This is a genomic window from Pseudomonas sp. 22490, assembly GCF_052044465.1.
GTDB classification, from domain to species: Bacteria; Pseudomonadota; Gammaproteobacteria; order Pseudomonadales; family Pseudomonadaceae; genus Pseudomonas; species Pseudomonas aeruginosa.
Map to the genome: position 1 here is coordinate 1 of NZ_JBQENS010000026.1, position 51948 is coordinate 51948.

Annotated in this window: 67 protein-coding genes, 2 tRNA genes and 1 pseudogene (1 of these 70 only partly in view); 29 read left to right on the forward strand and 41 right to left on the reverse strand. The window is 64.7% G+C overall.

The annotated features are described in order from the left end of the window. A pseudogene (locus tag ACTJJX_RS24690) lies at positions 1-518 on the forward strand (IS3-like element IS222 family transposase); the annotation flags it as partial. 490 nt (positions 519-1008) lie between these two features. Here ACTJJX_RS24690 and ACTJJX_RS24695 read toward each other — a convergent pair. From ACTJJX_RS24695 to ACTJJX_RS24740, 10 genes are all read right to left on the reverse strand, one after another. Beyond that, positions 1009-1085 (reverse strand) — tRNA-Pro (locus ACTJJX_RS24695). Positions 1086-1174: 89 nt separating this feature from the next. Further along, positions 1175-1531, reverse strand: a complete 357-nt coding sequence (locus ACTJJX_RS24700) for a MerR family transcriptional regulator (RefSeq protein WP_003090655.1) — start codon at positions 1529-1531, stop codon at positions 1175-1177. Next, positions 1512-1814 (reverse strand): integration host factor subunit alpha, encoded by a 303-nt coding sequence (ihfA, locus tag ACTJJX_RS24705; protein ID WP_003090661.1) that lies wholly within the window; start codon positions 1812-1814, stop codon positions 1512-1514. Before ihfA ends, ACTJJX_RS24700 begins: the two co-directional genes overlap by 20 nt. 3 nt (positions 1815-1817) lie before the next feature. Then, the gene (gene pheT, locus ACTJJX_RS24710; RefSeq protein WP_016852716.1) at positions 1818-4196 is read right to left on the reverse strand and encodes a phenylalanine--tRNA ligase subunit beta; all 2379 of its coding nucleotides are present in this window, start codon (positions 4194-4196) and stop codon (positions 1818-1820) included. A 34-nt stretch (positions 4197-4230) separates the two neighbouring features. Then, positions 4231-5247, reverse strand: coding sequence for a phenylalanine--tRNA ligase subunit alpha (pheS, locus tag ACTJJX_RS24715; protein ID WP_003090666.1), 1017 nt, complete (start codon positions 5245-5247; stop codon positions 4231-4233). 97 nt (positions 5248-5344) lie between these two features. Continuing rightward, complete coding sequence (gene rplT / locus ACTJJX_RS24720; protein WP_003099086.1) at positions 5345-5701, reverse strand: 50S ribosomal protein L20; 357 nt, start codon at positions 5699-5701, stop codon at positions 5345-5347. 23 nt (positions 5702-5724) lie between these two features. Next, positions 5725-5919 (reverse strand): 50S ribosomal protein L35, encoded by a 195-nt coding sequence (gene rpmI, locus ACTJJX_RS24725; protein ID WP_003090673.1) that lies wholly within the window; start codon positions 5917-5919, stop codon positions 5725-5727. 61 nt (positions 5920-5980) lie between these two features. Further along, a complete protein-coding gene (infC, locus tag ACTJJX_RS24730; protein ID WP_003119938.1) occupies positions 5981-6532 on the reverse strand; it encodes a translation initiation factor IF-3 in 552 nt (183 codons plus the stop codon). Continuing rightward, complete coding sequence (gene thrS, locus ACTJJX_RS24735) at positions 6532-8454, reverse strand: threonine--tRNA ligase (protein WP_016852715.1); 1923 nt, start codon at positions 8452-8454, stop codon at positions 6532-6534. The genes infC and thrS overlap by 1 nt, the downstream gene beginning before the upstream one ends. Positions 8455-8703: 249 nt before the next feature. Beyond that, positions 8704-9567, reverse strand: coding sequence for an alpha/beta fold hydrolase (locus tag ACTJJX_RS24740; RefSeq protein WP_003116601.1), 864 nt, complete (start codon positions 9565-9567; stop codon positions 8704-8706). Between the two features lie 191 nt (positions 9568-9758). On the opposite strand from ACTJJX_RS24740, the gene ACTJJX_RS24745 reads away from it, so the two are divergent. Both ACTJJX_RS24745 and ACTJJX_RS24750 read left to right on the forward strand, forming a co-directional pair. Then, complete coding sequence (locus ACTJJX_RS24745; protein ID WP_003090681.1) at positions 9759-10085, forward strand: hypothetical protein; 327 nt, start codon at positions 9759-9761, stop codon at positions 10083-10085. An 84-nt stretch (positions 10086-10169) separates the two neighbouring features. Next, entirely contained in the window at positions 10170-10346 is a 177-nt protein-coding gene (locus tag ACTJJX_RS24750) for a hypothetical protein (RefSeq protein ID WP_003099098.1), read from the forward strand. Positions 10347-10672: 326 nt separating this feature from the next. Here the strand turns inward: ACTJJX_RS24750 and ACTJJX_RS24755 are convergent, their stop codons facing one another. From ACTJJX_RS24755 to ACTJJX_RS24770, 4 genes are all read right to left on the reverse strand, one after another. Then, entirely contained in the window at positions 10673-10960 is a 288-nt protein-coding gene (locus tag ACTJJX_RS24755) for a DUF3509 domain-containing protein (protein WP_003090684.1), read from the reverse strand. A gap of 198 nt (positions 10961-11158) precedes the next feature. Next, entirely contained in the window at positions 11159-11392 is a 234-nt protein-coding gene (locus ACTJJX_RS24760; protein WP_003090686.1) for a hypothetical protein, read from the reverse strand. A 53-nt stretch (positions 11393-11445) separates the two neighbouring features. After that, a complete protein-coding gene (gene map / locus ACTJJX_RS24765) occupies positions 11446-12228 on the reverse strand; it encodes a type I methionyl aminopeptidase (protein ID WP_016852714.1) in 783 nt (260 codons plus the stop codon). After that, entirely contained in the window at positions 12225-12446 is a 222-nt protein-coding gene (locus ACTJJX_RS24770) for a ParD-like family protein (RefSeq protein ID WP_003090688.1), read from the reverse strand. Before ACTJJX_RS24770 ends, map begins: the two co-directional genes overlap by 4 nt. A 157-nt stretch (positions 12447-12603) precedes the next feature. Here ACTJJX_RS24770 and ACTJJX_RS24775 point away from each other — a divergent pair, with 157 nt between their 5' ends. Together ACTJJX_RS24775 and ACTJJX_RS24780 are read left to right on the forward strand one after the other, a co-directional pair. After that, positions 12604-13317: an endonuclease gene (locus tag ACTJJX_RS24775; protein WP_003099106.1), complete on the forward strand. Its 714-nt coding sequence runs from the start codon at positions 12604-12606 to the stop codon at positions 13315-13317. An 18-nt stretch (positions 13318-13335) separates the two neighbouring features. Continuing rightward, a complete protein-coding gene (locus ACTJJX_RS24780) occupies positions 13336-13854 on the forward strand; it encodes a thermonuclease family protein (protein WP_003099108.1) in 519 nt (172 codons plus the stop codon). Here the strand turns inward: ACTJJX_RS24780 and ACTJJX_RS24785 are convergent. Next, a complete protein-coding gene (locus ACTJJX_RS24785; RefSeq protein WP_003090795.1) occupies positions 13829-14059 on the reverse strand; it encodes a hypothetical protein in 231 nt (76 codons plus the stop codon). The genes ACTJJX_RS24780 and ACTJJX_RS24785 overlap by 26 nt on opposite strands. Before the next feature lie 65 nt (positions 14060-14124). Next, positions 14125-14358, reverse strand: a complete 234-nt coding sequence (locus tag ACTJJX_RS24790) for a DUF3509 domain-containing protein (RefSeq protein ID WP_003090796.1) — start codon at positions 14356-14358, stop codon at positions 14125-14127. 222 nt (positions 14359-14580) lie between these two features. Between ACTJJX_RS24790 and ACTJJX_RS24795 the strand changes: the two genes are divergently transcribed. After that, complete coding sequence (locus ACTJJX_RS24795; protein WP_003090797.1) at positions 14581-15480, forward strand: YihY/virulence factor BrkB family protein; 900 nt, start codon at positions 14581-14583, stop codon at positions 15478-15480. On the opposite strand, the gene ACTJJX_RS24800 is transcribed toward ACTJJX_RS24795, so the two are convergent. Both ACTJJX_RS24800 and ACTJJX_RS24805 read right to left on the reverse strand, forming a co-directional pair. Further along, entirely contained in the window at positions 15470-15787 is a 318-nt protein-coding gene (locus ACTJJX_RS24800; RefSeq protein WP_016852713.1) for a hypothetical protein, read from the reverse strand. The genes ACTJJX_RS24795 and ACTJJX_RS24800 overlap by 11 nt on opposite strands. Positions 15788-15942: 155 nt before the next feature. After that, positions 15943-16386 (reverse strand): YqaA family protein, encoded by a 444-nt coding sequence (locus ACTJJX_RS24805; protein ID WP_003099113.1) that lies wholly within the window; start codon positions 16384-16386, stop codon positions 15943-15945. A gap of 135 nt (positions 16387-16521) precedes the next feature. Here ACTJJX_RS24805 and ACTJJX_RS24810 point away from each other — a divergent pair, with 135 nt between their 5' ends. Next, entirely contained in the window at positions 16522-16896 is a 375-nt protein-coding gene (locus ACTJJX_RS24810) for a DUF5064 family protein (RefSeq protein ID WP_003090800.1), read from the forward strand. A 110-nt stretch (positions 16897-17006) separates the two neighbouring features. Further along, entirely contained in the window at positions 17007-17336 is a 330-nt protein-coding gene (locus ACTJJX_RS24815) for a DUF883 family protein (RefSeq protein WP_003090802.1), read from the forward strand. 65 nt (positions 17337-17401) lie between these two features. Here the strand turns inward: ACTJJX_RS24815 and ACTJJX_RS24820 are convergent, their stop codons facing one another. After that, entirely contained in the window at positions 17402-17599 is a 198-nt protein-coding gene (locus tag ACTJJX_RS24820; RefSeq protein ID WP_003090804.1) for a hypothetical protein, read from the reverse strand. A gap of 178 nt (positions 17600-17777) precedes the next feature. Between ACTJJX_RS24820 and ACTJJX_RS24825 the strand changes: the two genes are divergently transcribed. Further along, positions 17778-18008: a DUF2789 domain-containing protein gene (locus tag ACTJJX_RS24825; protein ID WP_003090806.1), complete on the forward strand. Its 231-nt coding sequence runs from the start codon at positions 17778-17780 to the stop codon at positions 18006-18008. Positions 18009-18355: 347 nt separating this feature from the next. Next, the gene (gene eco, locus ACTJJX_RS24830) at positions 18356-18826 is read left to right on the forward strand and encodes a serine protease inhibitor ecotin (RefSeq protein WP_003090808.1); all 471 of its coding nucleotides are present in this window, start codon (positions 18356-18358) and stop codon (positions 18824-18826) included. Between the two features lie 52 nt (positions 18827-18878). Here the strand turns inward: eco and ACTJJX_RS24835 are convergent, their stop codons facing one another. Together ACTJJX_RS24835 and ACTJJX_RS24840 are read right to left on the reverse strand one after the other, a co-directional pair. Then, positions 18879-19265: a 3-isopropylmalate dehydratase large subunit gene (locus ACTJJX_RS24835; RefSeq protein ID WP_016852712.1), complete on the reverse strand. Its 387-nt coding sequence runs from the start codon at positions 19263-19265 to the stop codon at positions 18879-18881. Positions 19266-19451: 186 nt separating this feature from the next. Further along, entirely contained in the window at positions 19452-19895 is a 444-nt protein-coding gene (locus ACTJJX_RS24840; RefSeq protein WP_016852711.1) for a PACE efflux transporter, read from the reverse strand. Positions 19896-19997: 102 nt separating this feature from the next. On the opposite strand from ACTJJX_RS24840, the gene ACTJJX_RS24845 reads away from it, so the two are divergent. Continuing rightward, positions 19998-20885, forward strand: coding sequence for a LysR family transcriptional regulator (locus ACTJJX_RS24845; RefSeq protein ID WP_003099119.1), 888 nt, complete (start codon positions 19998-20000; stop codon positions 20883-20885). 210 nt (positions 20886-21095) lie between these two features. Here the strand turns inward: ACTJJX_RS24845 and ACTJJX_RS24850 are convergent, their stop codons facing one another. After that, positions 21096-21410: a hypothetical protein gene (locus tag ACTJJX_RS24850; protein ID WP_003143770.1), complete on the reverse strand. Its 315-nt coding sequence runs from the start codon at positions 21408-21410 to the stop codon at positions 21096-21098. Between the two features lie 364 nt (positions 21411-21774). Here ACTJJX_RS24850 and ACTJJX_RS24855 point away from each other — a divergent pair, with 364 nt between their 5' ends. Both ACTJJX_RS24855 and ACTJJX_RS24860 read left to right on the forward strand, forming a co-directional pair. Then, the gene (locus tag ACTJJX_RS24855) at positions 21775-23052 is read left to right on the forward strand and encodes an OprD family porin (protein ID WP_003099122.1); all 1278 of its coding nucleotides are present in this window, start codon (positions 21775-21777) and stop codon (positions 23050-23052) included. A gap of 156 nt (positions 23053-23208) precedes the next feature. Next, positions 23209-23580: a hypothetical protein gene (locus ACTJJX_RS24860; RefSeq protein ID WP_003160518.1), complete on the forward strand. Its 372-nt coding sequence runs from the start codon at positions 23209-23211 to the stop codon at positions 23578-23580. Positions 23581-23622: 42 nt separating this feature from the next. Here ACTJJX_RS24860 and ACTJJX_RS24865 read toward each other — a convergent pair whose 3' ends face one another. Both ACTJJX_RS24865 and ACTJJX_RS24870 read right to left on the reverse strand, forming a co-directional pair. Continuing rightward, entirely contained in the window at positions 23623-23967 is a 345-nt protein-coding gene (locus ACTJJX_RS24865; protein WP_003090818.1) for a cupin domain-containing protein, read from the reverse strand. Between the two features lie 111 nt (positions 23968-24078). Then, positions 24079-24288 (reverse strand): hypothetical protein, encoded by a 210-nt coding sequence (locus ACTJJX_RS24870; protein WP_003090820.1) that lies wholly within the window; start codon positions 24286-24288, stop codon positions 24079-24081. A 269-nt stretch (positions 24289-24557) separates the two neighbouring features. Between ACTJJX_RS24870 and ACTJJX_RS24875 the strand changes: the two genes are divergently transcribed. After that, positions 24558-24746, forward strand: coding sequence for a hypothetical protein (locus ACTJJX_RS24875; RefSeq protein WP_003090821.1), 189 nt, complete (start codon positions 24558-24560; stop codon positions 24744-24746). Positions 24747-24760: 14 nt separating this feature from the next. Here the strand turns inward: ACTJJX_RS24875 and ACTJJX_RS24880 are convergent, their stop codons facing one another. Continuing rightward, positions 24761-24952: a hypothetical protein gene (locus ACTJJX_RS24880; protein ID WP_003099127.1), complete on the reverse strand. Its 192-nt coding sequence runs from the start codon at positions 24950-24952 to the stop codon at positions 24761-24763. Positions 24953-25300: 348 nt separating this feature from the next. On the opposite strand from ACTJJX_RS24880, the gene ACTJJX_RS24885 reads away from it, so the two are divergent. Continuing rightward, positions 25301-25996 (forward strand): alpha/beta hydrolase, encoded by a 696-nt coding sequence (locus ACTJJX_RS24885; RefSeq protein WP_003119904.1) that lies wholly within the window; start codon positions 25301-25303, stop codon positions 25994-25996. Between the two features lie 47 nt (positions 25997-26043). Here the strand turns inward: ACTJJX_RS24885 and ACTJJX_RS24890 are convergent, their stop codons facing one another. Continuing rightward, positions 26044-26943: a Dyp-type peroxidase gene (locus ACTJJX_RS24890; protein ID WP_003119903.1), complete on the reverse strand. Its 900-nt coding sequence runs from the start codon at positions 26941-26943 to the stop codon at positions 26044-26046. 341 nt (positions 26944-27284) lie between these two features. Further along, positions 27285-27866, reverse strand: coding sequence for a TetR/AcrR family transcriptional regulator (locus tag ACTJJX_RS24895; RefSeq protein ID WP_016852710.1), 582 nt, complete (start codon positions 27864-27866; stop codon positions 27285-27287). An 87-nt stretch (positions 27867-27953) separates the two neighbouring features. Between ACTJJX_RS24895 and ACTJJX_RS24900 the strand changes: the two genes are divergently transcribed. Together ACTJJX_RS24900 and ACTJJX_RS24905 are read left to right on the forward strand one after the other, a co-directional pair. Continuing rightward, positions 27954-28922 carry an enoyl-CoA hydratase/isomerase family protein gene (locus ACTJJX_RS24900; protein ID WP_003114421.1) on the forward strand — a complete coding sequence of 323 codons (969 nt, stop codon included), beginning with the start codon at positions 27954-27956 and terminating at the stop codon, positions 28920-28922. Positions 28923-28927: 5 nt separating this feature from the next. After that, on the forward strand, positions 28928-29410 hold the full coding sequence (locus ACTJJX_RS24905) for a DUF6632 domain-containing protein (protein ID WP_003114422.1): 483 nt from the start codon (positions 28928-28930) through the stop codon (positions 29408-29410). Positions 29411-29560: 150 nt separating this feature from the next. On the opposite strand, the gene ACTJJX_RS24910 is transcribed toward ACTJJX_RS24905, so the two are convergent. The 3 genes from ACTJJX_RS24910 to ACTJJX_RS24920 form a co-directional block, all read right to left on the reverse strand. Next, positions 29561-29971, reverse strand: a complete 411-nt coding sequence (locus ACTJJX_RS24910) for a nucleotide triphosphate diphosphatase NUDT15 (protein ID WP_016852709.1) — start codon at positions 29969-29971, stop codon at positions 29561-29563. A 21-nt stretch (positions 29972-29992) separates the two neighbouring features. Then, the gene (locus tag ACTJJX_RS24915; RefSeq protein ID WP_016852708.1) at positions 29993-30772 is read right to left on the reverse strand and encodes a PhzF family phenazine biosynthesis protein; all 780 of its coding nucleotides are present in this window, start codon (positions 30770-30772) and stop codon (positions 29993-29995) included. A 101-nt stretch (positions 30773-30873) separates the two neighbouring features. Next, entirely contained in the window at positions 30874-31113 is a 240-nt protein-coding gene (locus tag ACTJJX_RS24920) for a hypothetical protein (RefSeq protein WP_003099145.1), read from the reverse strand. Positions 31114-31443: 330 nt separating this feature from the next. Here ACTJJX_RS24920 and ACTJJX_RS24925 point away from each other — a divergent pair, with 330 nt between their 5' ends. Continuing rightward, on the forward strand, positions 31444-32469 hold the full coding sequence (locus ACTJJX_RS24925; protein ID WP_014602753.1) for a diguanylate cyclase: 1026 nt from the start codon (positions 31444-31446) through the stop codon (positions 32467-32469). Positions 32470-32475: 6 nt separating this feature from the next. On the opposite strand, the gene ACTJJX_RS24930 is transcribed toward ACTJJX_RS24925, so the two are convergent. Further along, positions 32476-32697, reverse strand: a complete 222-nt coding sequence (locus ACTJJX_RS24930; RefSeq protein ID WP_003114427.1) for a hypothetical protein — start codon at positions 32695-32697, stop codon at positions 32476-32478. A gap of 263 nt (positions 32698-32960) precedes the next feature. Between ACTJJX_RS24930 and ACTJJX_RS24935 the strand changes: the two genes are divergently transcribed. Then, the gene (locus ACTJJX_RS24935) at positions 32961-33131 is read left to right on the forward strand and encodes a hypothetical protein (RefSeq protein WP_003099153.1); all 171 of its coding nucleotides are present in this window, start codon (positions 32961-32963) and stop codon (positions 33129-33131) included. A 92-nt stretch (positions 33132-33223) separates the two neighbouring features. Here ACTJJX_RS24935 and ACTJJX_RS24940 read toward each other — a convergent pair whose 3' ends face one another. From ACTJJX_RS24940 to ACTJJX_RS24955, 4 genes are all read right to left on the reverse strand, one after another. Further along, the gene (locus ACTJJX_RS24940) at positions 33224-33745 is read right to left on the reverse strand and encodes a hypothetical protein (protein WP_003119901.1); all 522 of its coding nucleotides are present in this window, start codon (positions 33743-33745) and stop codon (positions 33224-33226) included. A gap of 198 nt (positions 33746-33943) precedes the next feature. After that, complete coding sequence (gene tse4 / locus ACTJJX_RS24945; RefSeq protein ID WP_003099160.1) at positions 33944-34531, reverse strand: type IV secretion system toxin Tse4; 588 nt, start codon at positions 34529-34531, stop codon at positions 33944-33946. A 4-nt stretch (positions 34532-34535) separates the two neighbouring features. Next, positions 34536-34973 carry a type VI secretion system immunity protein Tsi4 gene (gene tsi4, locus ACTJJX_RS24950; RefSeq protein ID WP_003099162.1) on the reverse strand — a complete coding sequence of 146 codons (438 nt, stop codon included), beginning with the start codon at positions 34971-34973 and terminating at the stop codon, positions 34536-34538. Between the two features lie 191 nt (positions 34974-35164). Continuing rightward, positions 35165-35241, reverse strand: a tRNA-Val gene (locus ACTJJX_RS24955). Positions 35242-35424: 183 nt separating this feature from the next. Between ACTJJX_RS24955 and ACTJJX_RS24960 the strand changes: the two genes are divergently transcribed. Continuing rightward, positions 35425-36708, forward strand: coding sequence for an NAD(P)/FAD-dependent oxidoreductase (locus ACTJJX_RS24960; protein ID WP_015649031.1), 1284 nt, complete (start codon positions 35425-35427; stop codon positions 36706-36708). Between the two features lie 50 nt (positions 36709-36758). Here the strand turns inward: ACTJJX_RS24960 and ACTJJX_RS24965 are convergent, their stop codons facing one another. The 3 genes from ACTJJX_RS24965 to ACTJJX_RS24975 form a co-directional block, all read right to left on the reverse strand. Continuing rightward, on the reverse strand, positions 36759-37715 hold the full coding sequence (locus ACTJJX_RS24965; RefSeq protein WP_003115216.1) for a formate/nitrite transporter family protein: 957 nt from the start codon (positions 37713-37715) through the stop codon (positions 36759-36761). A gap of 81 nt (positions 37716-37796) precedes the next feature. Beyond that, positions 37797-38726 (reverse strand): PA2778 family cysteine peptidase, encoded by a 930-nt coding sequence (locus tag ACTJJX_RS24970; protein WP_003162463.1) that lies wholly within the window; start codon positions 38724-38726, stop codon positions 37797-37799. A gap of 32 nt (positions 38727-38758) precedes the next feature. Then, on the reverse strand, positions 38759-39157 hold the full coding sequence (locus ACTJJX_RS24975; protein ID WP_003090843.1) for a PA2779 family protein: 399 nt from the start codon (positions 39155-39157) through the stop codon (positions 38759-38761). Between the two features lie 407 nt (positions 39158-39564). On the opposite strand from ACTJJX_RS24975, the gene ACTJJX_RS24980 reads away from it, so the two are divergent. Continuing rightward, entirely contained in the window at positions 39565-39909 is a 345-nt protein-coding gene (locus tag ACTJJX_RS24980) for a helix-turn-helix domain-containing protein (protein ID WP_003115217.1), read from the forward strand. Positions 39910-39962: 53 nt separating this feature from the next. Here the strand turns inward: ACTJJX_RS24980 and ACTJJX_RS24985 are convergent, their stop codons facing one another. After that, positions 39963-40571, reverse strand: coding sequence for a flavodoxin family protein (locus tag ACTJJX_RS24985; RefSeq protein ID WP_003107215.1), 609 nt, complete (start codon positions 40569-40571; stop codon positions 39963-39965). A 154-nt stretch (positions 40572-40725) separates the two neighbouring features. Here ACTJJX_RS24985 and bamI point away from each other — a divergent pair, with 154 nt between their 5' ends. The 6 genes from bamI (at position 40726) to ACTJJX_RS25015 (ending at position 46105) form a co-directional block, all read left to right on the forward strand. After that, entirely contained in the window at positions 40726-41385 is a 660-nt protein-coding gene (gene bamI / locus ACTJJX_RS24990) for a biofilm-associated metzincin protease inhibitor BamI (protein ID WP_003124476.1), read from the forward strand. A 77-nt stretch (positions 41386-41462) separates the two neighbouring features. Beyond that, on the forward strand, positions 41463-43262 hold the full coding sequence (gene mep72, locus ACTJJX_RS24995) for a metalloendopeptidase Mep72 (protein WP_003143758.1): 1800 nt from the start codon (positions 41463-41465) through the stop codon (positions 43260-43262). 171 nt (positions 43263-43433) lie between these two features. Then, a complete protein-coding gene (locus tag ACTJJX_RS25000; RefSeq protein WP_003090849.1) occupies positions 43434-43991 on the forward strand; it encodes a DUF2975 domain-containing protein in 558 nt (185 codons plus the stop codon). Between the two features lie 8 nt (positions 43992-43999). Next, positions 44000-44218, forward strand: coding sequence for a helix-turn-helix domain-containing protein (locus ACTJJX_RS25005; RefSeq protein ID WP_003108924.1), 219 nt, complete (start codon positions 44000-44002; stop codon positions 44216-44218). Between the two features lie 114 nt (positions 44219-44332). Continuing rightward, the gene (locus ACTJJX_RS25010) at positions 44333-44800 is read left to right on the forward strand and encodes a GAF domain-containing protein (RefSeq protein WP_003104034.1); all 468 of its coding nucleotides are present in this window, start codon (positions 44333-44335) and stop codon (positions 44798-44800) included. A 66-nt stretch (positions 44801-44866) separates the two neighbouring features. Further along, positions 44867-46105, forward strand: a complete 1239-nt coding sequence (locus ACTJJX_RS25015; protein WP_016562046.1) for a M20/M25/M40 family metallo-hydrolase — start codon at positions 44867-44869, stop codon at positions 46103-46105. 21 nt (positions 46106-46126) lie between these two features. Here ACTJJX_RS25015 and mcpN read toward each other — a convergent pair whose 3' ends face one another. After that, positions 46127-47722: a nitrate chemoreceptor McpN gene (gene mcpN / locus ACTJJX_RS25020; protein WP_003114783.1), complete on the reverse strand. Its 1596-nt coding sequence runs from the start codon at positions 47720-47722 to the stop codon at positions 46127-46129. Between the two features lie 243 nt (positions 47723-47965). Here mcpN and ACTJJX_RS25025 point away from each other — a divergent pair, with 243 nt between their 5' ends. Both ACTJJX_RS25025 and ACTJJX_RS25030 read left to right on the forward strand, forming a co-directional pair. Then, complete coding sequence (locus ACTJJX_RS25025) at positions 47966-49045, forward strand: hypothetical protein (protein WP_003104038.1); 1080 nt, start codon at positions 47966-47968, stop codon at positions 49043-49045. Positions 49046-49479: 434 nt separating this feature from the next. Beyond that, entirely contained in the window at positions 49480-49965 is a 486-nt protein-coding gene (locus tag ACTJJX_RS25030; protein WP_016852707.1) for a hypothetical protein, read from the forward strand. A 77-nt stretch (positions 49966-50042) separates the two neighbouring features. Here the strand turns inward: ACTJJX_RS25030 and ACTJJX_RS25035 are convergent, their stop codons facing one another. After that, positions 50043-51948 carry the 3' portion of a right-handed parallel beta-helix repeat-containing protein gene (locus ACTJJX_RS25035; RefSeq protein WP_016852706.1) on the reverse strand. It continues 26 nt past the right edge of the window, so the window shows 1906 of its 1932 coding nt (coding positions 27-1932); the start codon falls outside the window, past its right edge — the gene reads right to left on this strand; its stop codon occupies positions 50043-50045.

Consider the following 51948-nt stretch of genomic DNA (forward strand, 5'->3'; position numbering starts at 1 on the left):
AATTCGCGACCGAGCATCCCAATCAGGTGTGGTGTGGCGACATCACCTACGTCTGGGCGCAAGGCCGTTGGCACTACCTGGCCGCGGTGCTGGATCTGCATACCCGGCGGGTGATCGGCTGGGCGTTCTCGGCCAAGCCGGATGCCGAACTGGTGATCAAGGCCCTGGACATGGCCTACGAACAGCGCGGCAAGCCACAGCAGGTGCTGTTCCATTCAGATCAGGGCAGCCAGTACGCCAGCCGCCTGTTTCGGCAACGGCTCTGGCGCTATCGGATGCAGCAGAGCATGAGTCGCCGAGGGAATTGCTGGGATAACTCGGCGATGGAGCGCCTGTTCCGCAGTCTGAAGTCGGAGTGGGTCCCGTCAACGGGTTACCTGACGGCGCAGGAGGCCCAACGGGACATCAGTCATTACTTGATGCACCGCTACAACTGGATCAGGCCGCATCAATTCAACGACGGGTTACCACCTGCGGTGGCCGAAGAAAAACTCAACCCACTGTCCGGGATGGGTTGACCACTACAAAGAGCCATCAACGCCTGCTGCAAACCCTCGACACCTTCACTTGGCCCCCTCTTGAGAGAGCTCACTGCATCGCGACGGTCAGGCGACTTTGGAGGCAGAAACTTCGGCGCCAAGAAGCGAAAGGTAGGAAGCAATACAACTTCATCCTGAGCGACAAGGCGATCAAGCGTCTGGACAGGTTCTCCAAAAATCTCGAGCCCTCTAGAGCCCGCATCTTAGAAATCCTCCTGCAGATGGAGGATGAGAAGGATCTGTATCTCAAGGAGCAGATTCGTGTACTGCGAGGGATCGAGCTCTGACACTCAATCGTATGGCAGGAGACCCTGTTGCTAGATCGATTCGAGGAACACCGCAAAGCAGCCTTTAAACGGCGAGATTTTCCGGTGGGACAAAAAGTGGGGCAAAATTCGAGGAATACACAGAACACCCGGCCATAAAAAAATCCAACCACCGCTAAGTGATTGGATTTTCTAGGGATTTTTGGTCGGGACGGAGTGATTCGAACACTCGACCCCTTGCACCCCATGCAAGTGCGCTACCAGGCTGCGCTACGCCCCGACTGTACTTCAAAGCTCAGTGGCTGTGCTTCCGAAGTGAGCCGCACTATATACTAAGCTTCTGATAAGTGGAAGTTTTTTTTGCTTCCGTCACTTTTTCAGGACCAGCAGGACTTCCTCCAGCTCGGCGATCATCTGGCGGATGAGCTGCTTGTACTGGGTGACGTCGTCCTTGGCCTCGTCGCCGGAGAGGCGCTGGCGCGCCCCGCCGATGGTGAAGCCCTGGTCGTAGAGGAGCGCGCGGATCTGGCGGATCATCAGCACGTCCTGGCGCTGATAATAGCGGCGATTTCCGCGGCGCTTCACCGGGTTGAGCTGCGGGAACTCCTGCTCCCAGTAGCGCAGCACGTGGGGCTTGACCGCGCACAAGTCGCTGACTTCGCCGATGGTGAAGTAGCGCTTGCCGGGAATCGGTGGCAGCTCGTCGTTATGACTTGGTTCCAGCATATGCCTCAACCCTGGCCTTCAGTTTCTGCCCTGGACGAAAGGTGACAACGCGGCGGGCCGTGATCGGGATTTCTTCGCCGGTCTTCGGGTTGCGTCCGGGGCGCTGGCGCTTGTCGCGCAGGTCGAAGTTGCCGAAACCGGACAACTTGACCTGCTCGTTATGCTCCAGCGCCTGGCGGATCTCTTCGAAGAACAGCTCCACCAACTCCTTGGCTTCCCGTTTGTTCAGGCCCAGCTCTTCGTACAGACGTTCCGCAATTTCAGCTTTCGTCAGAGCCCCCATACGCTATTTCCTTAACGTGGCATTGAACCTTTCTTCCAACGACGTGACGATGTTCTGCGTCGTGCTATTGACTTCATCGTCATTAAGAGTGCGCGATGGATGCTGCCAGGTCAAGCCGACGGCAAGGCTTTTTCTATGCGGATCAATGCCTTTACCGTGATACACATCAAACAGCCTGAGGTCCGTCAGCCATTCGCCGGCCGCCGCACGGATTTGTGTCAGGATGTCTTGCGCCGGCACGTCCTGGTCCACCAGCAGCGCCAGGTCGCGGCGCACTTCGGGGAAGCGCGACAGCTCGCGGAACTTCGGCAGGTGGCCGTCGACCACTTCGGCCAACAGCAGCTCGAAGAGGAACACCGGCTGCTCGAGGTCGAGTTTCTTCGCCAGTTCCGGATGCAGCGCGCCCAGGTAGCCGACCAGCCGCCCGTCCCGCTCGATGCGCGCGGTCTGCCCCGGGTGCAGCGCCGGGTGCTCGCCGGGCACGAAGCTGAAGTCGCCGAGGGCGCCGGCACTGGCCAGCACTGCCTCGACATCGGCCTTGGCGTCGAAGAAGTCCACGCCGTCACGGCCGTTGGCCCAGCCTTCCGGCAGGCGCTTGCCGCAGATGGCGCCGGCGAGCATGGCTTCCTGCTTCAGGCCTTCCAGTTGACCGACGAAGCGCAGGCCGCTTTCGAACAGGCGGACCCGCGACTGCTGGCGGTTGAGGTTGTGCTGCAGCGCCTTGACCAGGCCCGGCCAGAGGCTGGAACGCATCGCCGCCATGTCGGCGGAGATCGGGTTGGCCAGGGTCAGCGGCTGGGTGCCCGGATCGAACAGTTCGAACAGGGCCGGATCGATGAAGCTGAAGGTGATCGCTTCCTGGTAGCCGCGGGCGACCAGCAGGCGCCGCAGCAGCGGCAGCGCGGCGCGCGCTTCCGGCTTGTTGTTCGGCGCCAGGCGCGCCTGCGGGTAGCGCACCGGCAGGCGATTGTATCCGTAGAGACGGGCCAGTTCCTCGATCAGGTCGACTTCCAGGGAAATGTCGAAGCGATGGCTCGGTACGCCGACCGACCACTGCCCTTCCCCGTCGGCTACCACCGTCAGTTCCAGGGCTTGCAGCAGGCGCACGATCTCGTCGGCGTCCAGCGGCATGCCGAGCATCTGGGTCACGCGCTCGGCGCGCAGGGTGATCGGCGCGACCTTCGGCAGGTGCGCTTCGCTGACCTGCTCGACGATCGGCCCCGGCTCGCCGCCGACGATGTCGAGGATCAGGCGCGTCGCACGCTCCATGGCCTTGCGCGCCAACTGGCTGTCGACGCCGCGCTCGAAGCGATGCGAGGAGTCGGTGTGCAGGCCATAGGAGCGGGCCTTGCCGGCCAGGGCGATGGTGTCGAAGAACGCGGCTTCGAGGAACAGGTCGCGGGTGCTGTCGCTGACGCCGCTGTGCTCGCCGCCCATCACCCCGGCGATGGCCAGGGCGCGCTGGTGGTCGGCGATCACCAGGGTGTCGGCGCGCAGGGTGATTTCCTGGCCGTCGAGCAGGACCAGCTTCTCGCCGTCCTCGGCCATGCGCACGCGCACGCCGCCGTTGATCTCGGCAAGGTCGAAGGCATGCATCGGCTGGCCCAGTTCGATCATCACGTAGTTGGTGACGTCGACCACCGGGTCGATACTGCGAATGTCGGAACGGCGCAGGCGCTCGACCATCCACAACGGGGTCGGCCGGCTCAGGTCGACGTTGCGGATCACCCGTCCGAGATAGCGCGGGCAGGCGGCCGGCGCGTCGAGTTCGACCGGACGGGTCTCGTCGTGCTGCGCGGCGACCGCATCCACCGCCACCGGCGCCAGCGGTACGTCGTAGATGGCGCTGACTTCGCGGGCCAGGCCGGCGAGCGACAGGCAGTCACCGCGGTTCGGGGTCAGGCCAACCTCGATGGTGTAGTCGTCCAGCTCCAGGTAGGTGCGGACGTCCTGGCCGACCGGCGCGTCGGCCGGCAGCTCGAGCAGACCGGCGTTCTCTTCGCTGATCTGCAATTCCTTGGCCGAGCAGAGCATGCCGAAGGACTCGACGCCACGCAGCTTGGCTTTCTTGATCTTGAAGTCGCCCGGCAGTTCGGCGCCGATCATGGCGAAGGGAATCTTCAGGCCCGCGCGCACGTTGGGCGCGCCGCAGACGACCTGGAAGGTCTCGCTGCCGTTGCTGACCTGGCAGACGCGCAGCTTGTCGGCGTCCGGATGCTGTTCGGTCGAGAGCACCTCGCCGACCACCACGCCGCTGAAGGCGCCGGCGACCGGCAGGTCGGCGTCGACCTCGAGGCCGACCATGGACAGGCGAGCGACCAGCTCGTCATGGGAAACCTGCGGATTTGCCCAGCTCCGCAGCCACTTTTCACTGAATTTCATCCTGTTCTCCTAAGGAATCCGGTTGCGTTCTGGCCTAGCGGAATTGTCCGAGGAAGCGCAGATCGTTATCGAAGAACAGACGCAGGTCGTTCACCCCGTAGCGCAGCATGGCCAGGCGCTCGGCGCCCATGCCGAAGGCGAAGCCCTGGAATTTCTCGGGATCGATGTTGGACATGCGCAGCACGTTCGGGTGCACCATGCCGCAACCCATGACTTCCAGCCAGCCGGTCTGCTTGCACACGCGACAGCCGTTGCCGCTGCAGATCACGCACTGAATGTCCACTTCGGCCGAGGGCTCGGTGAAGGGGAAGAAGGACGGACGGAAGCGCACTTCGAGCTGCTTCTCGAAGAAGGCGCGGAGGAATTCCTCGATGGTGCCCTTGAGATCGGCGAAGCTGACGCCCTCGTCCACCAACAGGCCTTCCACCTGGTGGAACATCGGCGAGTGGGTCAGGTCGGAGTCGCAGCGGTAGACGCGCCCCGGGCAGACAATGCGGATCGGCGGCTGCTGGGACTCCATGGTCCGCACCTGCACCGGTGAGGTGTGGGTACGCAGCAGCATGTTCGCATTGAAATAGAAAGTGTCGTGCATGGCACGCGCCGGGTGGTGGCCCGGAATGTTGAGCGCTTCGAAGTTGTGGTAGTCGTCTTCGACTTCCGGGCCTTCGGCGACTTCATAGCCGATGCGGCTGAAGCACTGCTCGATGCGCTCCAGCGTGCGGGTGACCGGATGCAGGCCGCCGCTCAGCTGGCCACGACCGGGCAGGGTGACATCGATGCGCTCCGCGGCCAGCCGGGCGGCCAGCGCGGCCCCTTCCAGCTCGGTCTTACGCGCGTTCAGCGCATCCTGGACCTTTTCCTTGGCCACGTTGATCAGCGCGCCAACCTTCGGCCGCTCTTCGGCCGGCAGGTCGCCCAGGGTCTTCATCACCTGGGTCAGTTCGCCTTTCTTGCCGAGGTAGTGAACCCGGATCTGCTCCAGGGCATTGACGTCTTCGGTGTGTCGCACAGCCTCCAATGCTTGAGAGACCAGCGCATCCAGGTTTTCCATGTATGGACTCCAGATACAAAATAGGGGAAGAGCGGTAAGGCTCTTCCCCTATCGGTGACGTTACGTCCGGACCGAAGTCCGGTGATTGTCGTAGGGCTTAAGCCAAGCTTGCCTTCGCTTTCTCGACAATCGCGGTAAACGCCGCTTTTTCGTTCACTGCCAGATCGGCCAGGACCTTACGGTCGATCTCGATGGCCGCCTTTTTCAGGCCGGCGATCAGGCGGCTGTAGGACAGACCGTTCTGACGAGCACCAGCGTTGATACGGGCGATCCACAGTGCGCGGAACTGACGCTTGCGCTGACGACGGTCACGGTAGGCGTATTGGCCAGCCTTGATCACCGCCTGCTTGGCAACGCGGAACACGCGCGAGCGTGCACCGTAGTAGCCCTTGGCGAGCTTCAGAATTTTCTTGTGACGACGACGGGCGATAACGCCACGCTTAACACGAGCCATGAATTAATCCTCTACCTTAATAATCAGCGCAGACGCAGGGAGCGTTCTACGCGCGCAACGTCAGACTTGTTCAGCATCGAGGTGCCGCGCAGTTGACGCTTACGCTTGGTGGTCATCTTGGTCAGGATGTGGCTCTTGAAGGCGTGCTTGTGCTTGAGGCCACCAGCAGTCTTCTTGAAGCGCTTGGCCGCGCCACTTTTGGTCTTCATCTTTGGCATGTTCGGATACTCCGCATTGAGTGATTACGCATAACCGCAAGGCCTGCCAGTGCCCTGGTGGTTACTTTTTCTTCTTGGGAGCGATGACCATCATCAGCTGGCGTCCTTCCAGCTTAGGATGCTGCTCGACGGTGCCGTACTCCACGAGGTCGGCTTCGACCCGCTTCAACAGCTCCATCCCCAGCTCCTGGTGAGCCATCTCACGGCCGCGGAATCGCAGGGATACCTTGGCCTTGTCCCCTTCACTAAGGAAACGTACCAGGTTGCGTAGTTTTACCTGGTAATCCCCTTCTTCCGTCCCTGGACGAAACTTGATTTCTTTGACCTGCGCCTGCTTCTGGTTCTTCTTGGCGACCGCAGCCTGCTTCTTCTTCTCGAACAGGTGCTTGCCGTAGTCCATGATGCGGCAGACAGGAGGCACCGCGTCGGCCGAAATCTCAACCAGGTCCAGCTTCGCCTCTTCGGCTAGGCGGATCGCCTCATCGATCGAAACAACACCAACCTGCTGGCCATCAGCTCCAATCAACCGTACCTCACGAGCCGAGATGTTCTCGTTGATCGGGGGTTTCGGTTGAGCTCGCTTATCCTGTCTCATTTCACGCTTAATAATGATTACTCCGAGTCTTGGCGACCACGCCGGGAAACCGCCTGTGCCAACAGCTCAGCGAACTGGGTGACGGGCATGGAGCCCAGGTCTTCCCCTTCGCGCGTACGCACCGCGACGGCCTTCGATTCAACTTCCCGATCTCCAATAACCAAGAGATAGGGAACCTTGAGCAAAGTATGCTCGCGGATTTTAAAGCCGATCTTCTCGTTTCTCAAGTCGGACTTGGCACGGAATCCGCTTTCCCCGAGGATCCGCACCACCTCGGCGGCGAAATCGGCCTGCTTGTCGGTGATGTTCATCACCACTGCCTGGGTCGGCGCCAGCCAGGCCGGGAAGGCTCCGGCGTAGTGCTCGATGAGCATGCCGATGAAGCGCTCGAAGGACCCGAGGATCGCACGGTGCAGCATCACCGGGCGCTTACGGTTGTTGTCCTCGGCGATGTAGCTGGCGTCCAGGCGCTCCGGCAGGTTCGGGTCGTACTGCAGGGTGCCGCACTGCCAGTTACGGCCGAGGCAGTCCTTCAGGGTGAACTCGATCTTTGGCCCATAGAACGCGCCCTCGCCCGGCTGGTATTCCCAGGCCAGGCCGGATTCGTTCAGTGCATCGGCCAGCGCGCCTTCGGCGCGATCCCACAGCTCGTCGGAACCGACGCGCTTGGCCGGACGGGTCGACAGCTTCATGGCGATGTCGGTGAAACCGAAGTCGCGGTAGACCTGCAAGGTCAGCTTGATGAAATCGGCCGCTTCCTTCTTCACCTGCTCTTCGGTGCAGAAGATATGCGCGTCGTCCTGGGTGAAGCCGCGTACACGCATGATCCCGTGTAGCGCGCCGGACGGCTCGTTGCGGTGGCAGGCGCCGAACTCGGCGAGGCGCAGCGGCAGGTCACGATAGGACTTCAGGCCCTGGTTGAAGATCTGCACGTGGCACGGGCAGTTCATCGGCTTGACCGCGTAGTCGCGGCTTTCCGAGGAGGTGGTGAACATGTTCTCGGCGTAGTTCGACCAGTGGCCCGAACGCTCCCAGAGGATGCGGTCGACCACCTGCGGGGTACGCACTTCGACATAGCCATGGTCGCGCTGGACCTTGCGCATGTACTGCTCGAGCACCTGGTAGACGCTCCAGCCATTCGGGTGCCAGAACACCATGCCCGGCGCTTCTTCCTGCAGGTGGAACAGGTCGAGCTGCTTGCCGATGCGGCGATGGTCGCGCTTCTCGGCCTCTTCGATGCGCTGGATATAGGCCGCCAGTTGCTTCTTGTCGGCCCAGGCGGTGCCGTAGATGCGTTGCAACTGCTCGTTCTTCGAGTCGCCGCGCCAGTAGGCGCCGGAAATCTTGGTCAGCTGGAACGCCTTGAGGAAGCGGGTGTTCGGCACGTGCGGGCCGCGGCACATGTCCACGTACTCCTCATGGAAGTACAGGCCCATGGCCTTCTCGTCCGGCATGTCGTCGATCAGGCGCAGCTTGTAGTCTTCGCTACGGGATTTGAACAGCTCGATGACCTCGGCGCGCGGGGTCATCTTCTTGATCACGTCGTAGTCCTTGTCGATCAGCTCGCGCATGCGCTGCTGGATCGCCGCCATGTCCTCGGGGGTGAAGGGGCGCTCGAAGAAGATGTCGTAGTAGAAGCCTTCCTCGATCACCGGGCCGATGACCATCTTCGCGGTCGGATAGAGCTGCTTGACCGCATGGCCGACCAGGTGGGCGCAGGAGTGGCGGATGATCTCCAGTCCTTCCTCGTCCTTGGGCGTGATGATCTGCAGGGTCGCGTCGCGATCGATGGTGTCGCAGGCGTCGACCAGGCGGCCGTCGACCTTGCCGGCGAGGGTCGCCTTGGCCAGGCCCGCGCCGATGGATTGGGCCACCTCGGCCACGGAGACCGGGTGATCGAAGGAACGTTGACTGCCGTCGGGAAGAGTAATGATGGGCATGGCGCCTCCTCTCCTAGTGGTGACCCCTACCAAAGGCCACGTGGGTTGGGATGTGCCAGTAAGCGTCGCCCGCCGGGCCGGCCTGCCTCACAGTGGCAGGCGCCTTGCGGCACCCCTGCGCCGAAGCGCGCGGACGGAGATCACTGGGAATGGATACTGACGAAAAACGCCGGAGCTGATCCGGCGCGAAGCGCCCATGGTAAAGCATCCGCGGCGAGCTGACGAGCGGTCAGTTCGCCCGGCCTCGCTTCAGGACGTTTCCACGTCCGGCGCAACGCCATCGACGCGCGCCAGGAACTCCAGCACCGACCGGTTGAAAGCCGCCGGACGGGTGGCATTGAGGCCATGGGACGCGCCCTGGATGCGTTGCAGCTCGGCGCGCGGCAGGGCCGCCGCCAGCGCCTCGGCAGTGGCCGGGAATGGCAGCGGGCTGCGTTCGCCATTGAGGATCAGGCTCGGCAGGTCGATCGAGCGCAGTTCCGTCAGCGCCAGCGCCGGCGGCTGGTCGGCCACCTGCCCGACCAGGGTCATGGCGTTGTCCAGGGTCATTCGGCGGAACGTCGCCGACGAGCGTTTCCATACCCCGGCGCCGCTCACCGTATCGACGAACAGTTCCAGTCCCCGTTCCGCCTCGCCGCCACGGATCAATTCGAGCGCCTGGCGCCGGAACTGGTTGCGTTCCAATGGTTCCTCGGGCGCAGGCAGGCCGGCGTGGGCGTAGACCTCGGCGGCATAGTCGCCGCCGGGATCGGCCAGGCTCAGCGAACGCAGGGCGTCCGGAGCGGCCAGCGCCAGGCGCAACGCCAGGTTGCCGCCACGGGAATGGCCGAGCAGGTGTACCGGCTCGCCGAGCCGCTCGACCAGCGCCAGCAGGTCGGCGACGTGGCGGGCGCTGGTGAAGTCCGCACCCTGCCCGTCCCAGCGCTCGGGGTAGTAGTGACGCAGGCTCGGCACGATCAGCCGGTGGTGCTCGCCGAGGCTGCGTAACTGCCATTGCCAGTAGCGGTAGTCGCACAGCGAACCGTGGACCAGTAGCACCGGCGTGCCTTCACCCAGGTCCTGATAGACCAGTTGATACCCATCCACCTCGAACGAGGCGAGTTCGCCACTCATGCACGCAACCCTTTCGGTTTCTTTTTCGACTCAGCGCGACGAACGGTGAGCGGGCCCGCAGCCCGATGCACGGCATCGCCTGGAAAAGATGGATGTTAACGGCCTGAGGTCACGCCCCGTAATGACAAATAGGTCTAGGGCCGTCTCGCCCGCTGGACTAGGCTGGAAGTTCCCCTGCGGAGGTGACGCCGATGAATACGCCGATCTTCTACGAGCTATTCCGCAACCACCCGCTGCATGCCCCGTCCGCCCGGACCCTGGCGAGCATGCTGGCCCTCGGCCTGGCACTGGCCGGGGTATGGGCCCTGTTGCTGGGCTGGGGCATCGGCCTGGGCATCGACAACTTCGCCATGTACTTCGGCTGGACCGCCCTGCTCATGACCATCCTCCTGGTCGCGCTGTTCCTCGGCGCCACGCTGTTGCGCATGGAGGCCATCTGGCTGGCTTTCCTGCTCGCCCTGCCCCTGCTGACCAGCCTGACCGGCTGCCTGGCCCTGGTCGGTGCCGGCCCCGAATGACCGCGTTTCAGACCATGGTCGAAGACCGATTGCAGTAATTCCCCTTCCCGCAGGGTCTATCCTTGGGTAAGAGGAGGACGAACCATGACTCCCGAATCCTTCGTCACATTGCTGATCGTCGCCTGGCTGGGCCTCGCCGGCGTCACCCTATGGGCCTTCCTGCGCGTGCCGCGTCGGCGCGCACGCCTGCAACGCAAGGCACGGCAAGCCGAAAACCGGCATCCCGCACGGCCGCCACAGCCTCTTCCGCAGCGCAGCTGAAGCCGCCATGCCGACCGGTCACGGCAGGAAGGCGTGCTGGGAAACCCCCAGCAACAGATAGGCCGCCAGCACGGTGAACGCGAGAAAACCCACGACGTAACGCAGCATCCCGACTCCTGTCAGTCATTTCATCCCTGATGCTGACCCGAACGACCTTGCATCGTTCTGCGCCAGCCTGCCGAAGCGCCGAACGGGCAGGCCAGCCCTGGCCTTCCCTTCCGACACGAGCGGGGGCCGGTCGATCCTCGCCCAGCCCCCTCGAAGCTTCACTCTAGCACTCTCGCCCGCCCTGCCGGAGGTCTCCGCCAGGATTCCGGACGAACCGTTCAGCCCGCCATGTAGCTCGGCAGGCCGCGCTCCTGCAGACGACGCAGGGTGCCGACCACATCCACCGGCAGGCTCCCCGCCTCCAGGGCCAGGTCACGGCGCACGGCGTTGATGAACCAGTACATGCGCTTCTCGTCGGCCAACTGGGCGGCGGACACCACGCGACGGGTCACGATCTCTTCGCCGTTGCGCAGGGTCAGCAGGGCGCCGCCGTCCGGACGCATCTGGGTGGATACGGCAAAGGTGGCCTGGAAGGCATCGAACAGCATCTTGATGGACTTTTCCATGATCGTTTATCCCCTCTTGCATGAAAACCGACCGCGAACTTCAGCGCAGCCGCAACACGGGGAAAGGTGGCAGCTTTCATGCCAGCCACATGGAAAATTAAAACCATTTAAAATCAATAGCTTGTGAAAATACTCAGCGAAGCGGTCCGTGCAAACTGCAAGATCGTGCGAAATGCATCATGCGATTTGCCAGCAGGCTCAGTCGGAAAACAGCGGCCGGCCCCGCGCATCGAAGCCGCGCACCCGGTACAGCGCCGCTTCCGCCAGCGACAGCGCGGCCGCCGGACTCTCGCACGGCGGCTGGCCCGGCAGCACCAGCCATTCGGTGCGTCCGTCGTCGATGCTGGTTATCTCGATCTCGGCCAGATAGCCACTGTCCTCGCGCAACCAGGTGGCGCGCAGTTCGAACTCGCCAAAACGCCTGCCGGACACCCGCCAGCCTCCCTTCGGAAAAGTCGTCTCAGTGTAACCAGGCCGGGCGTCGATCAGCCAGCCAGGTCGGCCAGCGCCTCGCGCTCCTCGTCGCGCAGGGTCAGGACCCGGCAACCCCGCTCGGTGACCAGCACGGTGTGCTCGTACTGGGCCGACAGGCGGCGGTCGCGAGTGGTCACGGTCCAGCCGTCCTTGTGCAGCTTCACCGCGTGGCCGCCCTGGTTGATCATCGGTTCGATGGTGAAGGTCATCCCGGCCTTCAGCCGCGCACCCGCGCCAGCGCGACCGAAGTGCAGGACCTGCGGCGCCTCGTGCATCTTGCGGCCGATGCCATGCCCGCAGTATTCGCGGACCACCGAATAACCGTTGGCTTCGGCGTGACTCTGGATGGCATGCCCGATATCGCCGAGGGTGGCGTCCGGGCGCACCACGCGGATCGCCCGGTACAGGCATTCGCGGGTGACGTCGAGCAGCTTCTGCGCCTGGCGGTCGATGGCGCCGACCCGGTACATCTTGCTGCTGTCGCCGAAATAGCCGTCCTTGATCACCGTGACGTCGACGTTGACGATATCGCCGTCGCGGAGGATCTGCTGCGCCGACGGCCAGCCATGGCAGACCACCTCGTTGACCGAGGTGTTCACCGTGAACGGATAGCCGTACTGCCCCTTGCTGCCGGGAATCGCCGCGAGGGTGTCGACGATGTAGCGCTCGCAGAAGCGGTCGATCTCTACCGTGCTGATGCCTGGCCGCACCACCTCGTCGAGGGCTTCGAGGACTTTCGCGGTGAGCGCGCCGGCCACGCTCATGCGCTGGATTTCCTCCGCGCTCTTGATCATCCCGAGATCCTCGCCGCGTCCTGCTCGCGGCGGTCGCTTTCGCGCGCTTCGTCCATCAATTGGCGTAGCACCTGCGCATAGGTCAGGCCGGGATTGGCTTCGATCAGCATGCCGATGCGCATCCAGTGCTCAGCCTGGGCATTGATCGAGCGCGACATGGCCTTGCAGGCGATGCGCGCCTCTTCGTGCAATTGCTCGGAAATCTTCACCAGGCCCACACTACACCTCGACTACAAAACATATACGGAACGTATACTAACCATCGCATGGACGCGCCGCAAACGGGAAGGTCCGCCCCTCGCCTGGCCATGGACTGGCCACGATTGGCATCTCCTGCAAAATCAGTAACATGCGGATTTTTTTGGAAGTTGCCGCATGCTTTCCCGTTTGTTTGTAGGCCTTTTCGCCCTCCTCCTCGCCAGCGCCGGCCAGGCCAACGCCCCGCGCACGTTCTCCGAAGCGAAGAAAATCGGCTGGAAGCTCTACGCCCGGCAATCCGTGGAGTTCTACTGCGGCTGTCGCTACTCGGGAAATCGTGTCGACCTCGCCAGTTGCGGCTACAAGCCGAGGAAGAACGCCAACCGCGCGCGGCGCATCGAGTGGGAACACATCGTCCCGGCCTGGGTGATCGGTCACCAGCGGCGCTGCTGGCAGAACGGCGGGCGGAGCAACTGCGCGAGGCACGACAGCACCTACCAGCGCGCCGAGGCCGACCTGCACAACCTGGTGCCGAGCATCGGCGAGGTCAACGGCGACCGCAGCAACTTCGGCTTCGGCTGGCTGCCGCAGAAACCCCAGCAATACGGCGCCTGCCCGATGGTGGTGGACTTCAAGGCGCGCAAGGCGATGCCACGCCCGCAGATTCGCGGGATGATCGCCCGCACCTACTTCTACATGAGCGACCGCTACGGCCTGCGCCTGTCGAAGCAGGATCGCCAGCTCTACAACGCCTGGCACAAGCAGTACCCGCCACAGACCTGGGAGCGCCAGCGCAACCACATGGTCGGCTGCGTGATGGGCTGGGGCAATCCCTATGTCGGCCCGGTGGACCTGGCGACCTGCAGCAACCTATCCTCGCGTCGACGCTGACCTCCGCCGGAGTAGCCCATGATCTTCCGCACCCTCGCCCTGTTGCCGCTCTGCGCCGCCCTGGCGTTCGCCGCCGACGCCGGGGAGCGCCGCTTCGACTGCACGGTGGTGGCGATACACGACGACGCCAGCCTGGGCTGCCGCCTGCCCGGCGCGAACAAGGCGCTGCGCATCCAGCTCAATGCCGTCGAGCTACCGGCCGCCGAGCCCTGGCGTCGGCGCGCCCGGGAAGCCCTGGAAGACATGCTGCTCGGCAAATCGACGACCATCCGCGAGCAAGGCCGCGACGCGCGCTTCCGCATCCTCGGCGCGGCCTGGGTCACCCCGGCCGACTGCCCCACCTGCGGACATACCCTGGATGCCGGGCTGGCCCTGCTGACCATTGGCCTGGCCAGCTGGCGCGACGCGCCGGACAGCGGCCAGACGGCCGAGGCGCGCGGCCAGTACCGGTTCGCCGAGGAAGAAGCGCGGGCGCGCAAGGCTGGCCAGTGGCGACCGCGCGACGCCGCTCCTAGAGATGGATCTCCGCGAACTTGATGCCCAGCCCGCGCAGCTCCTTGACCGCGTCGTCGAGCCGGCGGAACGACATCACCTCGTCGCTCTCGTCGACCAGGAAATAGCTGCGCCCGCCGTCCTTCTTGAAGAACACGATCCATTCCCTGGCCAGGGTGGGATTGGCGATGATGTGGGTCGCCGAGATCTTCCCTGCCGCCTGCCTGTCCCGAACCTTCTCGCGCTTCATTGCCTTCCCGTCAGCTGTGTGGAAAGGCGGAATTATCGCATCATCGGTTCCCGCGGCGAAAAAACTCAGCGTGCCGCCATCGCCATTTCCATGCCCGGCACGGCCAGTTCCCGGCGGATGCTGCGGATCAGCCACTCGGTCTCCGGCGGCGCGCTGAGCTGCGGCGAGGGTATGGTGCGAGCCACGTAGCGGCCGTCGGCGGCCTGCAACTGCAACAACAGCGCGCCGTCATGGCGGCTCTTGCTGGACAACTGGAACTCGGGAAAGGCAGCGGCGATTTTCTTCAGGTCGACAGACATGGTGCGCTCCATTTCTGAGAAGTTGGACGGAGGCCCGCCGCGCGGCGGGCAGGCGCAGTCTGGCTAACGGATGCGACCGAATGATGACGCCGGCGACGAACCAATTCGCCCGCCGTGGCGTCCCAGAAAGGACGCGACGAATTTCACCCAACGGAAAATGCCTGGCGGCAAGCGGCCATCGGTGGTCGATCGTCATCGGCACGCACACAGCAAGGAGATGGAATGTTCCGTACGGCTTATCGGGAAATAGGCCTGTTCGGCCTGGTCAAGCGCACAGTGAACGAGTTCCTCGAGGACGACATGCCGACCTACGCCTCGGCCCTCGCCTATCAGATGCTGTTCTCGCTATTTCCGTTCCTGCTGGTGCTGATCACCCTCGTAGGCTACTTGCACCTACCGGAGTTCTTCGCCTGGCTGCGCGAGCAGGCGGCGTTGCTGCTGCCGCCCGAGGCGATGGATCAGGTCAACCCGGTGATCGACCAGTTGCAGCAGCAGAAAGGCGGCCTGCTGTCGATCGGTATCGCGGTGGCGCTGTGGACCTCCTCGGCGGGCATCCGCTCGATGATGATCGCGCTCAACGCCGCCTACGACGTGAAGGAGAGCCGCCCGGTATGGAAGCGCTTCTCCCTGTCGATCCTCTACACCCTCGGCATCGCCCTGTTGTTGCTGGTGGCGGCCGGCCTGATGGTCACCGGGCCGCAGGTGATCGCCTGGATCGCCGGCCTGGTCGGTCTGGAACAGTACCTGGTGACGCTCTGGACCTGGCTGCGCTGGCCTCTTGCGGTGTTCCTGCTGATGCTCGCGGTGGCGCTGTTCTACTACCTGGTGCCGGATGTCGAGCAGCGTTTCCGCTTCATCACTCCAGGCTCGGTGCTCTCGGTGATCGCCTGGATCGCCGCGTCCCTCGCCTATGGCTTCTACGTGAAGAACTTCGCCAACTACAACGCCATGTACGGCAGCATCGGGGCGATCATCATCCTCCTGCTGTACTTCTACCTGTCGGCGGCAGTGGTGCTGTTCGGCGCCGAGCTGAACGCGGTGATCGAACACCATTCGGAAGACGGCAAGGACCCTGGCGAGCGCGAACTTCCGGACAACGACGACCCCGAACTCAAGGCTTGAGCAGGGCGTCGGCCTCGCTGACGCTGGCCTTGCCGGTGGCGCGCCGGTACAGACACAGCTCGCGGCCCTGGTGGCCCTGCATGTGCGGCTGCGGATAGCGGCCCTGCAGGAGCAGCGCCGAATAGCCCACCTCATCGTCGAAGGGCAGTACCTGCCCCACCGCGCGCACCTGGCGCAAGCCGCTGGCTTTCAGGCAGGCGGCACGCACCATGGCGTCGTGCGCCTGCCACGCCTCGGCCGTGGAAGCCCAGGCCGGCGCCGAACCGAGCAGCAGGCAGACCAGCGATCCCGCAACCACCCTCGACATTGCGCACCTCGCATCGCCGGAAACAGGCAGGAAAAGAGAAGCCCCCGGGACCACAGCGGCAACTAAAGGCCCCGGGGGCGATGAGGCGGCAGTTACACCTCGCAGCAATGGACATTGCCCCGCGAAAAATAGTTCTACGCTCGCCGACGAAGCGCTCAGCCGGCCCAGCCCAGCACCAGCGCAGCCAGGGCCAGGTAGCGGAGCGTCTTGGCCAGGCCGACGATCAGCAGGAAACTCCAGCAGGGCTCACGCATGATGCCGGCCACCAGCGTCAGCGGATCGCCGATGACCGGCACCCAACTGAGCAGCAGGGTCCAGCGGCCGTAGCGGCGATAGTGTCGCTGCGCCCTGAGCAACTGCACCTCGCCCACGGGAAACCAGCGGCGACCGCGGAAATGCTCGAGGTAGCGACCCAGCCACCAGTTGACCCAGGAACCCAGCACATTGCCGACGATGGCCAGCGCCAGCAGCCACGCGACCGACTGGCCGCCGCGCAGCAGCAAGGCGGCCAGCACGGTTTCCGACTGCAACGGCAGCAGGGTCGCCGAACCGAACGCCGAGAGGAACAGCCCGGCGTACGCGGCCCAGTCAGTCAACACCCGAACGCTCCCAGCGCCATTCGCATCCCCACTCCAATCCGGAAAAAACTGACCTGGGACAGCCGTCCCGAGGCCGGCGAAGCATACCCTGGCAGGCAAGGGCATTTCCCCGGTTATCCGAAAAGGAGGCAGGCCATGTTCATTCCCGGCCATCTGCATCTCGCCTCGGCCAGCGAAGTCGACCGCCAGGCATTCGATATCCACCTGCGCTACCGGGTCCTGGAGGCCGAGGCCCGCCCGGTGGCCGTACACTTCGACATGGAGGGCCGGATCGACGGCCAGCCTTTCAGCGAAAGCTTCGAACTGCCGCGCGACGCCGCCGTGCATTTCGCCAGCCGTGCCAGTCGCCTGGCCCGGCGCCACGGCCTGCGCTTGCGGCAGGGACCGATCGTGCGCCAGCGCCGCGAGTACGACGCTATGTTCGACGACCTGCGCCGACGCCTGAAACTCAAGAGCGGCGAAGCGATCGACCTCGACCGCTACCTGCGCGGCGAGGCCGGGGCATCCTGAAACGGCTCTCCCGCATGCTACGGAAGCCCCCGACGCAGGCCATGCCGTGCAACTTTCAGCGAAGCGGGCGACTCCATACCTAGGTAACCATCCTCGTCAAGGAGACCGACATGACTCTGAAAACCCGCTCCGCTCGCGCCAAGCAGGCTATCCAGGACCAGGCCATGGCCGAACTGCAGGACCTGATCGCCGAGGTGGACCAGTTGATGAGCGGCACCGGCAGCCTGGCCGGCAAGGAGGGCGCGAACCTGCGTGAACAGATCAATTCCGTGCTGCATCGTGGTCGCGACGCCATCGAGCGCACCCGCCGCGGCGTGGTGCAACGCAGCCAGGCGGCCGCCGAAGCGACCGAGGAATACGTCGAGGACCATCCCTGGCAGACCATCGCCGTATCGGCCGGCGCCGGCTTCCTCCTCGGCCTGCTGGTGGGCCGCCGCTAGGGCGTTTCCGCAGGCAACAGAAAGCCCGCGCTCGGCGGGCTTTTCGGCAAGGCAAGGGCCTTGGCTCAGGCGGAGATCGCCGCCTCCAGCGGCCAACTCAGTTCCCAGGTTCCCTTCAAGGCTTCCGCCTCGTCACGGCTGGTGAAGGGGCCGGCCCACATGGCGCCGTCCACCATCAGGATCCAACAGGCCAGCAATCCCTTGCTGCGCAGCGATTCGGGAACGGACGTCCCCACCAGCACGGCGACTTCGATTCTGGACATAGGCTGACTCCGGTTATCATTAGCTTGCTAATAATAAGCGCCCGCCCCTTCGCCATGAAGCACGCCGCGCACAACAGTCTTTTTCATCTGCGACAAAATTACCCACCCCCGGCTCCCACGGCGGCCCTGCCGTCCCGCCGGCTATAGTGGAAAAACAGCGAATCCAGGAGGAACCGTCATGGACACCAGCCCGCACACCTTTTCCAACCTGTTCCGCCAGTTGGGGCTCCCCGCTGGGCGGGACGACATCGTCGCCTTTCTCGCCCGGCACCACCTCGAGGAGGGCACGGCGCTGCCCGATGCGCCATTCTGGAACCCTGCCCAGGCCAGCTTCCTGCGCGAGGCCCTGGCCGAGGACTCCGACTGGGCCGAACAGGTCGATGAACTGGCCTTGCAACTGACCCGCTGAAAAAACGCAAACTGATGCGCTGACGGCTCTATCGTGCGGAACTTGCTATGAGTTGGCGGGGAATTTCAAGTCACCGGCATCGATAGCCACTATCAGTCCAAAGCATTTTTCCCCAGCGGAGCGGCGTGAGATCGTAGCGGCGTCGGGAGAACCCCAAGTCCCCGACGCTCCTTTGAAGACCATCGCCCTCCCCCCGCAGATGGTCTTTTTTTTGCCCGCGATTCGGCCGTGCCCCGACCGGCTGGCCCAGGACATGGAACATTCCGTTACGTCCCCCACTGAACTTTTCACCCGTGCCTCGGTGTCTTACCCTGCTCGCGTTACCACGTAAGGAGAACCTCAAGGACATGAAAGCACTACTGATCGCCGCCGGCGTTGCCGCTCTTTCCAGCACCGCCATGGCCGCCAAACTGGATGAAAAGGTTCCCTACCCGAAGGCAGATGCCGGCTTCACCCGCCAGGTCATCCACCTGCCGAAACAGGACGCGGAAGACGCATTCAAGGTCGAGATCATCGCCGGCAAGACCCTCGAGGCCGACTGCAACCAGCAGCGCCTGGGCGGCGAGCTGGAAGAACATACCCTGGAAGGCTGGGGCTACTCCTACTACCGCCTGGACAAGGTCAGCGGGCCGATGAGCACGATGATGGCCTGCCCCGGCCAGAAGAAGGAGCAGCGCTTCATCCCGGTGGTCGGCGAAGGCTTCCTGCTGCGCTACAACAGCAAGCTGCCGATCGTGGTCTATGCGCCGAAGGACGTGGAGGTCCGCTATCGGATCTGGTCGGCGTCCGAAAAGGTCGAGAAAGCGGTCAGCGAATAAACGCCGCGCATGAAAAAGCCGCCCACGGGCGGCTTTTTTCGTTGCGCCGGCTTCAGCCCGGCGCCAGGCCGATGTTCAGGCCGGAGTCCACGGTGATCCGGTAATGCGTGGTCTGCCCGTTCTGCACATGCACCACCTGCTTGGGCGCCTCGCCGCGGCAGATCCCATCGCCCTGCACGGATACCACCCGCAGCCCCGCCGGAAGACGGAAACGCGCGCTCTCGCCAGCCTGGATCTCGGCGGCCAGGCGGCTATCGATGATCAAGCGGGTATTGCAGACGCTGCCGAGGAACTCGCGGTCCCGGGAAACCACCAGGAAGGCGTCGCCGTCGTCACGGAACTGGTAGTTGTACAAACGCTCCTTCGGTACCTGGTCCGTCTCGTCGAGCGAGGGCGTCGATGTCGAACAACCCGCCAGCAAGACGGCCCCCAGTAGCATCCCCAAAATCCGCATAGTGACCCCAATCCGTTCATCGAAATGCCGTACCCCATCCTCGCCGGGGCAGACCTTCATGGCTTGCGGTCGTACTTCCTCCCTGAACCGGCACCACAGCGCACGTCCGTCTAAGGTAGGCGATTTGCCCCGGCCAAGGCGAGCGCGAATGGCGCTGAAGAAAAAAAATCCTCAGACGGAGGCCACCTCGCCGGCCGGCAACGCGGAAGTCGGGAGGCCGAACAGGCGATCGAAGGCCCAGTTGAAGAGGAAGGTGTAGCACGGGATCAGGACGATCAGCGCCAGGTCCAGCCAGAACGCCTCCAGCAGGGAAATCCCCATCCACCAGGCGATCAGCGGGATCAGGTAGACCACCAGGGTCAGCTGGAAGCCGATGGCGTGCGCCACCCGCCGCGCAACGCTGCGTCCGCGCACGGCCTGGCGCCGCTCCCAGAACTCGAACAGGCAGTTGTAGATGAAGTTCCAGGTCACCGCGACGGTGGTAATCACCACCGCCAGGGGGCCGGTGGTAGTGGGCGTGGAACCGGCGAGCAGGGCCAGCCCCAGGGTCGAGATACTCATCCCGATCAATTCGTAGGCGGTCACGTAGACCAGTTTGCGCTTGATGCCTTGCACGTGGACCTCTCGGGCGTGATAGCGGAAGGGCGGGCAAGGTTGGATCAATTTTCTTGACAGAAAAAGTCAGCAGCTTTCAGATCTGCTGATAGGAGAATTGCCATGAACTTTTCCAGCGATACCATCGAGCTGTTCCTCGCCGTCCTCGACCGCGGCTCCTTTTCCGGCGCCGCCCGTGCCTTGGGTCGAGTGCCTTCGGCGGTGAGCATGGGCATCGCCAACCTGGAGGCGGAGCTGGGTTTCGCCCTTTTCGAGCGAACCCACCGCGAAGCCCGTCCTACGGCGCTGGCCAGGGCCCTGGCACCGCAAGCGCGGATGATCGCCGAGCAGCTCGCTCAGTTGCAGGTGCATGCGCTGGAACTCTCCCAGGGATTGGAAAGCCGCCTGTCGCTCGGCGTGGTTGCGGACATCGACAGCGGGCGGCTGTTCGGCGCCCTCCGCACCCTTTCCGAGCGCTACCCGCTGCTCGATGTCGAGGTGCTCAGCGCGGCGCAGGACGATGCCCTCGCCCTGCTCCATGGCGGCCGCATCAGCCTGTGCTTCGGATTCGCCGGCATCAGCGTGAACCCGCAGGAGCGCTTCCAGTATGTCGGCGCGGAATCGCTGGTCGCGACCATCTCGCCGCGCCATCCCGCCCTGCAGAAGCCGGGGCAGGCGCTGTACCTGGAAGAGCTGGTGAACGTGCGGCAGATCCTGGTGGCCAGTTGCGACCTGCCGTTGGCCGACACCCGTCCGCTGATTGCCGGCGCCTGCTGGCGCACCGACAGCCTGGGCACGGCGCTGGAAATGGTCGAGGCGGGGATCGGCTGGGGCAATTTCCCGTTGTCCCGGGTCGCGCCGCTGCTGGCAACGGGAAGGCTGGTACGCCTGGACTTCAGGAATACCAAGAACGAGCTGAAACTGCCTGTCCACGCTATCTGGCTGAAAAACCAGCCATTGCGCAAGGCCGCCCAGGAACTGGTTGGCATGCTGGCCACCCGTCCCGATTGAAGCGTTATGCAATGCACTTCACAGAAAAAACGAGACCCGTCACGCGAATCGCCGCACACGCCGGCTCCCCGGCCTCCAGTACTTGATCTCGATCAAGCGCAGCGCCGGCCATAGGCAGATGATCGTTCTGCGGCCATCCTCCGTTTGCGGCCGTAGAGCTCCGGACACTTCATGCTAGGGGGGCCGGAGCTCTTCCCTCTTCCTCGCGGCTCAGGAACAGGTCCTGGCCGCATCGATGAAGGCCCCGCGGGTGACCCAGGGCTGCTGATCATGGATTCGCACCAGGCTGCCACCCCCCGCCGGCTGCACCTCCAGCCACTGACCGGCGTCCGCCAGGCGATAGCCGCGGCCTTCCTCCACCAGCGCCACGCCGGGCGCCTGGCGTTGCCACTTGGGCAAGACGCACATCGCGTAATCGTAGGGAGCCTTGCTGGTGCTGGCGGCCAGCGCCGGGGCGTTCGAAGCGGGAGGCGAGGCACAGGCGGACAGGGCCAGGGCGGCGAATACAGCGATAAGAATCTTCATGTCACGTCCCTCTTTGTCGATCCGTTCACGATTCGACGGTATCACCGCCCAAAGCGAGAACTGCAGCGACTTCGCGGCATGGTACTTATCGATAAGGTTGATATTGCAGGCGCATGACGAAGCGATCCGGCAACGCCCGATTCAGAGCCGATGGAAGGGGCTTTCCTTGCACTTTGGTTATTAGCAAATGACTCGAAGCTTTCTTGGATCGAACAATGTTCTGGTATTGTTGCGCCGCCAACGGGAGAAACAAGAATCCAGAACCGCCACGCACGGTAAATGGGACAAATGACTCCCGTGCACTTCGAACCTTGCGCTTCCTTCAATTTCAGCGCACATCAAGCCAACAACCAGGAACAATAAGATGTTGAAGAAAAGGATTTGCCTGCTGGCACTGGGCATCGCGACTGCAAGCCAGGCGATGGCCAATGACCAAGAAGCAGCAAAGGGGTTTGTCGAGGACAGCCACCTCGATCTGTTCTTCCGCAATGGCTACATCAGCCGTGACTACAAACATGGCCGGCAGGACAAGGCCGAGTGGGGCCAGGCCGCCACTGCCACCTTCACCTCCGGCTTCACCCAGGGGACGGTGGGCGTCGGTGTCGACGCGTTCGGCCTGTACGCGGTACGCCTGGACGGCGGCAAGGGTCGTAGCGGCGCCGCCGGTATCGACTTCTTCAAGCAGGGCGACAGCGGCTCCGCGGCGGACGATCTGTCCAAGGGCGGCGCGGCGGTGAAGTTCCGCATCTCCAACACCGTGCTCAAGTACGGCGACCAGATGCCCAGCCTGCCGGTGCTCAGCTACGACAACTCGCGCCTGCTCCCGGAAAGCTACAGCGGCACCCTGATCACCTCCAAGGAGATCGAGGGCCTGGAGCTGAACGCCGGTCGCTTCACCGCGGAATCCCGCAAGAGCGCCGAAGGGCGCGACAGCGGCGGCCTGAAGAGCATCAACGTGTTCGGCGGCAAGTACGCCTTCACCGATCACTTCAACGCCTCGCTGTACGCTTCCGACGTCGAGGACGTACTGAAGAAGCAGTACATCAACCTGAACTACACCATCCCGCTGCAGGCCGACCAGTCGCTGAACTTCGACTTCAACGGCTATCGCACCAAGCTGGACAGCGACTTCGCCGACCAGAACTTCAACGGTAACCGCGACAACAAGATCTGGAGCCTGGCGGCGTCCTACACCATCGACGCCCACACCTTCATGATCGCCCACCAGCGCAACACCGGCGACACCGGCTACAACTACGGCTGGTACCAGAACGCCGGCGGCATCGGCGACGGCGGCACCACCATCTGGCTGGCCAACTCCTACTGGTCGGACTTCAACGCCGAGGACGAGCGTTCCTGGCAGGTCAGCTACGCCCTGGACTTCGCCAAGTACGGCGTGCCCGGCCTGACCTACCGCGTAGCCTACGTGCGCGGCGACAACATCAAGACCGCCGAGACCAGCAACGGCAAGGAGCGCGAGATCTTCAACCAGGTCCAGTACGTGGTGCAGAGCGGTCCGGCCAAGGACCTCACCCTGCGTCTGCGCAGCTCGTTCCTGCGTGTCTCCAACGACGCTCGCTCGTACAACGACGACGGCAACGAAATCCGTGCCTTCGTCGAGTACCCGTTCAGCGTGTTCTGATCGAACCTGCGAGCGCGACGAGAACCCCGGGCCAGTCCCGGGGTTTTCTTTTTTGCGTTTCGTGCGCCAGTTCAACCTTATCGGGTAGAGCCGTACAGCTTCGGAAAGCCAGTGATAGCATTCGCTCTCGCTTGCCATTGCTTATCGATATCGACAATGCCGTTCCGGAAACACCTTCTGCTCCCCCTCCTCGGTCTTGCCCTGCTGCTCGGCGGTTGCGGCCCTAGCGTCAGCTACTCCTACATTCCGCCGACCAGCGATGCCGGCCTGCACTGCGTGAGCCAGTGCAATGCCGAGAAGCGCCAGTGCAAGACCCTCGCCAAGCTGCAGCAGCGCCAGGACGAGGCGCTCTACCAGGCGCAGAGCACGGCCTACAACTACTGCATGCAGAACAGCGACAAGAAGAAGCGCAAGTCCTGCCCCTACCCGCAGCGCAACTTCGATTTCGGCGACGACTGCCAGGACGAGTACCGCAGTTGCTACCAGTCCTGCGGCGGCACCATCCGCCGCATCGTCCACCAGGACTGAGGCGCGACGTCCGGCAGGCATCCCGGACGTGGGGCAATACCGTCAGGCGAAGACGAAGTACTTGCGCACCGTCTCCACTACCTCCCAGGTACCACGCAGGCCCGGCTCGATGACGAATACGTCGCCCGCCCTCAGGTGCACCGGCTGCTCGCCTTCCGGGGTGATGATGCAGTAGCCGTCGAGGAAGTGGCAGAACTCCCAGCGTTCGTAGTTCACCTCCCACTTGCCCGGCGTGCAGATCCAGGTGCCCATCAGCTTGCTGCCGTCCGCCGAGGCGTATGCGTTGAGGTTGACGGTATGCGGATCGCCGTCGATCCGCTTCCACTTGGTGGCGTCCAGCACGGGTACGGGACAGGTATCGCGCAGTACGGTGATGAAATCTGACATGGTCGCTCCAGGAAGGCAGTGGATGAATGCCTCACCATAGGGCCACGCGCGGGGTGCCGGTTGTCTGGGTTCGACATCCGCCTAGCTGAAAGCGCTAGGCGGCCCGGGCACTCAGCGACGCCTGCCATTCAGCGCTGCCAGCAGGTCGCAGACCATGATCAGCAGCAGCATGGGTACGGCGAACGGAAAGAACGCCAGCGCCGCGTATTCGTAGGCCTGGCCCGTCCACCACAGGCAAAGGCTGGCGACCGCCACGAGCAGGAAGCTGGCGGCGACGATGAACTTGCACAAGCGCGAGGCGAACCTGAGCGTATCGTCCACGACGAATCTCCTTCGGCGACTCCCCCGCAGTCTGCCGAAACCGCTCTGTCCCGGCGGTGACGCAAGAATGACGATTCGGACAGAATTGTTACGCCTGCCGCAAAACTTCATTCCACTTTGTTAGCTGGCTAATCAAATTCCCCCTTGATATCGTCTTTTTCGCCAGATCCCCAAGGCCTGGCAAATGTCCCTTGTACAGGCCATTACCAACCCTCCCCCCGCTTGGTAATGGCCTTTTTTTCCCTTCTGCCGTAGTCCATGGAGATCGCATGCCACGCATTGCCCTGGTCCTGGGCGTGCTGCTGGTCAGCGCCTGCGCACAGCCTGTCACGCCGGACTCGATAGTCGAGGAATCGTTTTCCCGCAGCGCCAGCGAACGCCAGCTGGAAGAGCTGAACCGCCAGGGCCTTCCCTACGAGCAGTACCGGCTGCGCCGCCAGCGCATTCTCGGCCGCTGATCCCGGCGCCGCGCCTAGCGCTTCTTCGGCACCACCGCCCGCACCGCCTCGCAGACGACCAGCCCGACCATCAGCGGGATCAGCAGCGGCAGGATCGACATCGAGAGGTTTTCCGCTCCCGAGCTGAGGAGAAACGGAAACTGGCTGAGGAAGGCGACCATCGCCAGGCTGAGCAGGATCAGCAGGCCGTAGAGGCATGACGCCAATTTCAGAGCTTTTTCCATGACCGGGTAGAAAGTGAAGGATTCGGAAGAAAATCTACCCGCCCCGCTCCCCCGGTATGGCGAGAAGCAAGATTTTTTCAGATTCGGGTGCCCCGAAAAGACGCGAACCCGACCGACCGATCACCCCTCCATGCCCGTCGCGACAACCCGATCGGTCGGGTCCGGACTTGCAACATACCGCCGTGCCGATATCACGTCGCCTACCGGAACAAGGAGTTGTTCTTTTCGACGAACGTCCTCGCCTCCCGCTATCGCCCGCCCATCGCGACCTCGTATGCTCGCCGGGCGATGTCTCATGCCAGCAACCCTCACCCACAAGGGAGCAACACGATGAGCAACCTGCCTGCGATCATCCTGGTCCACGGCTTCTGGGGCGGCGCCGCCCACTGGAGCAAGGTCATTCTCGAACTGAAACGCCTCGGCCACGACAACCTGCATGCCGTCGAACTACCGTTGACCTCGCTGGCGGACGATGCCGAGCGGACGCGCAAGATGATCGCGCAGCAACAGGGGCCGGTCCTGCTGGTCGGACACTCCTATGGCGGCGCGGTGATCACCGAGGCCGGCAACCAGCCGAATGTGGTCGGGCTGGTCTATATCGCCGCCTTCGCCCCCGACAGCGGCGAAAGTCCCGGTGGCATCACCCAGGAGCACTTGCCCCTGGCCGCAGCGAACCTGGCGCCGGACAGCGATGGCTATCTCTGGGTGAAGGCGGACAGGTTCCACGAAAGCTTCTGCCAGGATCTCGCTGCGGACGAAGGGCTGGTCATGAGCATCACCCAGAAGGCTCCGCTGGCCAGCACTTTCGGCGATGCCATCGGCAGCCCGGCCTGGAAGAGCAAGCCCTCCTGGTACCAGATTTCCAGCGCCGATCGCATGATTGCGCCGGAGAACCAGGAGCGGATGGCCGCGCGGATCGCACCGAGGAAGATCGTCACCCTCGATGCCAGCCACGCGTCACTGGCCTCGCGAGCGAAGGAAGTAGCGGCGCTGATCGACGAGGCCGCCGTGGCCACCGCCCACTAGCGCCGCGCAGGACGCGGCAGCAGGCCTGGCCTGCTGCCGCGGCGGGCTCAGAGGCCGAGGGCGGACAGGTCGAGGCGGCCGTCGGCCATGGGCGGACACCAGAAGTAGCTGCCGCTGATCGGCCGGGTGAAACGGAACAGGCCATCGAGCACCCCGTCTTCCACGCCGATCATCCGTAGCCACTGGACCTCGAAGGCCTCGAACGAGCGGCCGAAGGCGGCGAACAACAGCCCCGCGCGGTGCTCGTCGGACCAGGGCGCGCCGCGCCGCAGGAGGAACGCGGCGGGCTCGAAGCTTTCCTGCTCGGTGCGCTTGACGTGGGCGTAGGCCGGCGCGTCTTCCAGTTCTTCGTCGTCGGACTTGCGGCGGCCGATGATGTTGTCCATCTCCTCGCCGGGGATCGCCTGCATCCGGTCGAAGTCATGCAGCCACTGCTGGACAGCAACGAAACTGCCGCCATCCAGGCCCGCACCGCGCCCGGAGACCAGCGCGGCTTCGAGCGCCGCATCGCCCTTGGGGTTCTCGGTGCCGTCCTTGTAGCCGGACAGGTCGCGGTCCTCGCCGTAGAGGAACGCATCCACCGCGCCGGTCCGCTGGAAGGCCGGCGCCAGCGACCGTTCCAGCGCGTGCGAGCGCAGCGTCACCTCGCCGCGATCCTCGCCGCGCAGCCAGCACCACAGCGCGGAGGGCGTGGACGGCAGGTCGATGCCGGGCGCGGCGAGCACCGGATAGTCCTTCATGCCCTCGACGGTCTTGCCGAGGCTGAGCATCAGCGAATGGCCGATACCCACCACCAGCTGGTAACCATCGGTGGCCGCGGCCAGGCTGGCCAAGGTCGCGGCCACCTGCTCGGGTTGGGAAATGCTGAAAAACAGGTAGCGACCCACCACCGGAATCGGGGTGAGAATGCCTGGCTGAGCCGCGCTCATGTTGCCTCCATCTATCATCAGGCCGTGCGCCGCTCGTGGCGATGCACCTTCGATCTCGTTCTGGTTCGAGCAATGCTCGGTTTCGGAGCGCAGCGGCGGGCGACGCCAAGCGAAGCGGCTCCGAAATACCCGCGCATCCTAAACCGGTGCAACGCCAGAGACCACTCGAAGACGAGGGAAAAGCGCGAAGTCGGACCTGCGTCGCTCAGAACTCCATCGGCATGAGACCGACCACCAGGCCGGCGACGGCAAGGGCAAACACCAGCAGGGCCTTGGCGAGTTCGAGATGATGGGCGTTCATGGGCTTACCTGTCGGAGGGAAAGCCTGACGCTAGACGCCGAACATTGCAGTTGTGCAATCAGTTCCGGTCCGCTTGCGGCGAAACCGCTCCGCTCGCCGAAAGCAGGCCCAGCGCATGCTCCAGCGCCGCATCCAGGACCTTGTCGCGCGCCACCTCGCTCGCCTGGGCACGCGCGAGAAGCACCGCGCCGACCGACAGGCAGGTGAGCACCCAGGCCCGGTTCTCGTCGCCCATCAGTTCGGCCAGCCGCCGTTGCCGCTGTTCCAGGGCGCGTTCGAAGGTTTCCCGCACCTCGGGCCCTGCCCGGCCCACCTCGGCGGCCAGCGCCGGAATCGGGCAGCCCATGTCGGCATGCTGCGCATGACCGCGACTGAGGTAGAGACGGGTGGCGCCGGCCAGTTGCTCCAGGCTGTCCAGCGGAAAGGCATCGTGCTGGGCGCTCAGCTCGCGCTGCAGGATCGCTTCGAGCAACTCCGCCTTGCTGGAGAATTGCGAGTAGAACGCCCCGGTGGTAAGACCAGCCGCCTTCATCAAGGTGTCCAGGCCGGTGCTGGCGAAGCCCTGGCGCTTCACCAGCGGAGCGGCCTTGCTCAACAGCAGGGCGCGGGTGGCCTGTTTCTGTTCCGGTTTGTAGCGCATGCCGACTATCCGTTGGTTGGGGAGACGATGTCGTCACATTGGATAATGATCGTTATATAACGCTCGTTATCCAATGAGGAAGCCGCAATGACTCTAGCACCGCGACACCTGCGCATAGAACAACGAGGACGCGTCCTGCAAGTCCTGCTCGACAATCCCCCGGCGAACTTCCTCACCACGGCGGTGATGCAGGAGCTGGCCGACCTGCTGGAAGACCTTGAGCAACGCCAGGACATCGGCGCCGTCATCCTTTCCGGAGCGGCGGACGGGGTCTTCCTGACCCACTTCGACGTCGACGAGATCGAGCGCGCCGTCGCCCCCATCACCTTTTCCATGCCGGCCTGGCTGACACGCCTGCTGCTGGAAAGCGAAAGCCTCCTGCGCCACTTGCCTGGGGCGAGGAAGCTGCTGCGGCGCACCCTGCTGGCAGGCGTCGCCGACATGAACCTGTTCCATGAGGTCACCGCGCACATGCGCCGCATGGACAAGGTGTTCATCGCCGCGATCAACGGCCTGGCCCTGGGCGGCGGCTGCGAGCTGGCGCTGGCCTGCGACCTGCGCCTGATGGCCGAGGACGACCAGGTGGAACGCTTCCTCGGCCAGCCGGAAGTACTCATCGGCCTGATACCGGGAGGCGGCGGCACCCAGATGCTGGCGCGCAGCCTGGGCGTAGCCAGGGCCCTGGAGCTGTGCCTGGAAGGGCAACTGCTGGAGCCGCGCCAGGCCCTTGCGCTGGGCCTGGTCAACGGGCTGGCGCCAGCGGAGGAGCTACTGGAAGCCGCCGACGCGCTGGCGCAACGCCTGTCCCGGCGCTCACCGCAAGCGGTGCGCCTGATCAAGCGTTCGATCTACCAGGCGGCTTCCCGCGACTGGACGGAGGGCATGGCCAGCGAAAAGGCCGGCTTCCTCTCCGCCGCCTCCCAGGGCAATACCCGCCGCGCCATGCGCGAATACATCGAACGGGTGCGCACCATCACCCGGGAAGAGCGCCCTTTCCGCCGTGCGGATTTTGACGACCTGACCGAAGGCAACGCCATCGACATGGCCTACAGGTGATCTGCATGACTGCCTCCCCTTCCCCGGTTTCCGCCACGCCTTGGCTGACCCTGAGCATTCGCCTGATGGCCGGCGGCTTCCTGCTGTTCTTCGGCCTGGCCCTGGCCACGCTGCTCCTGCGGCTCGACCAGTCGCTGCTCGACTCCGACGCCGGGCGCCTGCTGCTCCGCCTGGTTCGCTGGGGCGACCAGCAAGGCGGCGGACAGCACTATGAGCTGATGATCTCGACGATCTACCTGGTCTGGGGCGCATTCCTCTGGCGCGCCGCCAGCCAGCCCTTCCGCCACCGGCTGTTCATCGACTTCACCGTGGCGGCCAATGCCGCGCACTTCGGCCTGATGTTCCTGCAGGGACTGTTGATGCCCGGCGAACACATCCACCTGGCCGGCGATGTCCTGCTGGGCTGGGCCTCGCTGCTGCCGCTGATGCTGTTCTGGATACCGCAACGCAAGCGGGCAGCCCCTTCGCTCGCCGTCGAGCGGAAGTGACGACAGTGGAACGGCCCCCAAAGGGGCCTAGCAGTTCGAACAGGCTCCTCTTGATGCCGTTGCGGACTGGCCTATGCTCACGGTGTGTGCGAACCCCAAGGGTATTTCCCGACCAGCTCCCCCGCGGTCGGGATTTTTTTTGCCTGTCGCTCAGCGCTTCGGGTCGAAGGGCGAATAGCCCCGCCGGCGCAGGCTCGCCAGGGGCGCGAACAGCGGTTCCGGCAGATCGGCCCAATCGAACCAGGCCCAGCCGTCGCACTTGTCCGGCTCCATGAGGCGCGCCTCGGCATCCTCCGCGCAACCGGCCAGGATGAACGCGGTGAGGTAGTGGCGCCCCTCGAAGACGTCATTGCTGAACGGGCCGTGGCGCAGTTCGCTCAGCGCCAGGCCGGTCTCTTCCAGGGCTTCGCGCAGGGCGCAGTCCTCCACCACCTCGCCGAACTCGAGATGGCCGCCGGGCGCCGACCAGCAGCCAGCGCCATGACTGCCCTTGCGGCGCCCCAGCAACACCTTGCCGTCCCGCAAGATCAGGACGCCCACGCCTACCTGCGGTGCCGGCATCGTCGTACTCCTGCTTCGGGATCAGAGATGGAGCGTACCGCTCATGTACAACGCCGCCTTGCCGGAGATGACCACCCGCTCGCCGCGCACGTCGCATTCCAGGCGCCCCTTGCGCGCCCCGCCCTGCTCGGCGCTCAGCCGGGTCTTGCCCAGGCGCTGCGCCCAGTACGGCGCCAGGGAAGTATGCGCGGAACCGGTCACCGGGTCTTCGTTGACGCCGACGTTGGGCCCGAACCAGCGCGAGACGAAATCGAAGCGCTGGCTGCGCGCGGTCACCGCCACCCCGCGGCACGGCAAGCCCTTCAGCCGGGCGAAGTCAGGCGCCAGGGCGGCGATCGTCTTTTCGTCGTCGACCACCACGAGGTAATCGTCGGTCTTCAGCACTTCCGCCTCGGCAATACCCAGCGCCTCCAGCAGTCCGTCCGGTGTCGCGCAAGGCTCCGGACGCTTGGCCGGGAAGTCCATCGCCAGCGAGTCGCCCTCGCGCCGCACGCTCAGCTCACCGCTACGGGTAGCGAAACGCAGTACCGGGGAAGCGTCGTCGAGCTTGTGGATCAGTACCCAGGCCGTCGCCAGGGTCGCATGACCGCACAGGTCCACCTCGACCTGCGGCGTGAACCAGCGCAATTGATAGTCGCCGTCGCGGCCGACGACAAAGGCGGTTTCCGAAAGATTGTTCTCTTCCGCGATGGCCTGCAGGCGCTCGTCGTCCAGCCAGGCATCGAGGGGGCAGACCGCCGCCGGATTGCCCTGGAAGGGACTGTCGGCGAATGCGTCGACCTGGAAGATCGTCAGCTCCATGTTCCGGACTCCTGTGTCGATGGGCTGCGCACCTTAGCAGCCGGACCTCGACCAGGACAATGCCGCACCCCCGCGCGGTTGCGCCAGCGCAGGCGCCTCGCTCAGATCTGCCGGATATCCAGCAGCGCCCAGACCTGGTAACCCTGGCGCTTGGCTTCCTTCTCCGCCTCCAGTTGCGCGGTGACCTTGCTGATGGAGCGCGAGCGATGCTCGAAACGCAGCGGCAATCCCGCCCCGTCCTTGCGCACGCTCAGTTCGACGATGGTGTAGCGGACCGGCTGGCTAGCCTCGGTCCGGGCCTTTTTCGGTCGTGTTTCGGCAAGGCCCAGCGCCTTGCGCATCTGTTCTTCAGAGTAGATTTCCTGCACGCATTCACCCAGATTGAATAAAACCCGCAAATCCTATTGGTTCGCGACCCCACTTGCCAGGATAGTCGGCGAAGCGGGTCACACATCGACGCGAAAATCGCGCCTACCAGATCCGGCAGCTTCATCGAAACCGCCGCCGACATAAGCTGTGGGCGCTGTACATCCCTGGATCCTTTCCCGGCCTGCTCCACGCGGCCGGGATTTTTTTGCCCTCTTCACCCTTGCGCCGACTGCGGACGCCAGGCTGGCCTTCAGCCTGTCCGGCAGCTATACCGAAAGTCTCCACCGTGATCAGGATCCAGTATGCTCGCCTGCCCCCTCCCTCCCGACGAAGCCCTGCGCCAGCAGGCCCTGGACGACATGGCGCTGGTCGACACCCCCGCCGAACACTACCTGGACGCCCTGGTGGAACTGGCGCGGGAAACCTTCGGGGTGAAGACCGTGCTGATCAGTCTGATCGACCACGACCGCCAATGGTTCAAGGCCCGTATCGGCCTGGATGCCGAACAGACGCCGCGCGACCTGTCCTTTTGCGGCCACGCCATCCTGGCCAGCGAACCGCTGATGGTGACGGACGCCTCCAGGGATCCGCGTTTTCACGACAATCCGCTGGTCACCGGGCCGCCCTTCATCCGCTTCTACGCCGGCGAGCCCCTGCACGCCAGCAATGGCCAGGCCATCGGCACACTCTGCCTGATCGACCCGAGCCCGCGGCTGCTGAATCTCCGGGAAGGACGCCAGCTCAATCGACTGTCGATCCTGGCCGAAGGATATCTCCAGCTACGCAGCCTCACCGAGCACACCCGCTTCCTGCGCCAGGAGATCGACCGGGAGCAGCGCAAGTCACTGCTCGACCCCCTCACCCAATTGTGGAACCGGGCCGGCTTCCACGCGCTGCACCAGCATGAACTGGAGTTGGCGCGGGCCAGCGACCAGCGCATCGGCATCATCTACAGCGATATCGACCATTTCAAACGTATCAACGACACCCTGGGGCACCGGGCCGGCGACAGCGTCCTCCGCGAGGCGGCTTCGCGACTGCGCGCGGCGCTGCGGCCGGAAGATCTCCTGGCGCGTTTCGGCGGCGAGGAGTTCGTGGCGATGGTCCGGGTCCGCGAGACCACGGAACTGACCATGATCGCCAATCGCATCCGCGAACTGATGGAAGCGACCCCGATCGACTGTGCCGGCACGTCCGTGCCGGTGACCATCAGTGCCGGCTGTACCCTGGCCGGCAGCGGCGAAGAACCGGAACAGGCACTCGCCCGGGCGGATGCCGCGCTGTACGACGCCAAGCGTGCCGGACGCAACCGGGTGGTCAGCGTCTGACCAGGGCTAGTCCTCCAGCCCTGCGCAATCGGCGCAGATAGAGAAACCCTCGCTATCGACTGGCACCTGGACCGCGTCGCAATATTCGCAGGAACGTCGCCTGCCGGTTCCGCAGGCATCGGGCTCGTCGAGCGCGCCGAACGTATCTTCGTCACGCTCGTCCTCGAGGTAATCGTTATCCAGCAGGTGATCGTGTTCGGGTTCGTGAATATCGTCTTCGTCGCTCATCTTCGACTGCCTGCCGGCTGCGTGAGGCGGTCTTATAAAGGCAGCGACAGCGCCCGTCAACGGCTCAACCCAGGTACAGACGCAGTTGCAGCCGGATTCGCTCCGGCTCGCCGTCGATCGGCGCAGGGCGACTGTCGAATCGCTGGGCGCCCTGGACCATGTAGAACGCTTAGGCATGCAAATCGGCTCCTCCCCCTGCCTCATTGCACTAGAATCGCCCGGCGCAGCGCCTGCGCCCTCAAGCCTCTTTCGTAGAAAACACCATGAGCAAACTGCAACATATCGGCCTGTTCCTGTTCGTTCTTCTCTCTGCCGGCCTGGCGCTCGGCTACCGAGTCGACTGCCCGGACGGCAGCCATGTCGAGACCTACCTGCTTCGCGGCCTGGGCGCGCGCCTCCTCGGCAACGATCTCTGCGAGCAGGCAGCGCCCTGACGCCGGGCGTTCCCGGATCCGACGGCGCCCGCCTATCGAGCCGGCAAGCCTCCGCCAACGCCAAGCCTTGCCGAAGCGATGGGCCACCAGCGCTAACCGGCCAGTTGCAACCAGAGCGAAAACACGCCCAGCGCACACCAGAAGCCGGCGAACAGGAACGGCACGCGTCGCGAGAACAGCAAGGTTTTCTCGAAGCTGCCGCGGTTGACCTCGCGTTCGCTGAACAATGGCGAATCATCGTAGGCCAGGCCGATCTCCGGATCGCTGTGCAACAGGCAGGACTGCTTGAACTGCCAGTGGCAGATGATCTCCGAGGATGCCTGGATGCCCGGCCAGGCATGCAGGGAATTGACGATCCCGAGCAGTGCCAGGAGCGCCGGCACTACCAGGGTGAACAGCTCGCCCCAGGCCGGGTTCAGGTTGGCCATCGACGAGGCATAGGCGATGACGAGGAACGACTGCGCCGTCAGGTAGGCGTTGGTCCGACTGGATAGCTGGCCCGTCTCGTAGTGGATTTCCCGCCGGTAGAAGTCCAGCCGCTCCTTGGCTGAACAGAAGATCCGGACATCGGATTCTTGCGACAACGGCCCTCCGGGCATGATCAACCTGGACACAAGCACGACACCTCGAACGAGTGGATGGGCTTGTTTGGAAAGAACCGATCCATGCCGGTTCGGAATCTCCGACGACCGTTCCCCGCGCCGGTAACGATTTCCGCCACCGCCCCGCTGGCCATGGAACTCAACGGAGCCCTGGCCGCCGCACGCCTGCGCAAGGTAAAAAGGGCGATCCTCCCGGATCGCCCTCCTGCATCAGAACAACGCCCCCAGGTAAGCCGCCGCGCCGCCGCCGAACTGTGCACCGACGTTGACCCCGGCCATCAACAGGGCGCCACGGGACGATTGCAGTAATTGCCGCGACATGCTGGCGCCCAGCGCGGCGGTCAATGGCGAGGCGCTCGCCAGCGCCACCGCCGCCAGCAGCTTGGGATCGAGGCCGAAGAGGATCGCCGTGCCCGAACCGCCGGCGATGACTCCCGCGCCGAGTTCGACGTACATGCAGGGCCCGGTGAAGTCGCCGCGGGACAGGTCGCGCCCCACCAGGCCGTCCGCGACCAAGACGGTTCCGGTGCTCGGCAACGCCTCCAGCGCACCGGCCCCGCCAACGCTCTTGCCCTTGACATTGAGGTTGACCTTGCCGAAGCGCGGCAGGCGCATGCCCAGTCCGATCCCGCCGCCCACCCCGCCATAGCGGAAGGACACGTTCTCACCCTCCGGCGAGAGCAACGTGATGGAGCCGCCGCTACCCGCTAGGAAGGCCACGGTCATGCCTCCGCCACTGGCCGTCACGTAGCGCCAGCGACTCTCGTTGAGGGGCAAGGGAATGGGAAGTTGCGACATGACTTCAATGTCCTTTTGAGGTCGGTTGGGAAGAACGCAGGCCCAGCAATCCCCTGAACCCGACAATACCGAAGAGTGCGCCGAAGCCGCAGAGGAAAGCGCTGGTTCCCCAGAGCGCGCCGGCATCGTCGACTATCGCGCTGGCCGCCGGCCGCCCAGCCTCGTAGAGGACGCGAACCGGCTCGCCCACCTGGTAGCCGAAGATGAAGCCGCCCTGGGGATAGGAAATCCGCTCGCCGGAAACGCTGGTGAAATCGATCTGCGGATGCGAACCGCCGGCATTCAAGGCGCTGACCGTCCCCTGGGCTTCCTGCGCAGTACGCAGGAAATGGTACCGCTCGACGGTCTTGAAACCGCCGGCGAGCAGGAGACCGAGTCCGAGCAGGGAAAAAAGGGAAGCGTGAAGAAGTCCGCCGATACGCGAACCGGAAGAGGTCGTCATGAGCCTTGTCGCCTGAATCATCCGTGAAGGCGCTAGGGTCGGAAAAGACCGCCCCCGCTGTCAATAGCGGCTATGCGATGAAGCGCGAGCCCAGGCGAGCACGGGCCGAGCGGCCTTTTTCGGGGCGCAAACGAAAAAAGGCGACCCTTTCGGATCGCCTTTCTTGCCCCGCCAGCAGCGCGGGATTTGTTTGGTAGGCACGATTGGATTCGAACCAACGACCCCCACCATGTCAAGGTGGTGCTCTAACCAACTGAGCTACGTGCCTGCTGATGGCGCGCATTCTACAGACCCCAAAAACACCGTCAAGCTTTTTTTTCGCTAACTCTCTGAAAAAGTGGAATTTTTATTTTCTGGGGGTCCGTTGAAAATTTTGCACGGAGGCTAGCCGGCCGATTTCGACTCGGGTAGCATCCGGGCATCCGTAAAAAATAAAAAACAGAGGTGCAAGATGCCGCACACCCCCTACCCCTCCTCCTATTACGCCGCGTCGGCCAATCCCGCGCCGCCCCGCCCGGAACTCCAGGGCGAGGTCGAAACCGACGTCTGCGTGATCGGTGCCGGCTATACCGGCCTCTCCACCGCCCTGTTCCTGTTGGAGAATGGTTTCAAGGTCACCGTACTGGAAGCCGCCAAGGTCGGCTTCGGCGCTTCCGGGCGCAACGGCGGCCAGATCGTCAACAGCTACAGCCGCGACATCGACGTGATCGAGCGCACCGTCGGCAAGCGCGAAGCGCAGTTGCTCGGCGAGATGGCCTTCGAAGGCGGGCGCATCATCCGCGAGCGCGTGGCCCGCTACGGTATCCAATGCGACCTGAAGGACGGCGGGGTGTTCGCCGCCTTCACCGAGAAGCAGATGGATCACCTGCGCGCGCAGAAACAGTTGTGGGAACGCTACGGCCACAACCAGTTGGAGATCATGGACGCCAAGCGCATCCGCGAGGTGGTGGCGACCGACAACTATATAGGTGGCATGCTTGACATGAGCGGCGGCCACATCCATCCGCTGAACCTCGCCCTCGGCGAAGCGGCGGCGGTGGAGTCGCTCGGCGGCAGAATCTACGAGCAGAGCCCGGCGACCCGCATCGAGCGCGGCGCCAGCCCGGTGGTGCATACCCCGCAAGGCAAGGTGAAGGCGAAGTTCATCGTGGTCGCCGGTAACGCCTACCTCAACGGCCTGGTCCCGGAACTGGCGGCCAAGTCGATGCCCTGCGGCACCCAGGTGATCACCACCGAGCCGCTGAACGAGGAACTGGCCCACAGCCTGCTGCCGCAGGACTACTGCGTGGAAGACTGCAATTACCTGCTCGACTACTATCGCCTCTCCGGCGACAAGCGCCTGATCTATGGTGGCGGCGTGATCTATGGCGCTCGCGATCCGGCGGACATCGAGGCGATCATCCGGCCGAAGATGCTCAAGACCTTCCCGCAACTGAAGGACGTGAAGATCGACTTCGCCTGGACCGGCAACTTCCTGCTGACCCTCTCGCGCCTGCCCCAGGTCGGCCGCATCGGCGACAACATCTACTATTCCCAGGGTTGCAGCGGCCACGGCGTGACCTACACCCACGTCGCCGGCAAGGTCCTGGCCGAAGCCCTGCGCGGCCAGGCCGAGCGCTTCGACGCTTTCGCCGGCCTGCCGCACTACCCCTTCCCCGGCGGCAAGCTGTTCCGCGTACCGTTCACCGCCATCGGCGCCTGGTACTACAGCCTGCGCGACAAGCTCGGGATCTAGTCCGCGTCGACAGAACGGCACCCCGGGGTGCCGTTTTTTCCATCCGCGCCTCAACCTTCGCTACGGATCTGCGCATGACTGATCAGGGCGAAGATCAGGCTACCGCCGACGATGTTGCCGCCCAGGGTAGGCAGGGCGAACTTCAGCAGGAACTCGGCCCAGCCGATTTCCCCGGCGAACGCCAGGTAGCCTACCTCCGCCGAGCCCACCACGATGTGGGTGAAGCTGCCCAGCGCCATCAGGTAGGTGACCATCGCGATGATCCAGATCTTCGCGCCCTCCGCCGCCGGGATCAGCCAGACCATGGTGGCGATCATCCAGCCGGAAACGATGCCCTTGGCGAACATTTGCGCCAGGTCGTTGTGCATCACCTCGCGGCCGATCTCAAGGAACGCCGCGTCGGCCGCTTCATTGAATATCGGCAGATGCAGCACCGCCCAGGCGAACAGCAGCGTACCGACGATATTGCCGAACAGCACCACGCTCCAGAGACGCAACAGTTGCCAGGCCTTTTCCAGGGTCGGCTCGGTCATCACCGGCAACACGGCGGTCAGGGTGTTTTCGGTGAACAGTTGCTGGCGGGCGAGGATCACTGCCAGGAAGCCCATGGGATAGCCGAAGCTGCTGACGATGATCGCCCACTCCTGCTCGGGCAAGGCAGCGCGGAACAGGCCCATGCCCATCAACGAGAGGCCGATGGTCAGCCCCGCGGCCACCGCCGACCACCAGAGTGCCGCCAGCGTGCGCTGCAACTCGTGTTCGCCCTGGACGCGAATCACCTCGTGCAGGACAGCGGCGCGCGGTGGCTGCTTGTCGTCGATCTCCCGCCGCTCGTTGGCGGTCAGCGCCGTGGCCGAACGTCCGTCGGCCGGTTTCTCTTTCCGCTCCTCGCCGCGCGCACGCGGCTTGCGCGTGCCCTCCGCCGCATGCCCCTGGCGCTTGCCCGCCGCACCGCCCTTGGCCGGTTGCCGGGGGGTGGGGGGCGAAGTCCGCTTGTCGTTGGCCATGTTCTGCACCTGAGTGGGGTCCTCCCAGGTATAGAGCCGTCTCGCTGGAACGAGGTTCCGACAACCTTCGGCTCCGCCGCCTCAGCGGGGCGGTGCGCCAACGGGACAGGCCGGCAGCTCGGCGCACCGAGCCGCGGGTGCGACGGCCTGCGGCAAGGCCGCAGCGAAGCGGGCTTCCCCAGGCTGCAATGCCCGCGCGCAGGCCTGCGCCTGGCGCGCCGGCGCCGCGCAACCGCGTTCCGCCAGCAACTGGGACAGGTTGAACCAACCCGCGGCGAAATCCACGCGACGCTCGACGCTGGTGAGCATGGCCTGTTCGGCAGCGGCGGAATCGCCTGCGGCGTAGCGACTGTTGCCCAGGGCAAACCAGGCGAAGGCGTCCTCAGGCCAGCGTCGCACGGCTTCTTCGTAGGCGCGCCGGGCAACCTTGGGGTGGCCGGTTTCCTCGCTGTCACTGGCGGCCTTGAGCCACGGGACCGCCGCTGCCGTGGCCGGCAGGCGGTCACCCGGCAGGGTCAGCACCGCCCAGCGCCCCGAACGCTTCCAGGTCGACTCGAAGCTGGTGAAGTCGGTAACCCAGCGCCGGGTGATGCCCGAGCGCAGCACCAGTTCGCGGCGCTCCCGATCGAAACCGACCACCACCGCGAAGTGCCAGCGCGGCCACCAGGAGAAAGCCTGGTTCTGTAACACCAGCACCGGGTTGCCCGCCGCGACCTCCTCGAGCACGCTCTCCAGTCCGCCTTGCAGCGGATAGACCAGCATGCCGTGGCGGCGCGCCGCGGCGACCATCTCCAATTGCAGGCTGCCCTCGCGACCGGGAATGAACACCTCGTCCTTCAATTGCCCCGGCGTCAACGCCAGGCCGCGCTGGCCGAGCATCGTGGCCAGCGCGGCGGGACCGCACTGGTAGGCTTCCTGGGGGAAGAACGGCACTTCGCGCAGCTCCACCCGCGCGGGCAGCGCCGCGCTTTCCGGCGGCAGTCTCGGCGGCTGCGCGCAGCCGCCGAGCATTGCGGAGACCAGCAGTGCCCCTGCCAGCCGCCTCACCGATTGATGCATTTGATGAAGCTGAAGATATCCGTGGCGCAAAGCATGTCGGTGATGATGAAGATCACCAGGAACAACACGATGATGCCGATGATGCCGCCCGCCGGCGCCTGGTCCAGCTGCTGGTTGAACTGCGCCAGCTCGGCGTTGGTCAGGCTGTTGATGCGACTCGCCACCTGGTCGCGGGGCACGCCCATGGCCTCCAGCTTCTTCTGGACGCCCTGGTCGTCGAGCATCTTCAGCAGTTGCTGGCGATCGAGGTTGTGCTGTTGTTGCTGCATGACTTCCGCAGTACCGATCATCGCTGCCTGGGCGAGCGGAACCTCGGCGAAGGTGAGCAGGTGCAGCGCTGCCAGGACGGCAGCGACACGGCGGATGCTTGTTGTTGTTCTCATGGGAATGACCTCTGCGTGAAACCCGGCTATTAGTCTTGGAAGGCGAGGCTTGGTTCCGCAACGCCCACCTTTCCTGAGTATCGTCCCGATCGCCGTTTTCCGCCGCCTCGGCGCCGATGCCCGCCCCTCTGGCGAGACGACGACCCGCCGCCCCCAGGCGACGAAACGGCGTCCGCCTTTATGCAATTCGCATATACTCCGGCTCGCCGCGAGAAAACCGGAGCATGCGCGATCTCGGCGACATCGACGCATATCCCCGCCGCAGCCTCGTACACGGCGTCGAAACCGCGCGCCGCCCCGGACGACAGAGCCTCCGGCACGGCGAAAACTAAGGATTCCTGAGCTTCCATCTTGTCCAGATTTGCCCAACCTTGAGCGAGCGGGCCAACGGGACGGGAGTTGTATGGATGCTAGGTACCCGGCTAAAAGCCGCAAGAATCAGAGCGGGATACTCGCAGAAACAGTTGGGCATGCTGGTGGGAATGGACGAGTTTTCCGCCAGCGCACGGATGAACCAATACGAACGCGAACGGCACTCCCCCAACATGCGGACTTCCGAACAGCTGGCCATGGTCCTCCAGGTCCCCATGGCCTACCTCTATTGCCCCGAGGACGAGCTGGCCGAGCTCATCCTCAAGGTGTCCAGCCTGACACCCGAGTTCAAGAAAGAGCTGACGCGTTTCATCGAACAGTTGCTCGCGGCCCAGGGATCAACCAGCCGCCAGCCTGTACGCACAAGGAGTGAACTGTGAACAAAAGCTTGGATTCAGACTCGATAACCACCGCCATAATGGCCCTGCGTCGCCTACGCGACACGCACCCGGAGCAGTACCGGGAGCTGCTGCCGTTGTGCGCCTCGGGGCTGGTGGAGACCCTGGTCGGACAGAGCGACGGGGACGACCGCAGGAAGGCCGAGACGCAGAGCGAGACCATCGCCCGCTGGACCTGGCTGCAGTTGCTCGGCTGGGCCCAGAACAACAGCCTCAGCCAGCAGCAGATCGAAAGCCTCTACAGCATCGTCGAAGGCATCCGCAGTTGCCGGCCGCTGATGCAGGAGCGCGCCCGTCTCCTGCAACTGGCGCGAGGCTGAGGCCCCGGCGCGGCTAGAGGCCGTACCGGGTTGCCTGGAGATGAGCGAACATGCCACCGTCGGCCGGGATGACGACACCCCATAGCCGGCGCGAGGCGTCAGCGAAGCCAGCTGGACGAACCAGGGCTTTGAGGTGGCATCGGCGAACTTCTTGAACTGCCAGGCCGGTCCGCCCATATAGGTGGGGCTGCCGTAGACGATGGCATCGGCTTCGACGAGCCGAGCAACTTCGTCCAGTTCTTCAAGCGCGAGGACGGCCAGGTGCGCCGAAGCCTTCCGCCGCGAACAGCATGGCGGCCGAACGCCAGCCTTGCCGCAGCGCACAGAGCGCACGTGACCTGGCGCCCGCAGCGCTCCGGCCTGATTCGCAGTTTCGTCACGCCGGCGCGCGGCCTGGCGCAAATGTGAACGGTTGCCGCCACGCTGGGAGAGGCTTCTTCCTAGACTCCGCGCCACGTTCACTCAGAGGAGAAACAACGTGGCCAAGACATGGATCTACGCAGCCTCGGCCGCCGCCATCGGCGGTGCGCTGATCGGCGGCTGGCTGCTCGACCCGGCTCCGCCCGAGGCATCGCCGCAGGCCCGCCAGTCCCCCGCCGCCCAGGCAGCCGCCGCCCCGACAGCGGCGCTCGCGGCGCCGGCGGCGGACGCTACCCGCATGCTCGCCCCGACCCCCGTCACGACGCCCGCGCCACGCGAGCGGGTGACGCTCTGGCAAGGCGAACTGCGCAGCCGCGAAGGCGCCCAGGGCATTCCCGAATACCTGGCGCAGGTCGAACCCGCCCTGCTCGACACGCTGGCGCTCGGCCAGGTGCTGGAAATGAGCCTGCCGGGTCGCGAGCGGCCCTTGCAGGCACGCCTCGCCAGCACCCATAACAGCGCCGGCCTGCCGGTCTGGCGCGGCGGCCTGGTGGACGGCGACGAGGCGGAAAGCCTGACCGTGGTGCGCGGCAGCCTGGAAACCCACATCAATGTCGCCACCCTCGACGGCAGCTACTCGATCATCGTCGACAACCGCAGCGGCAAGACCCGGGTGATCGACGAGAACGACATCGCCGCGCGTAGCGACCCGCATGGCGATCATGTCGACGCGCCGCTCGCCGAGCTGCCACCGATGCCGCCGCCCGCCCAGGGCTGAGCCCACCTTCCCAGCATGTTTCCCCAGCGGTGCCCTCGGGGCGCCATGGCTTCCTATTGTCCGAACACAGGCAACCCATGAAGAAATCCCTGCTCTGCTCCACCCTAGCCCTGGCGGTAGCCTCTGCCGCCCAGGCCGCGCCGAAGACCGTCGACATCATGGTCCTCTACACCCCCGCGGCGACCCAGACCGCAAATGGCCGCGACATCGATGCGCGGATCGCCAGCTACATCGAGTTCGCCAACACCGCCTACGAGAAGAGCGGCGTCAACCTGCGCCTGCGTCTGGTGCACAAGCAGCGCCTGGACTGGGCCGACTACCCGACGGTGACCGGCACCAACCTCGATCGCTTCATGCGCGACCCGCAGGTGCAGCGCCTGCGCGAGCAGTACGGCGCCGACCTGGTCAGCCTGGTCAACCGCTCGCAGAACAGCGGCAACGGCTACATCACCTGCGGCATCGGCTACATGGGCTCGGGCGATAAGAACAGCGGGCGCTTCCACGGCAACGCCAAGGACATTGCCTACAACCTCACCGGGGTCGACTGCGGGCTCAACACCTTCGCCCATGAAGCCGGCCACAACATGGGCCTGCGCCACTCCTACGAGCAGGACCTGGAGTCCAGCTACTACGATCCGCGCTACGCCCACAGCGGCACCTACGAATGGAGCCGCGGCTACGGCGTGCAGGGGCGCTTCGCCACCGTGATGGCCTACCCGCATGCCTTCGGCACCAACAAGCAGGCACCGTTCTTCGCCAACCCGCGCCTGGTCAACGCCGAATGCGCCAACCAGCCCTGCGGTCGCGAAGAACACGCCGACGCCGTACGCGCGCTGAACAGCATGGCCACGCAGATCGCCGACTTTCGCCCGACCAAGGTACCCGGCACGGTCAACCCGGGCTCCGGCGGCGACACGCCGACCCCGCCGGACCTGCCATGGTGCACGAAAGCCAAGCTCGGCGGCCTGCTCGGCGATGGCGAGTTCGCCAGCATGGAAGGCTGGCGCGCATGGTCCGGCAACGCCCAGCTGAGCCTGGTGAACGTCGCCAAGGGCTGCCGCGACAATGCCTTGCTGGTCGACGTGCGTGGCTTCGATCTGCTGGTCCGCCCCATTGCCCCCCTGCGCGCCGGCAGCGGCTACCGGCTGAGCGGCAAGGTCATGCTCAAGGCCGCCAATACCCGTGAAACCGTGCGCATGGCGCTGCTCAGCGAACGCGCCGATGGCGCCCTGGCCTACAACCCGGCGCAGAGCGTCGAACTGTCGGTCAGCGGCAACGAGTTCAGTCGCCTGGAGAAGACCTTCGACTACCGTCCCGCCGCCGACCAGCGCAACCTCTACGTGGCGGTCTGGAGCGACAGCGGCGCCAGCCTGCTGGTCGACGAGATGAACCTGCAGGAAGCCCAGTCCGCGCCGCCGAGCGTACCGCCGGCGCCGAAACGCATCGCCTACGACTTCGAGAGCGGCATCGGCGGCTGGAGCGGTGTGCATGCCAGCACCCGCGCCACGCGCGTCGCCAGCGCCGGGCGGCTGGCCCTGGAAGCCTACCAGCGGCGCTACGCCGGCACCGGCGCGAGCACCAGCCTGCTGGGCAACCTGGAAGCAGGCCGGACCTACGCGTTCAGCGCGGACGTGCGGGTCGGCGACGGTCGCGGCTCGCAGGCCATGACCTATGCCTACCTCTACCTGGAAAGCCAGGGTCGGCCCGGCGAATACCTGCCCCTGGGCTACAAGGTGGTCGAGAATGGCCGCTGGGCCAGCCTGCGCGGCCAGGTGCAATTGCCGAAGGGGCCGATCAAGCGTGCTGAACTGATGATCCTCAGCGGTAACCAGCAGGAGTCGATGTTCATCGACAACGTCCAGTTGCTGCAGAAGTAGGACGCTTCCCCTCCGTGCCCCCGGCAGGCACGGGGGGGATTTTGCGGAGCGCTCCAGGCCGGATGCAGCGATCTTGAAATTATCGTTTTACGATAATTTATTATTAAACTATGATCACTTCGGTTTCCCTCGTTTCCGAGGGGCCTGCCCACCTTCCCAGGAGTACCCCCGATGACAAGCGACCGCCTGGCCGGCTACAGCCGCCTGATGGCTACCCTGACCCTGCTGTTGATCGCCGGCATGCTGCTGCTCAACGCCGCGTGCTGGATCTTCCCCGACCTTGCCAGCGAGCACGGCCTCGGTTTCGCTCTCACCGCCACCGGTGTCGCCGGCGACCTCGGCGTTGTGGCGCGGGACATGCCGCTCTGGCAGGCCCTCGGCGGCATCCTCCTGTCGAGCCTGCCGCTGCTGGTCCTGGCCAGTGGGCTGCAGGCGCTGCGAAGGCTGTTCCAGCACTACGGGCGCGGCGAGTATTTCTGCGAAGACGCCGCGGCGCTGCTCGGCAAGGTCGGCCTGTGCCTGGCTTGCTGGGTGCTGGCGAACTTCCTGCTGGAACCGCTGCTGACGGTCTGGGTCACCTTCCTCCAACCCCAGGGGCAACGCATCGTCAGTCTCAGCTTCGGTTCGGCGGAACTGGTCAGCCTGTTCGCCGCCGCCTCGGTGATGGTGATCGCGCGCATCCAGCGCAAGGCCGCCCTGCTCGCCGAGGAAAACCGCCAGTTCGTCTGAGGTCCGCCATGCCCATCGAAATCAGGCTGGACGTCATGCTCGCCCTGCGCAAGGCCAGGTCCAAGGACCTGGCCCAGGCCATCGGCATCACCGAACAGAACCTGTCGCTGCTCAAGCAGGGCAAGGTAAAGGGCATTCGCCTCGCTACCCTGGAGGCCATCTGCGCCTACCTGGCGTGCCAGCCGGGAGACCTGCTGGAGTACCTGCCCGGCCCGACCGAGGAGTGACAGCCGGGCGCTTATGCGCTCGAGCGAGGGGGAGCGCACCAAAGGGTATTTAGGCCAAGCCCCCTTTCGCCGCTACAGTCGCGGTTCATCCACCAGACATGGGCGAGGCCGGGCATGGCGAAATCCTCCGAACGATTCGAATCCCTGCGCCGGGATATCGACGCACTGGCCCGCCGGCTCGACGTGCCGTCGGTGCTGATCATGCGTTCCCTGCCCCGGCACATGCGCGTCGAGGCCTCCGCCGGACGCCTGGAGGACACCTACCCGATCGGCGCCGAAGGCCGCAAGAGCGTCCATGAAGACGGCGCCAAACCCCTCTACTGCGAACGCGTGGTCGACCGCGACGCCCCGTTGCACGTGCGCGACTCGCGCCAGGAGACGGAATGGGCCGGCAACGAGGATGAAGTCGAGTTCGGCCTGAGCAACTACCTTGGCTATCCGGTTCATGCGCCCGACGGCACCCCGTACGGCACCGTCTGCGTACTCGACAGCCGACCGCGCGACTATTCGGCCGAGGAACGAGCCCTGCTGGAAGAATTGCGGCGCAAGGTCGAGGCGCTGCTGGCGGAAACCGTCTCATGACCTAAGGTCAATCGGATACCGCGGCGCACAACCGCGCCGCCTCCGCCCGCCAGACGAGGACCTTCCGTGCACGCCCGCCGCCTGCCCCGCCTCTTGCCGTTCGCCCTCGCCTTCCTGCTTTCGCCCGCCGCCTTCGCTGCCGACACGCCAGCCGCCGAACTGCTGCGCCAGGCCGAAGCCGAACGCCCGGCCTACCTCGACACGCTCCGGCAACTGGTCGCGGTGGACAGCGGTACCGGCCAGGCCGAAGGCCTCGGCCAGTTGTCCGCGCTGCTCGCCGAACGCCTGCAGGCGCTCGGCGCGCAAGTCCGCAGCGCACCGGCGACGCCCTCGGCCGGCGACAACCTGGTGGCCACCCTCGATGGCACCGGCAGCAAGCGCTTCCTGCTGATGATTCACTACGACACCGTGTTCGCCGCCGGCAGCGCGGCGAAGCGTCCGTTCCGCGAGGACGCGGAGCGCGCCTACGGACCCGGCGTGGCCGACGCCAAGGGCGGCGTGGCGGTGGTGCTGCATGCCCTGGCGCTGCTCAGGCAGCAAGGCTTCAGGGACTACGGACGGATCACCGTGCTGTTCAATCCCGACGAAGAGACCGGCTCCGCCGGCTCGAAGCAACTGATCGCCGAGCTGGCCCGGCAGCAGGACTACGTCTTCTCCTACGAGCCGCCGGACCGGGACGCAGTGACGGTAGCCACCAATGGCATCGACGGCCTGCTGCTCGAGGTGAAGGGTCGCTCGTCCCATGCCGGCTCGGCACCCGAGCAAGGCCGCAACGCCATTCTCGAACTGTCGCACCAGTTGCTGCGTCTCAAGGACCTCGGCGATCCGGCGAAAGGCACCACGCTGAACTGGACCCTCGCCAGGGGCGGCGAGAAGCGCAACATCATTCCCGCCGAGGCTTCGGCGGAAGCCGACATGCGCTACTCGGACCCGGCCGAGAGCGAGCGGGTACTGGCCGACGCCCGGAAGCTGACCGGCGAACGCCTGGTCGCCGATACCGAAGTCAGTCTGCGTCTCGACAAGGGTCGTCCGCCTCTGGTGAAGAACCCCGCCTCGCAGCGCCTGGCGGAAACCGCACAGACGCTCTACGGCCGAATCGGCAAGCGCATCGAGCCGATCGCCATGCGCTTCGGCACGGACGCCGGCTACGCCTACGTGCCCGGCAGCGACAAACCGGCGGTGCTGGAAACCCTCGGCGTGGTCGGCGCCGGCCTGCACAGCGAGGCGGAATACCTCGAACTATCCAGCATCGCCCCCCGCCTGTACCTGACGGTGGCGCTGATCCGCGAGCTGTCCGCCGACTAGCGCCGACGCCCGCAGCCAGCCTCAGGTACGGAAGCGACCGAGCACCACGCGCAAGCCAGCCATGTGTTCCTTGACCCTCTGGTTGGCCGAAAGCACTGCGGCGGTCCCTTCGTGGGCCTGCTCGGAGAGTCCGGAGACGTTGGTGATGTTGCGGTCGATGTCCTGGGCCACCTGGCTCTGTTCCTCGGCGGCGGTCGCGATCTGCTGGTTGAGGCCGTCCAGTTCTTCCACCGTGGCGACGATGCGCCCCAGCGCCTGGGCCGCGCTGTCGGCCTCGACGAGGTTGCTCTGGGCATGGCTGGCGCTACCGCGCATGGCGGCGACCGCATCGTTGGCGCCGTCCTGCAACTGCTCGATCAACCCCTGGATCTCCTGGGTCGACTGCTGGGTACGGTTGGCCAGCGAACGCACTTCGTCCGCCACCACGGCGAAGCCGCGCCCGGCCTCCCCGGCCCGCGCCGCCTCGATGGCGGCATTGAGCGCCAGCAGGTTGGTCTGCTCGGCGATGCTGCTGATCACCGTAAGCACCTGGCCGACACTGCCCGCATGCTGGTGCAGGGTGTTCAGCGCCAGGGCGGTCTGCTCCAGTTCCTCCGCCAACGCACCGGTCTGGCTGCTGGCGTGCTCCACCAGACGCCGTCCCTCGTGGGCCAGGGCCGCGGCGTCGCGCGTGGAGTGCGCCGCATGGTTGGCGTGGCGGGCGACCTCGGCCACGGTGGCGCTCATCTCGTTCATCGCGGTGGCCACCTGGTCCAGGTCCTGGTGCTGGCGCGCCACCTGGTCGCCGGCACCGAGCGCCTGCTCCAGGGCCTCGGCCACGTCCTTGTCGGTCTCTGCCGCGCTGCGCTTGACGTTCGCCAGCAAACCGCTGACGTCCTGGCGCATCCGCTCGTAGCCAGCGACGATGCGGCCGATCTCGTTGTCCGCATGGCCCGCCGCCAGGGCATGGGTGAAGTTCGCCGCGCCGACCTCGGTCAGCGCCACTTCCAACCCACGCAACTGCCGCATCAGCGGCGCCAGGCCGAACTGCCGGCCGAGCACCACCAGCACCAGGATCGCCAACAGGCAACCGAAGGCGATCCACATCTGGGTGTGCTGGACACTGTCGGCGCGCGCGCTCATCAGCGAGACCAGGTTGTTCAGCTCGCCCAACAGCTCGGTGGAATACTGCGAGAAGCCGCGCAGATCGACCTGGCTGGCAGGCTGTGCCACCTGGTCGAGCATGGCCCGGTAGCGGCCCCAGATCTGCGCCACCTTCTGCCGCTGGGCGGCGATCTCCGGCGCGCCCATCCGGCTCACGTTGCGCTCGGCATTGCCCGCATCCAGATCGGCGGCCGAGCGTTCGTACTGGGCGATGGTCGCGGCCAGGGCCTTTGGGTCGCCGGCGCCGAGTCGCAATTGCAGCGCCTCGCGGGCCATCTTCTGGCTGAGCATGCGCTGCGCGCCGGCCACGTTGATGGTTTCCGGCGAGATCGACATGCTCAGGTACAACGCCACCGAGGCGCAGGCGGCCAGGCCGAACATCAGTGCATAGGACAGCAGGAACTGGGCGTTCAGGGTCTTCAACCCGAGCCCCCGTAGAATCCGATCGAACACCCTGGCGACGCTTTCGTTCATTGGTTTTTCCCCACTGGACTACAGAAACCGATAACCACCCCATCGGCCCGTCGCGCCTGGGCTTGAATCGGCACTTCGCCGACTCCATCCCCGAGCGCCTCCCTCTCCAGGGCGTGGCCCCCGGCGGACAAGGCCTGAAGACAGTTTGCCGCTGCGGCATCGGGACGCGCCCTGTAAACTCTGGCAGGTACCCGGCACGCCGCGCCGGAGACGTCATGGAACCCAACCCGCAAGGACGCCCGCGTGATCCCCGTCGCCCCTCTTCCCCTGATCGTCCCGCTCATCTACCTGTCGTCGTTCGTCGCCGGCATCTGGCTGCTGGTCTGGCTATCGCTCCTGGCCTTCAGCCCGCGCGCGCGCCAGCGCTTGCGCCGCCGCTGGCCGAGCCGCGGCCTGCTGATGCTGCTCCTGCTGATCCCGTTGGGACTGCGCGCCTGGCTGGAGATCGGTCTCTGGCAGTACGAGCGCGAACGTGCACGCGAGGAAGCCGCGCACAGCGCCGTGCTCGAGCGCCCTACCCGCCTCGGAGGCATCGAGATGCCTGCCGGCACCCGGCTGAAGCTGGAACTCAAGCACCAGCCGGAAAGCTTCCGAGAAGCCGAATTCCCCACCCCGGTGACGATCCGCGGCGTCGCCACCCGCCACCTGCAACGCTGGCTGCAGAGCGAGCAGGACAACCCGCAGGACCCATGGAAAACCACCGGCGTCCATCCCACTTCGCTGCGCCTGCGTGGCGAGGGAGTCGCCGAGATCGAAGGCTGGCGTTGCGACGCCAGCCAGGAAATCGCCTTCGCCAGCGAGCGCGACGGGCGTCCCGCCGCCTTCGAAGGCTGTAGCCTGGCGACCGGCAACCGCGCCGACGACATCGACTTCCCCGCCGGTGCGCGATTGTTCGCCAGCGATGGCATGGTCTACACCGACGGCTACCGCGACGCCGAGCGCTGGCGGGTAATGCCGGAAACCGGGCAACGGGTGTCGGTGCGCGGCATCGCGCTGAGCGGCGGCGCCCTGGCCTTCGACCGCGACCGCCGCCTGTACGGCCTCGGCGGTACGGTCCTCGCCGAGGCCTTGCAACTGGGCGCCTGGCACTACCCGGCAGGCACCGAGGTCAGCCTTTCACCCCGCGCCGCCTGGCGCGCGCAACATCCGCACGCCTGGCTGTTCAGTCCTACCCGCGAAGCCGCTTCGCATGCCTCCGGCGAGCGCCTGGAACACGGCGTCTCGCTGTTGCAGACGCTGGACGGCCAGGAACTTGAGCGCCTCGACAACCGCGCGGCAGGGGTCATCGACTTCATCGAACTGGAGATCGGCGACGAACGCTGAACCTGCGCCGCGCGGTTATCTGAGGCTCAGCCAGCAGCGCGGCGGGAAGGGCAATCAGGAAATGGACGAGGCGCATGGACCCTCCGTGGCCATCACTGCGGTATGGCTAGGCATTTTCCCGATCCTGCGGGAAAAGCGATGCCGCTTCGCTTGCCGCACAGCGAAACAGGGCTAGCCTTATCAATGTGACTTTCTCCTATGGTGGTCACCAAAGCCCCGGGGGCCGCTCATCCCTCCGGGGCTTTCCCCCCGCCTGCTGCCTCTCCCCTCCTTGATACAGCAGCCCATCGCAGTTCAACGAGGAAACCCGATGAAACTCAGCATTGTCGCCCTGGGCCTGTTGTCCATGGCAGGGGTGCTCATCTGCACCTATCTGATCCTGAAATCGCTCAGCGCCATCTGATATCGCTCGTGCACGAAGCTGTGGATCGCCCATGGGCAGATCCAGCAGTCCGCGCGTAGGATGGGCAGGCCCGCTTCCTGCCCATTTTCCGCCAGGAAAAGAGAGGAATTCCTTTCCGAGATTTCCACAGAGGTCATGGATGAAAAAAAGCCCCCTGCTGATACTGAGCGTACTCCTCGCCGCGTGCGGCCCCGACAAGCTGATTTCCGACCTGCCGTCACCGAACGGGCAATACCACGTCGAGGTTCGGAAATGCCCGGAGAAAGGTTCGATCACCTGGGGCGAAGAAATACAGGTCTCCCTCCTCGAAACCGGGAAATCGGAAAAGTGCCATGCAGTCGTGCGGTCGCTGGCGCAATTCGACCTGCGCGCATCCGCGGACCAATTGCAACTGGAGTGGCTGTCCGATACGGAACTCAGGGCCTGGCACCCTAGCTTCGAGCCCGGGAACCAACCGAACGGCTCGCGCCTGAAGCGCGATGCGCCGGTGAAGATGGTCTTTGCGCCGAAGCGCTGAGCCGCTCGAAAAGCTGTCCTGGCATACCGACCATACGCCACGACAGTCGGAGGCAAGCCAAATAAAAGGTTTACGCGTCATTTCAGGACCCAGGTGCTTCCATTGCTCCATAGCTCGGCATACTGCCCATTGATCAAGGTCAGGCTGCTTCCTGTGTTGGTGTAGCTACCGTAGGTACTGCCCGTGATTCCTCCAGCCAGTGCCGTGACGTTGATGCTGCCGCTCGAACCATTCCTGATCCTGAAGACACAGCCCGAGGCAAGAGCGGCCTCCGGCAGTACGAATCCTCCGCTCCCCGTCAACTCGACCATTTGTCCGACATAATCCGTTCCTGCGATTGCTGAGGACGAGGACAAGGACACCATCGGCAGCTCGCTCCACCCTACGCCTCCTTGTACTTTCGTACGTAACGGCAAAACAGCAGGATAGCCATGTCGGTTGACGTAGACATTCCTCACCTTGGCGATTGTAGGAGCCGCCGCTATTCCCATGGTCCACACGGGTCGAATGAGCTGTTGGTTATCGTCGAAGACGGTCAGCCCATCCACTTCGAAATTGCCCTTTGGTTCAATCACTTCCATGGAGTCAGAAGAGTCCTGCCAGACTCCGCATCGATTTATGTTTCCCGTGGCCACGCCGAAGTTCACATTTCTTATCGTGACATCCCTGATGAGTACCGGCGCGTTTCTGGCGCTCCAGTTGCGGAAACGCATAGCGCTGCCAAAAGGCTCGTCGACAACGATGCCAACCAGTTGGATCAGACCCGACATAGTGTTTTTCGGAGAGAGACCCCCTCCATATATGAAACCCACTCCGCCATTCTTCGCCCCGTATTGAGTAGCCGAACCGTCTCGTCGGGACTGGAATCCGGACACCCTGACGGAGACAGGGGAGTCCGTATTCGGGATGGTGAACTGGACTCCGTTCCCAGCATTGCCCTCGCTCGAACAACCGATCAGGTTGATATCTTCGATGAAGTAACCGCTTCCTTCATTGGGCTCTATGTCGAAGGCCGCCCAGGGTCCATTGGCTGATGCACCAAGTCCATTGGTATTCGTGTTAGTCGCTCGGCAATTCAGCAGCGTCGCGCGCCTGGCATTGATGACCGAAAAGCCATTGCGTCCATTGAAGTTGCAAAGGACTCGGTCGATGCGTACGTCTTCGCTTGGTCGCCCCGCATCGCCGGTAACGGCCAATCCATCACCGGAGAACGCGTTGATTGTCAGGTCCTGGACCAGGACTTTTTTCGAGCCATAGATGAAAAGTCCATATCGACCTTCGCCGCTGCGTGCCTCGTTCTTCTGTCCATTGATCTGCATTCCATTGCCGAAGATGAACACATTGCTCTGTCCGGCCATGCTGATGAACGGCTGGACATCCATCGTCACCGTACCGGGCTCCTGGAGAATGACAGTCCGGCTGGTTCCGGCGATGATCTGGTCCGAACCGATAACCAATGGACCGGAGCGAACGGTCGCCGGGGGAAACATGGCCGTGTAACCGATGTGGGCCGCAGAGCCTTCGTTCGAACGGGTTTGTTGCAGAAGCTTTTGCGCTGGCGCGGTAGCGAGTTCCCCCGGCAGCCAGCCGAACCATTCGAGGCGAATACCATAACCTTCGATTTTGCGGACAAAGCAGCCAAAGGCGGACGGCTCAGTTTCCCCCGAGCCATCCAGATAGCCAGCCAACCCCGTCTGGGCAGTGTACGCAGGAACAGTGGGGCTGATGATAGTCCCGCCGTTGTGGCGATTCCGCGCAACCGCCCCATCCCAGTAGAACCTGCCACCACCAGTGGTAATACCGGGTCTGTGGCCTTGAACGATGTACTCATGGGTGTAGCTTTGCGGAACATCTGGAAGATCGGCCAGGCTGGCTAAAACCATTGCCGATCTGCCTATAAGTGATGCGCCCTTTACGAGGTCGGTTTCGTCAATCAACGCATTCCATCGCTCATCGCTAGGGTCTCCTACTGTGGCCCCCACC

What these genes read in the sequence shown, in the direction of transcription:
- ACTJJX_RS24700 (WP_003090655.1), bottom strand. Translation starts at nt 1,531, where the DNA reads ATGCTGGAACCAAGTCATAACGACGAGCTGCCACCGATTCCCGGCAAG.
- ihfA (WP_003090661.1), bottom strand. Translation starts at nt 1,814, where the DNA reads ATGGGGGCTCTGACGAAAGCTGAAATTGCGGAACGTCTGTACGAAGAG.
- pheT (WP_016852716.1), bottom strand. Translation starts at nt 4,196, where the DNA reads ATGAAATTCAGTGAAAAGTGGCTGCGGAGCTGGGCAAATCCGCAGGTT.
- pheS (WP_003090666.1), bottom strand. Translation starts at nt 5,247, where the DNA reads ATGGAAAACCTGGATGCGCTGGTCTCTCAAGCATTGGAGGCTGTGCGA.
- rplT (WP_003099086.1), bottom strand. Translation starts at nt 5,701, where the DNA reads ATGGCTCGTGTTAAGCGTGGCGTTATCGCCCGTCGTCGTCACAAGAAA.
- rpmI (WP_003090673.1), bottom strand. Translation starts at nt 5,919, where the DNA reads ATGCCAAAGATGAAGACCAAAAGTGGCGCGGCCAAGCGCTTCAAGAAG.
- thrS (WP_016852715.1), bottom strand. Translation starts at nt 8,454, where the DNA reads ATGCCCATCATTACTCTTCCCGACGGCAGTCAACGTTCCTTCGATCAC.
- ACTJJX_RS24740 (WP_003116601.1), bottom strand. Translation starts at nt 9,567, where the DNA reads ATGAGTGGCGAACTCGCCTCGTTCGAGGTGGATGGGTATCAACTGGTC.
- ACTJJX_RS24745 (WP_003090681.1), top strand. Translation starts at nt 9,759, where the DNA reads ATGAATACGCCGATCTTCTACGAGCTATTCCGCAACCACCCGCTGCAT.
- ACTJJX_RS24750 (WP_003099098.1), top strand. Translation starts at nt 10,170, where the DNA reads ATGACTCCCGAATCCTTCGTCACATTGCTGATCGTCGCCTGGCTGGGC.
- ACTJJX_RS24755 (WP_003090684.1), bottom strand. Translation starts at nt 10,960, where the DNA reads ATGGAAAAGTCCATCAAGATGCTGTTCGATGCCTTCCAGGCCACCTTT.
- map (WP_016852714.1), bottom strand. Translation starts at nt 12,228, where the DNA reads ATGATCAAGAGCGCGGAGGAAATCCAGCGCATGAGCGTGGCCGGCGCG.
- ACTJJX_RS24775 (WP_003099106.1), top strand. Translation starts at nt 12,604, where the DNA reads ATGCTTTCCCGTTTGTTTGTAGGCCTTTTCGCCCTCCTCCTCGCCAGC.
- ACTJJX_RS24780 (WP_003099108.1), top strand. Translation starts at nt 13,336, where the DNA reads ATGATCTTCCGCACCCTCGCCCTGTTGCCGCTCTGCGCCGCCCTGGCG.
- ACTJJX_RS24785 (WP_003090795.1), bottom strand. Translation starts at nt 14,059, where the DNA reads ATGAAGCGCGAGAAGGTTCGGGACAGGCAGGCGGCAGGGAAGATCTCG.
- ACTJJX_RS24790 (WP_003090796.1), bottom strand. Translation starts at nt 14,358, where the DNA reads ATGTCTGTCGACCTGAAGAAAATCGCCGCTGCCTTTCCCGAGTTCCAG.
- ACTJJX_RS24795 (WP_003090797.1), top strand. Translation starts at nt 14,581, where the DNA reads ATGTTCCGTACGGCTTATCGGGAAATAGGCCTGTTCGGCCTGGTCAAG.
- ACTJJX_RS24800 (WP_016852713.1), bottom strand. Translation starts at nt 15,787, where the DNA reads ATGTCGAGGGTGGTTGCGGGATCGCTGGTCTGCCTGCTGCTCGGTTCG.
- ACTJJX_RS24810 (WP_003090800.1), top strand. Translation starts at nt 16,522, where the DNA reads ATGTTCATTCCCGGCCATCTGCATCTCGCCTCGGCCAGCGAAGTCGAC.
- ACTJJX_RS24815 (WP_003090802.1), top strand. Translation starts at nt 17,007, where the DNA reads ATGACTCTGAAAACCCGCTCCGCTCGCGCCAAGCAGGCTATCCAGGAC.
- ACTJJX_RS24820 (WP_003090804.1), bottom strand. Translation starts at nt 17,599, where the DNA reads ATGTCCAGAATCGAAGTCGCCGTGCTGGTGGGGACGTCCGTTCCCGAA.
- ACTJJX_RS24825 (WP_003090806.1), top strand. Translation starts at nt 17,778, where the DNA reads ATGGACACCAGCCCGCACACCTTTTCCAACCTGTTCCGCCAGTTGGGG.
- eco (WP_003090808.1), top strand. Translation starts at nt 18,356, where the DNA reads ATGAAAGCACTACTGATCGCCGCCGGCGTTGCCGCTCTTTCCAGCACC.
- ACTJJX_RS24835 (WP_016852712.1), bottom strand. Translation starts at nt 19,265, where the DNA reads ATGCTACTGGGGGCCGTCTTGCTGGCGGGTTGTTCGACATCGACGCCC.
- ACTJJX_RS24845 (WP_003099119.1), top strand. Translation starts at nt 19,998, where the DNA reads ATGAACTTTTCCAGCGATACCATCGAGCTGTTCCTCGCCGTCCTCGAC.
- ACTJJX_RS24850 (WP_003143770.1), bottom strand. Translation starts at nt 21,410, where the DNA reads ATGAAGATTCTTATCGCTGTATTCGCCGCCCTGGCCCTGTCCGCCTGT.
- ACTJJX_RS24855 (WP_003099122.1), top strand. Translation starts at nt 21,775, where the DNA reads ATGTTGAAGAAAAGGATTTGCCTGCTGGCACTGGGCATCGCGACTGCA.
- ACTJJX_RS24860 (WP_003160518.1), top strand. Translation starts at nt 23,209, where the DNA reads ATGCCGTTCCGGAAACACCTTCTGCTCCCCCTCCTCGGTCTTGCCCTG.
- ACTJJX_RS24865 (WP_003090818.1), bottom strand. Translation starts at nt 23,967, where the DNA reads ATGTCAGATTTCATCACCGTACTGCGCGATACCTGTCCCGTACCCGTG.
- ACTJJX_RS24875 (WP_003090821.1), top strand. Translation starts at nt 24,558, where the DNA reads ATGCCACGCATTGCCCTGGTCCTGGGCGTGCTGCTGGTCAGCGCCTGC.
- ACTJJX_RS24885 (WP_003119904.1), top strand. Translation starts at nt 25,301, where the DNA reads ATGAGCAACCTGCCTGCGATCATCCTGGTCCACGGCTTCTGGGGCGGC.
- ACTJJX_RS24890 (WP_003119903.1), bottom strand. Translation starts at nt 26,943, where the DNA reads ATGATAGATGGAGGCAACATGAGCGCGGCTCAGCCAGGCATTCTCACC.
- ACTJJX_RS24895 (WP_016852710.1), bottom strand. Translation starts at nt 27,866, where the DNA reads ATGCGCTACAAACCGGAACAGAAACAGGCCACCCGCGCCCTGCTGTTG.
- ACTJJX_RS24900 (WP_003114421.1), top strand. Translation starts at nt 27,954, where the DNA reads ATGACTCTAGCACCGCGACACCTGCGCATAGAACAACGAGGACGCGTC.
- ACTJJX_RS24905 (WP_003114422.1), top strand. Translation starts at nt 28,928, where the DNA reads ATGACTGCCTCCCCTTCCCCGGTTTCCGCCACGCCTTGGCTGACCCTG.
- ACTJJX_RS24910 (WP_016852709.1), bottom strand. Translation starts at nt 29,971, where the DNA reads ATGCCGGCACCGCAGGTAGGCGTGGGCGTCCTGATCTTGCGGGACGGC.
- ACTJJX_RS24915 (WP_016852708.1), bottom strand. Translation starts at nt 30,772, where the DNA reads ATGGAGCTGACGATCTTCCAGGTCGACGCATTCGCCGACAGTCCCTTC.
- ACTJJX_RS24920 (WP_003099145.1), bottom strand. Translation starts at nt 31,113, where the DNA reads ATGCGCAAGGCGCTGGGCCTTGCCGAAACACGACCGAAAAAGGCCCGG.
- ACTJJX_RS24925 (WP_014602753.1), top strand. Translation starts at nt 31,444, where the DNA reads ATGCTCGCCTGCCCCCTCCCTCCCGACGAAGCCCTGCGCCAGCAGGCC.
- ACTJJX_RS24930 (WP_003114427.1), bottom strand. Translation starts at nt 32,697, where the DNA reads ATGAGCGACGAAGACGATATTCACGAACCCGAACACGATCACCTGCTG.
- ACTJJX_RS24935 (WP_003099153.1), top strand. Translation starts at nt 32,961, where the DNA reads ATGAGCAAACTGCAACATATCGGCCTGTTCCTGTTCGTTCTTCTCTCT.
- tse4 (WP_003099160.1), bottom strand. Translation starts at nt 34,531, where the DNA reads ATGTCGCAACTTCCCATTCCCTTGCCCCTCAACGAGAGTCGCTGGCGC.
- tsi4 (WP_003099162.1), bottom strand. Translation starts at nt 34,973, where the DNA reads ATGACGACCTCTTCCGGTTCGCGTATCGGCGGACTTCTTCACGCTTCC.
- ACTJJX_RS24960 (WP_015649031.1), top strand. Translation starts at nt 35,425, where the DNA reads ATGCCGCACACCCCCTACCCCTCCTCCTATTACGCCGCGTCGGCCAAT.
- ACTJJX_RS24965 (WP_003115216.1), bottom strand. Translation starts at nt 37,715, where the DNA reads ATGGCCAACGACAAGCGGACTTCGCCCCCCACCCCCCGGCAACCGGCC.
- ACTJJX_RS24970 (WP_003162463.1), bottom strand. Translation starts at nt 38,726, where the DNA reads ATGCTCGGCGGCTGCGCGCAGCCGCCGAGACTGCCGCCGGAAAGCGCG.
- ACTJJX_RS24975 (WP_003090843.1), bottom strand. Translation starts at nt 39,157, where the DNA reads ATGAGAACAACAACAAGCATCCGCCGTGTCGCTGCCGTCCTGGCAGCG.
- ACTJJX_RS24980 (WP_003115217.1), top strand. Translation starts at nt 39,565, where the DNA reads ATGCTAGGTACCCGGCTAAAAGCCGCAAGAATCAGAGCGGGATACTCG.
- mep72 (WP_003143758.1), top strand. Translation starts at nt 41,463, where the DNA reads ATGAAGAAATCCCTGCTCTGCTCCACCCTAGCCCTGGCGGTAGCCTCT.
- ACTJJX_RS25000 (WP_003090849.1), top strand. Translation starts at nt 43,434, where the DNA reads ATGACAAGCGACCGCCTGGCCGGCTACAGCCGCCTGATGGCTACCCTG.
- ACTJJX_RS25005 (WP_003108924.1), top strand. Translation starts at nt 44,000, where the DNA reads ATGCCCATCGAAATCAGGCTGGACGTCATGCTCGCCCTGCGCAAGGCC.
- ACTJJX_RS25010 (WP_003104034.1), top strand. Translation starts at nt 44,333, where the DNA reads ATGGCGAAATCCTCCGAACGATTCGAATCCCTGCGCCGGGATATCGAC.
- mcpN (WP_003114783.1), bottom strand. Translation starts at nt 47,722, where the DNA reads ATGAACGAAAGCGTCGCCAGGGTGTTCGATCGGATTCTACGGGGGCTC.
- ACTJJX_RS25030 (WP_016852707.1), top strand. Translation starts at nt 49,480, where the DNA reads ATGGGCAGATCCAGCAGTCCGCGCGTAGGATGGGCAGGCCCGCTTCCT.